Source organism: Mariniflexile ostreae, from assembly GCF_042427585.1.
GTDB lineage: Bacteria > Bacteroidota > Bacteroidia > Flavobacteriales > Flavobacteriaceae > Pseudalgibacter > Pseudalgibacter ostreae.
Genome location: NZ_JBHMFC010000033.1, coordinates 1 through 57,671 on the forward strand (window position 1 = coordinate 1; position 57,671 = coordinate 57,671).

Consider the following 57,671-nt stretch of genomic DNA (forward strand, 5'->3'; position numbering starts at 1 on the left):
TATAAAGAAAGATATGCAATTGAACGGACAAACGCTTGGATGGACAGTTATCGCTCACTACTAAATAGATTTGACACAACCATTGCAAGTTGGTTGGGTTTCAATTATCTATCATTTATGGCAATATTCCTAAAGAAAATGAAAAGCAAAAAGTTTAAATGACCTCACTATAAAATTCTTTAAAAAAATAGCCCCATTCTTTTTTATTTTGTGTTAAAATGTATAACCAATACGCGCTTAAAAAAAAACAGCCTCAAATTTGAGGCTGTTCAATCTTATCAAGACTTTTATTTTTATTCTAAAATAGCAGCAATACCAGGTAGTTTTTTACCTTCTAAGCTTTCTAGCATAGCGCCTCCTCCTGTGCTTACGTAGCTTACTTTATCCTCAAAACCAAACTGTTTAACAGCAGCTACAGAGTCTCCACCACCAACAAGTGAAAAAGCTCCGTTTTTAGTTGCTTCTGCAATTGAATTTCCTAATTCAATTGTTCCTTTTGCAAAACTTTCCATTTCAAAAACACCTAAAGGGCCATTCCAAAGAATGGTTTTGCTTTGCATCACCACATCATGAAATTGTTTTCTAGATTCTGGGCCCGCATCGACACCTTCCCAACCATCAGGAATATCATTAATATCAACCACTTGTGTATTCGCATCGTTACTAAAAGCATCGGCAGCAACCACATCTACAGGAATGTGCACCTTAACATTTTTTTGTTCTGCTTGTTTTAAAATTTCTAAGGCCAATTCCATTTTATCATCTTCACAAATCGAATTCCCAATTTTTCCTCCTTTAGCTTTCACAAAGGTAAAGGCCATACCACCACCAATGATCAAATGATCGATTTTATCTAATATGTTTTCGATAATAGTAATTTTTGAGGATACTTTAGCACCACCAAGTATAGCAAGAACAGGCTTCTCTCCTGTTTTCATAACCTTATCGATACTTTCAATTTCTTGCTCCAATAAGTACCCAAAACATTTCGCTTTCGGAAAAAACTGAGCAATAATGGTTGTAGAGGCATGTGCTCTGTGTGCGGTACCGAACGCATCGTTCACGTAAACATCACCTAATTTCGATAATTGCTCGGCAAATGCTTTATCTCCAGCAGTTTCCTCTTTATGAAAACGCAAGTTTTCCAATAACAAAACTTGTCCGGGCTCTAAATTGGCTGCTGCAGCTTCTGCTTTATCACCAACACAAGCATCAACAAACTTAACCTCAACACCTAAAACATTTTCAAGTTCATTTACAATATTGCGTAAAGAAAACGCTTCTTCGGCACCTTTTGGACGGCCTAAATGCGACATTAAAATACAGCTTCCGCCATCTTCCAAAATTTTTATAATGGTTGGCTTGGCTGAAACAATCCTTGTATTATCAGTGACTTCCAGCTTATCATTTAATGGCACATTAAAATCTACGCGAATTAATGCTTTTTTATTTTCGAAATTAAAATCGTTAAGGGTTTTCATTATATTTTGTTTTTTGTTTTTAAGTATTTGATTCACAAATGTAACTAATTAAAAACAGGAATAAAACGCCTTTTTTAACGAAAACGATGTAGATATAGAAGTTTTTAATGAAAAAAACAAAACATCAGACTTTAGCACAGTACTTTTCTAGATTTATACCAAACTTAAAAATCAAACCCTTTCTTTTCCCAATATAGCATCTGCATATAAAAGCATTAAAAACAACATCAAACTATAGGGCTGTACAGTAAATAATACCAGAAAATTATGTAGGTTTGCTTTATGCTTTTTGAAGAAATTTTAGGTCAAGACCATATAAAAAAACACCTTACCCAAAGCGTGGATAATGGTAGGATTGCACATGCACAGTTGTTTGTAGGAAAAGAAGGCTCCGGCACGCTACCCATGGCTATTGCCTATGCGCAATATCTGTTGTGCCGAAACAAAAATGGAGAAAACAACACAGGGAACGGAGCGTGTAATTTAAAATTCAACACCCTCTCCCACCCCGATTTACATTTTGCTTTTCCTGTAACCACTAGCGATAAGGTAAAAAGCAAGCCCGTTTCCAGTTATTATTTAGAAGAATGGCGCCAACTTATAAAAGAACAACCTTATGGCAACCTTTTTGACTGGTACAAACTGCTTGGCGTTGACAATAAACAAGGCCAGATAGGTGTAGATGAAGCCTTAGAAATTGTAAAATCCTTATCTCTAAAATCTTATGAAGGGGGCTATAAAGTGATGGTAATCTGGATGGCAGAAAAAATGAATACGGCCTGCTCCAATAAACTCTTAAAACTTATTGAAGAGCCTCCAAATAAAACCATTTTTATTTTAATTGCCGAAGATGAAGAACAAATCATCAGCACCATTAGATCACGTTGCCAAGTTTTAAATTTTCCACCCTTGGCCGAAGACGTTATCAAAGATGCATTGGTTAAAAATTACAATATAGAGCTATCTGTTGCTACCAAAATCGCGCATCAAGCAAATGGCAATTACAATAAAGCCTGCGACCTTATCTATAAAGATTCTGAAGACATCCAATTTGAAACATGGTTTATTTTCTGGATTCGAAGCGCTTTTAAAGCTAAAGGCAACAAGGCAGCCATACATGATTTAATTTCATGGAGTGACGATATTGCCAAGACTGGACGCGAAACCCAAAAACAATTTCTAAACTTTTGTTTGGACTTTTTCCGCCAAGCTTTGCTCGTTAATTACAATGCCAATGCCTTAGTTTATTTTCAACCTAAAACAGAAAAATTTAAACTTGAAAACTTTGCTCCATTTATTCATGGATCAAATATTTTAGAAATAAGCGACGCTCTTCAAGATGCCATCTATCATATTGAACGAAATGGAAACTCTAAAATTATCTTAACAGACCTATCGATTAAGTTAACACGATTACTTCATAAAAAAGCAGAATAGCATAAAAAAAGTCCTTTTATAAAAATTTTTATAAAAGGACTTTTTCTAATATATATCAGAAAAACTATTTCTTTTTACTTTGTTCATTTAAAGCATCTAAAACCGTATTGGTTAAATCATGCTCCTCTGCTCCATACAAAACCGTCGCAGCAGCATCACTTGTACCTAAAATATAGGTGTAGTTGTTTTTTTCTCCGTAGTCTTTTACAAAACCTTTAACCTTCACAATTAAACTATCAATTTCGTCTTGAAATTCTTTTTGAAATTGTTGAGCTTCCATTTGTCTCTGTTGATCTTGCATTTGCTTTTTTTGACCAAGCTGTTGGTACAATTCTTGAGCTTTTGCCTGGGCCATTTTATTAGCTTCAGTTTGGAATTTTTGAACCTCTATTTGAAATGCTTGATCTATACTATCGAATTTTTTTCTAAAAGAATCTTCTTTAATTTTAAATTTCGCTTCAAGATCTATCTTCTCTTGAAAATCATTTATAACCTTGCCATTATCTACAAAACCAATTTTGGCTTGTTCCTGACAAGAAGTTAAAACCAGACTCAATACTACTACATAAATTATGTTTTTCATTTTTAATATTTTTAAGACGCACAAAAATAGTAAAGTAAACTCAGATATTACTTAATAAATTTTACAGGAAACACACCATAAGAAATACTTATACAAACAAAAAGCACCATAACAAACCGCTATCAACAATCGCTTTCTATAAAGGCTTTTAAGCGTGTTTTAAAAAAACCCGCACATAAACCACAACAAGCCTGTTTTTCGTTCAAATACGGTCTTAAAAAGAGGTTTTAGTTGTTTTTTATGATATAAATTATAGAAGAAGCCTCTTTTGTAATGAAGGATTTGAGATTAGAAACCAAACCAACCCAAACCGCTTTTAAAATATTCATTTTTCCTGTTTTGTACTTTTCAGAAAGCATGCTCACATAAAAAGCATCAAAAAGCATCGGTTTTGTTCTCACGACACGTAAGCCTTGTTTTAAAACCAACCTTGAAATCGATTTTTGATTAAAATGCCAAAGGTGTCGGGGAACATCATAAGCTGCCCAAAAATTTTTATAATATTGGGCATCATAACTTTTATAATTAGGAACCGCCACCACCAATATACCGTTTGGTTTTAACAGACTTTTAAGCAATGTGATATCTTTTTCCAAATTAGGCAAATGCTCTAAAACATGCCAAAGCGTAATCACATCAAAAGTACACGCTTCGCACGTTAGCAAATAGTCACTATCAAAAACAGCATTATCCGTTTTTACATTAGCGAGGGTTCGCGCATCGGTATTGGGCTCAACACCAACCACAGTCCAACCCTGTTGTTTTGCTGTTTGTAAAAAATCACCTGTTCCACATCCAAAGTCTAACAAATGCTTACCCCCTGAACCATAAGAATTAATTATACCTGTTTTTTTTCTTAAAGAAAAAACCCGAACCACATGATATACTTTTTCAAATAGATTCCTTTTTGAATCGGTATGCGAAATATAATCTTCACTTTTATAATAATCAGGCAACTCTTCAAAAGAAGGCTTAGGTCGTGTTTCCAAAAAACCATACTCTAAATTAGTGACCAACCTAAAATTTTTACCAGAAACGGAATAATCTTTAAGCTTTAAATACACATGGTTCATTTTTTGTTCTGACATACTTTTTTAAAAAAATCACGCTTTAACCACATCGACTATTAAACAACAATCTTATTATAAACACAAATTCTTGCTTTCGCAGGGATTCAAGTTTTATTTTTCACTACGTAGGCGTTCCACGTGGAACACCAAAAACTACCTTCCCATATAAACCAACAACACAGAAACATCATTAGGTGAAACACCGCTAATTCGAGAAGCTTGAGAAACAGTTGTTGGCTGAATTTTTTTAAGCTTTTCGCGTGCCTCAAAACTCATTGATTTTATTTGCGAGTAATCAAAATTCTCAGGAATCTTCACATATTCTAAACGCGTTAACTTATCTGCATTATTTTTTTCCTTTGCAATATAACCAGAATACTTCACCTGTATCTCTGTTTGTTCTATCACCTCACTATCCAAATCATTCTCCTGAATATACCGCGCTACAGCATCAAACTTCCTAACATCCTCTATAGTAATATTTGGTCGTGAAAAAATTTTAAACATTTTATCAGATTGCTTCACTAACGCAGAGTTTTTTGATCCTAAAACCGGATTAGCCTCTTCGGGCTTAACACTAGTTTCTTCAAAAAATTTAACAAACCGCTTAGCCGCTCCATGCTTTTCCTCCATTCGCTTTAAACGCTTTTCTGAAGCCAACCCAATATCAAAACTCTTTGGCGTTAAACGCAAATCGGCATTATCCTGCCTTAATAATGTGCGATACTCCGCTCGAGAAGTAAACATTCTATACGGCTCCTCCGTGCCTTTTGTAATCAAATCGTCTACCAAGACACCAATATAAGCCTCATCTCTTTTTAGAATAAAAGGATCCTTTTCTCTAATTTTAAGCACCGCATTAATACCCGCCATCATCCCTTGAGAAGCCGCCTCCTCATAACCTGTTGTTCCATTAATTTGCCCCGCAAAATACAAACCCTCCACAAGCTTCGTCTCCAACGTATGCCTTAATTGTGTTGGCGGAAAATAATCATACTCTATCGCATAACCTGGACGAAAAAATTTAACATTCTCAAAACCCACAACAGATCGCAATGCTTTAAACTGAATATCCTCCGGTAATGACGTAGAAAACCCATTCACATAAACCTCGCAGGTATTCCAACCTTCAGGCTCCACAAAAAGCTGATGCCTATCTTTATCTGCAAAACGATTGATTTTATCCTCAATAGAAGGACAGTAGCGCGGCCCTAAACTTTTTATCCTACCATTAAACATTGGCGAACGATCAAAACCTTCACGAAGTAAATCATGAACCACCTCACTCGTATAACTCATATAGCAAGATCGCTGCTTTTCCAAAGGTTTTGTCACATCTAAATACGAAAACTTCTCTGGCTTTTCATCGCCAGGTTGCTCTACCATTTTTGAATAATCCAAACTTCTTCCATCAACCCTCGGCGGAGTCCCCGTCTTCATTCTACCAGATTCAAAACCCAAACTTACAAGCTGCTCCGTTATACCCGTTGCAGCTCTTTCGCCAGCTCTACCGCCTCCAAAGTTCTTAACACCTATATGGATCAATCCATTTAAAAAAGTACCATTGGTAAGCACAACACTCTTAGCTTTTATCTCAATGCCAAGCGATGTTTTTACACCAACTGCTTTATGGTTCTCAATTAACAAACCAGAAACCATATCTTGATAAAAGTCAAGATTATCTGTTTGCTCTAAAAGCAAGCGCCAATCTTCGGCAAAACGCATCCTATCACTTTGCACTCTTGGGCTCCACATAGCGGGACCCTTAGACTTATTAAGCATCTTAAACTGTATAGCAGATGTATCGGAAACAATACCGCTATACCCTCCCAAAGCATCAATTTCTCGTACAATTTGACCTTTAGCAATACCGCCCATAGCTGGGTTACAAGACATCTGTGCAATGTTTTGCAAATTCATGGTAACGAGCAATGTTTTAGCTCCCATATTTGCCGCAGCCGCAGCAGCTTCTCCTCCAGCATGCCCCGCACCAACTACTATAACATCATAAACTTCGTTAAACATATATTTTGTTTTTTTAACGTTCCACGTGGAACGTTTTGTTTTTCACTCTACTTTAAGACATAAGCTAACATCAAACCCCCTTCTACAGCAGACCTTTCAGCATATCGAGATATTGATTTTCTTTATCTCGCATCAAATCTGCTTCTGCTTTAGATTTATCTTTGTATCCACAATAATGCAATACACCATGAATTATCACCCTGTGCAATTCATCTTCAAAAGGTACGTCGAAAGTTTTTGCATTATCTTTAACGCGTTCTATAGAGATAAAAACATCACCTTGTATCAATTCACCAACAGAATAATCAAAGCTAATAACATCCGTAAGCGTGTCGTGATTTAAGAATTCTACATTTAATTTATGCAAATATTCATCATCACAAAACACATAACTAATTTCACCTAACTCAAATCCTTCGTTTAAAATGGCCTGAGTTAACCATGTTGAAATTCGAGCTTCTGATGACAACTCAAAATCTGTTTCGTAATTATAATCAATCATTGTCTTTCTTAAAATAGTCCTGAACTTTCTTTTTATAAATTTGGCGCAAAGGTAAAGTTTGTCTGTTTAATATTTCAGTAGTTTTAAAATATTGTTTAGCAGTAGGTATTTGATTGTTGCTCTGGTTCTCAAAAAGCTTTTGACTTGTGTTTGCTTTTCTCCTACTATCCTCACCTTGCTCCAGGCTGGCATGTTCCATTTTAAGAAGCTGGTGTTTTAAATCCATCATTTTTTGATACGTCTCATCTGTAAAACCTTTATTCAATAGATCCATTTCAATAGCCTCCATTTTCTCAACTAGCCCATCGGCACCTGCTTTTTTTCCATCTTTAGCCAAGCGTTCTTCCAGCGCATGACGCAACACTTGTTGTTGTTTGTAAATTTGATAAAGCAAAGCATTTTGAGACGCACTACCCCCTTCTCTGCTTCCCGAAGACCCTTCTAGCCCCCCCTTATCCTCTTGACCTCGCCCCTCTTTATCAGGATTTTTTTCACCTTTCTCATCCTCTTTGCCACCACGCTCTTTTTGTTTTCCTTTTTCACCTGCCTTCACACCCTGATCCATCATCTTATTAAGCTCTTCTTGACTCATAATAATATCTGGCATCTGCATATCTGCTTCACCTCCTTTACCTGCAGACATATTCATGTTTTCTTGCATATTATCTAAAACACTACTTAAGATATCGGCCAAATTGTTTGCCGCTGTAAAAGCAAATTGCTGACTGGACACGCCTTGATAAAGATCGTTCTGCGCTAAGTGCTCCAATGCTTTATCCATATTATAAAACACTTCGGAAATCTCTTTATTTACAGGCTCAGATAACTTAGGCTGCCTTAAGGACAAAGCAAATAAACTATCATCAATATGCTCGAAATTTTCTCGAAGATTATTTTGTTTAACAAGATAGGAGGCGAACTTATTATGATTAACATTTATAGAAATAAACCGCTTCATAAGCGCTTCTTGATCAAAAGAAAACAATACTAAATTATCAAGAACCTGCCGCAACATCGCTGCGTCTTCTTGCGTTTGCTCTCCTCCACTGGATTGCATTGCGCTTTTCATTTTATTCGCAAGTGCTTTTATTTTTTGGGCTGCTTTCTTCTGACTTTGTTGTGCTTTTTTAAAATCATTATCATCGCTATCCGCGTCTTTAATTTCATCTTCAGAAACCCTTAATTGATCAGATGCTATTTGCTGTTCTTTATCAATCTCATTTTCATCTAAAACATCCCTAGGAATATCAATTGGTTTTTTTAAAACCTTAGCGTCCTTTTCTAAAGCCTCTAGCTGTTTCTTAAAACTATCGAAGCTTTTATTAAGTTGTTCTTGGTTTTCTTTCGTGTTCTCTTCCTTCGCTTTTTTTGATAAATCCTCCTGATCTATCGCTAATTTTTCTAAATCATCTTTAAGTTTCTCTAGCTTTTTCTCAATATAAAAACGCTTAGTTAACTCCAATAATTGCTCTAAACTTCGTTTTTTAGTTTTATTCTGTTTTGCAAGATCATCCAGTTTTTCAATTAATTTCTCTTTACTCAGCCTCTCGTGCAACCTTTTAATTTCATCTAAAAGCTTTTCGTCTCGCTTTAATTTTTCTTCATTTTCTTTTAATCGTTTTTTTAAAACTTCCTTAAAAACATCCTCTATCGGGTTGTCTTTTTGAAATTCGTTTAGATTCTTTTTTAGTTTTTCATTGAAATTCTTCATCATTGCGTCTTGTTCTTCCTGACGCTTAAAAAAAGATTCTAATTTCTTTTTATCATTATAATTGAGTCTAGATTTCTCTTTTTGAGTTTTAGTAAGTGCTTGCAATTCCTTCTCTCGCTCTGAAAATTTATTTAAAGCACTATCAAAACCCTTAATCGTTTCTGTTTGTTCTTTAAGCTGTTTGTCTGCTTCCTCGCCTTTTGTTCGTTTTTTATAAGTAAAGGTAGCACTCTTAACACTTTTAAAGGCATTAAACTCATCATTATCAAACACTTGAAAATACAGATCATAAGACACACCAGGGTCTACTTTAAACTGATTAGGGAATGCACTTATAAACTCCGAAACATTTGAATTTGAAACCGCTATAGGCAAAACTTGCTTATCAGATTCATTATCAGATGGATAATATACCATTTGGAGCTTACTAAAACCATAATCGTCACTTACTTGTCCATAAAAATAAAGACTTTGCAAATCCAAGCTATCTTGTTCCACTTTTAATCTTAATTCTGGATATTCATCTTTAACTGTTTTTATGGCAAAATCTAAATTTTCATAATTCTCCAATTGCTTATTCCCTGTGCTTAAGCGATAATTAAGATTATTAAAAACTTGTTTAGACGTTTTAAAAACTCCTACTTTATTATAATTAAAAACCAAAGTATCTTCAGAATATAAATGCACCATATCGGTAGCCTTTGCCCTTAGTTCCCATGTAACAGTTGTCCCCTCGGGTACCAAAGCATTCCCAGTATTTTTTAAAATCTCTGTCTGTTTTTTTATATAATTGGGATATTCTAAAGTCATTTGAAAACTAAGCAAAGTAGGAACCTTAACCACATTTAGCGTATAGGACTTTGAAAACACATTATTGGCAGATAATTGAAACACGATAGGCTCTTTAGGTTGCGAAAACACATATTCAAATTCACCTACTCCTTTTTGCTCTAAAAAATAGATTTCATTATTATATGTTATCTGTACATTTTCAGGACTAAGCCTCCCCGCCGTTTTTACAAATAATTTGAAATCTTTATTTTCAAGAGCATTTAAACTATCATTTACAACATAAAACTGAAAAGGTGCTGGAGGCTCGTAAGCCGTCTTATAATCTACCACGCGTTTATAACTATCACTAAACCATTTAAAATTTCCAATAGAAAAAACTACAAGTATAATAACAACAGGAATAGCAGCGTATTTTAAATACTCTATGTTTTTTTTTAAATTAACAGCTAGTTTAAATGGGATAGGATTGAGCTCTAATGATTTTTGATCGATGCTTGCCAGCAACAGTTCCGTCTTCTCTTCATGCTCATTTAATTGTAGAACATTGAACAATTTATCATGCACTTCCGGAAAATGATTGCCGATAAGTTTTGATGCCATTTTATAATCTATCCCTTTTTGAAGTTTGAAGAGCTTGGCTAAAGGCATGAAAATAAATTGGGCCAGCAAACCAATTTCAACCGCTATAAAAAGCCAAAAAAGAATAGCTCTAGCTGCAGTGCCTAACCATAACACGTGTTCAATAAATAGTGTTAGCAAAAAATAAAAGACACCAATTGCGAAAAACAAAATAGCACCCTTAAGCAATTCATTAGTATAGTAGCGCCTAATAAAAGCTTCGAGCTTATTTTGTATATTTTTGAAATTCGTCATGGACTAGGCAAAACATTTCAATATAAAATTATCAACCTACTAAACTACAATTATTTTTTTTACAGGGTTTATAATTATGTGTTAATTGTATCTTTGCCCTAATATCAAAATAAGGATCGAACCCCATATAACATGGATATTTAAAACCCGTTTAACCAATAATTATAAAGCATGACCAAAAACGTTCGTGTGCGTTTTGCACCAAGCCCAACTGGCCCATTACATATAGGTGGTGTTCGCACCGCATTATTCAACTACTTATTTGCTAAAAAACATAACGGAACTTTTGTGTTAAGAATAGAAGACACCGACCAGAACCGCTATGTAGAAGGTGCTGAACAGTACATTATAGATGCTTTAAATTGGTGTGGTATTCCATATGACGAAGGCTTAGGCAAAAACGAAACCTATGGTCCATATAGACAAAGTGAACGTAAACCTTTATACAAAAAATATGCCGAACAACTTATTGCTTCTGGTAACGCTTATTATGCATTTGATACTGCCGAAGATTTAGATTTTCATAGAAAAAACCATGAAAATCAAGGCAAAACTTTTATATATAATTGGCATAACCGTTTAAAACTAAGCAATTCTTTGTCGCTTAGCGCGGAAGAAACGCAAGCTAAATTGGATGCTGGTGAAGATTATGTGATTCGTTTTAAATCACCTCATGATGAAACTTTGCATTTAACAGATATTATTCGTGGCGACATGAAAATTGACACGAATGTTTTAGATGATAAAGTATTGTTTAAAAGCGATGGTATGCCTACCTACCATTTAGCAAACATTGTTGATGATCACTTAATGAAAATTAGCCATGTGATACGTGGCGAAGAATGGTTGCCATCATTAGCATTACATTATCAATTATATACCGCTTTTGGCTGGGAAGCTCCAGAATTTGCACATTTACCATTAATTTTAAAGCCTACTGGTAAAGGGAAATTAAGCAAACGTGACGGCGATAAAATGGGGTTTCCCGTTTTTCCTTTACAATGGACAGACCCCAAAACCAACGACACTTCAAGGGGCTACAAAGAAGACGGCTATTTTGCAGAAGCCATGATCAATTTCTTAGCATTTTTAGGGTGGAACCCTGGTACAGAACAAGAAATATTTACCATTGAAGAACTCGTAAATGCTTTCGACTTAGAGCGTGTTAATAAATCGGGGGCTCGTTTTGATCCTGATAAAATAAAATGGTTTAACCACCATTATATGCAAGATCAATATGATGAGGATCTAGCAGAATTATTTAAACCTATTGTTGACAAAAACCTATCTGTCATTCAGAGTGATAGCGAAAAATCTCATTCTAATGCAACTTCTCTAACCGCTCAAAACGACATAGATGTAAATTATATAGCCTTGGTCGTTGGTTTAATTAAAGAGCGTGCCACTTTTGTTTCCGATTTTTGGGACCTGAGCCATTTCTTTTTCACCGCACCCACTGCTTACGATGAAAAAGCTTCTAAAAAAGCATTTAAAGACGATACCGCAGATTTAATGTCTCAGTTAAAGAGTATTATCCTTCCTATAGATGAATTTACGGTTACAGCCCTTGAAAAAGATATTAAAGGCTGGATTACAAAAAACGATATTGCCTTTGGAAAAATAATGATGCCATTGCGTTTGGCCTTAGTAGGCGCTTTACAAGGTCCAGATGTGTTTGAAATTATGTATATGATTGGAAAAGCGGAAACAGTTAAACGTATTGAAAATATAATAAAAACGCTTTAATACCAGTCTACATTAAAGCAAAAAACACAAAGCCTCTTTACAAAAATAAGGAGGCTTTTTTATAAATAAAAAATACCGTTATCTAAATAAATAAGATTGCGTTTACATATTTAATCGTTAATTTAGAGACTAATGCATGATTATAATGTAATTTAGTCCTTCACAGTTTTCTTAACACTTTAATCACATATTATGAACTTTTATCTTGTCCCCTTTCTTGTTATCGGATTAATAATTTTAATCTCGTCCTTCTTTACCGTAAAACAACAAACCGCTGCTATTGTAGAGCGTTTTGGTAAATTCCAAAGCATCCGCCATTCAGGATTACAGCTTAAAATTCCTTTAATCGATAAGGTTTCTGGTAGATTGAGCTTAAAAATACAACAGTTGGATGTTCTTATTGAAACCAAGACCCTCGACGATGTTTTTGTTAAATTAAAAGTATCTGTACAATACAGAGTTTTAAATGAAAAGGTATATGATGCCTTTTACAAGTTAGATTATCCACACGACCAAATTACCAGTTATGTGTTCGATGTGGTACGTGCTGAAGTTCCAAAAATGAAATTGGATGATGTTTTTGTTAGAAAAGACGATATTGCATTGGCTGTAAAAGCGGAATTAAATGATGCTATGCTCGATTATGGATTTGACATTATTAAGACTTTAGTAACGGATATTGATCCTGATGCCCAAGTTAAATCGGCAATGAACAGGATTAACGCCGCCGATAGAGAAAAAACAGCTGCTCAATATGAAGGAGATGCTGCACGTATTTTAATTGTCGAGAAAGCTAAAGCTGAAGCCGAAAGCAAACGTTTACAAGGGCAAGGAATTGCCGATCAACGTCGTGAAATTGCACGAGGTCTAGAAGAATCTGTAGATGTTTTAAACCGAGTTGGCATTAACTCTCAAGAAGCGTCTGCACTAATTGTTGTTACACAACATTATGACACATTACAGGCCATTGGTAGCGAAACCAATAGTAATTTAATTTTATTGCCAAATTCACCACAAGCAGGTAGCCAGATGTTAAATGACATGGTCGCTAGTTTTACGGCAAGCAATCAAATTGGTGAGGCCATGAAAAACTCAAGAAAGAAAAAAGAAGATTAGTTGCTAAAAACACAACTCCTGAAGGCACTACACTTTCAGGAGTTATATTAAAAGCACCACTTCTTCTACTTACTAAAAGCCCTAAATGGTCTTGGTTTACCAAACCATAACGAAGGGCTATTAAGCCTTGTTTCTAAAGCATGATTAAAACTTAGTTTAAATTGTTCCTTTTTACTAAAGAAGAAATTACCTAATCTATAACAAAAAAAGAATTACACTAATTAGTAAATGGATGCCGCTCTACCCAATCTTGTGAGGGGTTCATAACGTAAAATATAGGCTTTAAAAGTGCATTTACAAAACGGTTGGTGTGTTTTATATACATTAGCATCGCTTTAGGTTTAGCCCCAACAGAACTCTTTATTTCCATAGCGGTTCTGGCATAGACAACTTTTTCAAACTGATGTTCAATGGCAAATTCGGCCATATCATAAAGCATGTTTAAATATATTTGATTGGGAAGTTGATGTTTAGAGTTGTAGCCTAAGAAATAGGTTTCTAAGTGGTTTCCATTTAAAATCAAACTATAAAAACCAATCAAATCATCATCCAAATAATAGCCAAATACTCTAAACCGTACTTTAAGTTGTTGTTTTAATGTATAAAAATGATGCTGTGGAAGAAAAAAAGTATTAAAACTTGCATTATGGGATACATTTAAATAAAGGGCATGCAATTTTTTAGAGGTGTTCTTTATGCTTTCCAAATCCAATTCTTTACAAACAATACCATTCCGTTTTTTCCTGGCGCGTTTATACCTATCCCTATATTTTTTATTCAAGCTGGTTTTGTAATCTTCTTTTTTTAACCAATCAGGACGTAGCGATAACATCATATTGGGCTGCACTAAAACCTTGCGTAAACACCTACTATTAAAAAATTCGTATTCAAGATTCAAAGAGTCTTCAATAAAATAATCTTTAAACATGATAGCACGGATCGTTTTGTTTTGCTTTAATTTAATATCTTTTTTTATATCACTTAAAGCCTTATAAATCAGTTTTAAATACTCTGATTGCGTTATGTTATCATTCTGAAAAAACAAGCTATGTTGTCCTGTATGCGTTAAATTTCCAACCACCAGTATATTACCTTTCAATACTTTTGAAATTGAATCTTGAAAAAACGTTTTTAAACAAGCTCCATGACGCGTCCTAAACATATCTTTTAAATACAATTGAACACGTTGCACTACGGCAACACCAACTAATTTTTGACTAGAAAACACCCCAATATAAAACAGTTGGATGGTTTGTGGTGATGCTTCCTCTAGTGCTTGTAAATAATCTGATTGTAAAAAAAGGTCATGAGCAACTAAAGCATCCCAAGATTTTGGAAGTGCTTTGTATGATTTATAAATACAGTATGTTTTCAATAGGAAATAAAAAACCGAAGTTAAGTACCCTCAGTCTTTAAATGTATTAAAACTTACATAAAAAAATTGAAAAAATTTAAAACAGAATATATTATAGTAGTTAAAAAACATGTTTCAAAGCGTGTTTCACATGAAAAAAATTAACTAAGCCTGATATATTTGGTGATGATTATCTGCTATTGAACCAGAACAGATAATCTAAAAAAACAGCTCTTCTCCACTTCAAAAGCTACGGTCTTCCTGAAAATGCCGATAATGGATTTGAAAAATGGGTTTGAAAGATTCTTGCTCGGATTAAAAACCTGCACTGTTTAAAACAATGCAGGTGGTTTTTTATTTTATTAAACCGGCCTCTGCAACAAGAAGTTCATTTTTGTCATCCAGAGCTTTGTCAATAAATTCGTTTATATCCTCATTTCTTTCTTGACCTTGATTTAATAGTACCCCTAAAACAAGAATCACGGCAATGCGTGTACCCACTTTCTTGGCTGCCGTATTAAACAAAGGCTGCAACTCGTCGTAACTTACCGTTTTAGCCAACTCTTGGATATCGGCCTTTGTTTTTACTTGTTTAGCCTCTGGTAAATTGGTGTATTTTTTCCCTAATTGCTGAATAACATCAATAGCCTTACGCTTAGGCTGCATATTCGTGTTATTTTGCTGATTAGTAGCCTCATTCTGCTTGGGTGCAGATTGTTTTGTCCAAGTATCCCGCAAACCTACTGTTTTATTAAAGACCAAAGCCTCCGAAGTACTATCGTCGTCTACATTAAAATAACCTAAACGTTGAAATTGAAAATGATCTCCTTTTTTAGCATTTTTTAAACTCGGCTCTACAAAAGCTTCAATAATCTTTAAAGAATTTGGATTGATAAAATCCATATAATCTTTATTAGGGTGGCTCTCTGGTGCTTCTTCCATAAACAAACGATCGTACTCCCTAACCTCTGCTTTAATAGCATGCTTTATAGAAACCCAATGCAAGGTCCCTTTTACTTTTTTAGATGTATCTTCAGAATAGGTACAGTGAATCTCCGTTATATTCCCTTTAGAATCTTTTACAACGCTATCAGCTTTAATGATATAGGCGTTTTTAAGGCGTACTTCGCCACCCAATTTCAATCTAAAAAATTTATTTCCTGCTTCTTCTTTAAAATCATCTTTCTCAATATAAAGCGTTCTAGAAAAAGGCACTTTTCTAAAGCCAGCATTTTCATCCTCTTGATTATTTTCAGCCTCCAACCACTCTTCTTTTCCTTCTGGATAATTAGTGATAACCAACTTTACAGGATCTAAAACAGCCATTATTCTGGGAGCGCTTTTATTTAAATCTTCTCGAATACAGAATTCTAAAAGCGACACATCAATTACATTTTCACGCTTTGCAACACCAACAGTTTCTACAAATTTTCTTAGCGAAGCAGGGGTATAACCACGACGTCGCAAACCAGAAACCGTAGGCATTCTTGGATCGTCCCAGCCTTTTACAACTTTATCTTCTACCAATTGCAACAGTTTTCGCTTGCTCATTATGGTATAACTTAGATTTAAACGCGCAAATTCACGCTGCTTAGGCCTTAATTTACCATGCTCTACCACTTGGTCTAAAAACCAATCGTAAAGCTCTCTATGAGGCTTAAATTCTAGCGAACATAGAGAATGTGAAATTTGCTCGATATAATCGCTTTCACCATGCGTCCAATCGTACATGGGGTAAACACACCAATCATTACCTGTTCTATGGTGCTGTTTTTTTAAAACACGGTATATAATAGGGTCACGCATGAGCATATTGGGGTGCTGCATATCTATTTTTGCACGAAGAATGTGTTCTCCAGCATTAAATTCGCCTGCTTTCATTCTTTCGAACAAATCTAAATTTTCAGCTACACTTCTGTTCCTATTAGGGCCATCAATCCCGGGTTGCGTTGGTGTTCCTTTTTGTTCTGCCATAGCATCACTAGATTGCGAATCGACATAGGCCTTGCCTTCTTTTATTAAACAAACAGCCCAATCGTACAATTGTTGGAAATAATCTGACGAATACAATTCCTTATCCCAAGTATAGCCTAACCAAGCTACATCTTTTTTAATGGCGTCTACATATTCCTGTTCTTCCTTTGCTGGGTTGGTATCATCAAAACGAAGATTTACTGGAGCATTGTATTTTTCTCCCAATCCAAAACTAATGCCAATGGCCTTAATGTGACCAATATGCAAATACCCATTTGGTTCTGGAGGAAAACGGAAACGCAAGTCGTTTTTAGACATCCCCTTGGCTAAGTCTTCTTCTATTATTTGCTCAATAAAATTTAGTGGTTTGTTTTCTTCAGACATAAAAATTTATAACTAGTGAACGCATACAATATATTTAAGTTTAAAAATAAACAAAAACATTGTGCAAAATTAGGTAATTTTGATGACTTAAAAATGCAATACATGGGAATTATAAAAGTTGAAAATATAAGAGTTTTTGCCCATCATGGGTGTTTAAAGGAAGAAACAAAAATAGGAAGCCATTACCGTGTCGATTTACAAGTGAAAGCTAATTTACAAACTTCGGCACTATCTGATAAGCTTATCGATACAGTGGATTATGTGTTTTTAAACCGTATTATAAAAGATGAAATGGCACTACCCTCCCAATTATTGGAAACCGTTGCACGGCGTATATTGGATAGAATCTTTAAAGAAGATGCCGCTATTAAAAAAGCCAGCGTTTGGATTAGTAAATTAAACCCGCCAATTGGTGGCGATGTGGCCAAAGTAACCATAAAAATGACTGATAAGCGTAAAAAATGATTTTATGTGATGGAAAGACTAAAATTTTTTTACCTTTGCACTCTCGCAATGAGATTTCTTTTTATAAAAGATATAATTTGGCGTTGTGGCCGAGTGGCTAGGCAGAGGTCTGCAAAACCTTCTACAGCGGTTCGAATCCGCTCGACGCCTCAAAAAACCTTTAACATCTGTTAGAGGTTTTTTTTATACCTTTTTTTAAAAACCGAAAGCATTAGGTACCTGTTAAAAGGTATGAGGGTTTTAAGATTAAGTGGGGCATATTAGAATTTAAATAGAAAAAACAATACTTTTTTATAATTTAAACATTCGAATGGCCAATATCTTTCTGCTATCCATTTAAATGAAGAGCTTTATCTTTTTTATGCTGAATTTGTTGCCACTTTTCTTGAATTTTTTCTTTTTCATTTGGAAAAAAACCTTGAACCAAAAGTAAAACCCCAAACCCTAAAATAACTAAAGCAATAATTTTTTTGGTTTTAAAGATGCGACGTGGTGTTAGCTTATTTTTTAATTTTTTAGCAATTACTATTTTAATTAAATCTACCATAAAATAAACAATCAAAATAGTACTTAAAAACACTATTAAGCCATCGTCTGAACTGGTTAACGAAGTGCCTAAAACAATAAATGCGACCCAGCCCAACAGCACGCCGATATTTATAAAATTGAGTAAAAACCCTTTAATAAAGAGTTGTCCGTACTTTTTCTTAAGCTCAACTTTATGATATTCCTTAACTATAGACCGAAAAGATTTTGAGGTTTTCATAAAAGAGATTATCCCGTATACAATTAGCAAAACACCTCCAAAAACCAAAAAACTAGGCTCGTCCTTTATTTTATCGAGAAGTTTGTTTGTACTAAAAAAAGCTACACCAATAAAAAGGATATCGGCAAGCATAACGCCACAATCAAATATAAGCGCACTTCTAAACCCCTTAGTCGCTCCAGTTTCAAGCAAAACGAAAAAAACCGGACCAATAGTAAAGGCTAAGATTATTCCAAATGGAATGGCCGCTAAAACATCATCAAGCATACGTTTAAAGGTATTTAAACAAAGTAAAGAAATATTTTAAACTATTTAATTGTTTATGCCGGACTTCTATCTTTTTTATAAACTTAAAACAAAAAGGCAGCCTTTTCAGACCGCCTCACTTTTAAATTTCAAGAAAAAGTAACTTATTGTTTGATTAACTTAACACTACTAATACCTGTCGCAGTTTGGATTTTCGCAAAATATAAACCAGACTTCAATCTCACAGCACTAATCGTTGCTTCGCTTGCATTAGGCGCTATAAATAGCACCCTTTTTCCTAATATATCAAAGACCTGAATAGTGGACATCTGGATGTTTTCTGTTCGAATTTTCCAGCTATCTTGAGTAGGATTGGGGTATATGCTAAAAGGTATATTATCAACATATTCATTACTTAATGTACAAGCACTACCAACCACATATGAAAAATATTTCGTCACCACCAAGCCTCCTGAAAAAGCAAACTTACAGGCATAACGAATCGTTTCTCCAGCAGTTTGTCCATTAATTGTGGCGGTAAATGTTTTACCAGAAGTATTTGACATAGGTGTTTCTCCAAAGGGAGTTTCTTTCCATAAATACGCAACAACCCCCACTTTATCGTCCAATAATTCAAAGGTTAAAGTAACATCATTACCAGAAGTAACAAAACTATAATTATATCCTATTTCGAACGCCCCTTGTTGTGCTTCCGATGAATTTCCTGAACATGGAGTACTCGTATTGGCCGCTGTGGTTGCATTTATAGTTATAGGGTTGTTGGTAGCCGTATTACCAGCTAAATCAGATGCAGAAATATTAAACGTATAACTTGTATTTGGATCCAATGCTGTAAGGATAAAAGGTTTTTGAACGCCAGAATCTCCTGTTTTTGTAACATTATTAGCGCCATAACCTACATTATAAATTACAGTGCCCGAATCGTCTGTAGCATTTAACAACAACTCCACAGAACTAGATGTAACGGTTCCTAATGATACCGTAAAGCTTGTTGGAGCCTGAGCATCACTAGCAGCACTACAATCAGAGCCTACAACATAACTGATATATTTAGTTATAGAAAGCCCCCCCGCATAAGCAAACTTGCACGCATAGCTTATAGTGGTTCCTGCTGCTAAACCACTTAGCGTTTTTGTAAAAATGTTTCCAGACACATGATCCATTGAAGATTCAGCAAATGGTGTTTGTTGCCATAAATAGGCGCTTACTCCTGCCTTGTCTGTATCTAAAAGCTCAAACCTTACTTTTACATCTGTACCTATCGTTTCAAAAGTGCTTTTATAACCTATTGAGAAGTTTCCTTGTTGTGCTTGTGAAAACGTTTCTGTACATTGTTTTATATCTTGAACCTTGATGTACACCTCAGAAGTTACACTACTGCCACCGGCATCATCCGTCGCTTTTGCTGTTATTATATGATCCCCAACACTTGCTCCAGACCAAGTAAAGGAATAAGGCTCCGTAGTGTCTTCACCTATTTTTACCACACCATCATAAAATTCTACTTTAGCTATAGCGCCATCTAAATCAGTTGCAGAAGCTGTTATGGTGATGTCATCCCCATCTTTAAAAAAAGCACTATTAGAAGGAGCGATTAATGATACCGTAGGTTTTATATTTCCTGTGGCCGATACAATTACCAGCACCTCATCTGTTGAGGCATATGTACCATCATTAACAGTTAGTTTTACTTTATAAATGCCTTCTTTTAAATTTGAAATATTAGGAGACACCACATTATTTGCAGAAAAGCTTATCATAGACGGGCCATAAAGTTGTTCCCAATTATAATTTAAGATGGGTGTATCGGCATCGGTACTTAACGAGGCATCCAATACAGCTGTTGTAGCAGGCATAACGACTATTACATTATCTCCCGCTTCAGCTACTGGTGGATTATAACTTAAAGGCCCTGAATAAGCAAAGCGTAATTTACCTAAGTTGAACTCACCGTTAGTAAAAACTAATTTAAGCGTATGTTTACCCTTGTTCAATGCTATATTATTTACCGTTTTAGTAGCCCATGTACTCCAGTTGCTGGTGCTTGTGGCATTTAAACTAATGTTCGGACTTATGATGACGTTATCAATTTCAAGATGAAAAGGGCCTCCTCCAGCAGGGTTTCCGGATGCATATCTGAAAGACAAATCATAGTTTCCAGCCGTTTCGACTTCAATACTATATTCTACCCATTCCCCCGGTGCATTCCAGCCTAAATAAGCGCCTTCGTTGGCATCTATTGCAGCATCCACATATTCATTTGGCCTAAAACCTCCCTCGTTTACTTGGGACACGTCTACGTATGCTATGCCCTGACCAATGCCGCCTTCAAATTTATCGTAATGCCCAGCTTCTATAATTTCTGAAGGGATTGAAATTGGACTTCCGGAATAAGGCACCTGTTCTCCCACCTGAATGTTGATGATGTTTGTAACATTAAACGACGTTCCTGTATAAACTTTCGCATACATGCTGTGAATACCCAACTCTAGGTTTAAGGCTTTCATTTCATAAGGGCTTGAAAGCGTTTCCCCCAAAGCTGTAGTGCCATCAAAAAACTCCACTTTAGTAACTCCAGCACCCGTTGTTTCCACCATGAGATTTACACTTCCGTTTGAAAAGGCCTGATTAAAATCAGATGTAAGCATACCCGTTGCACTAACATCTTTACTTGTTGCCATTTTATTTGCGGGTACATCTAAGGCATATCCATCCGAAAACGTAACCGTTATAGGTACATTGGAATAATTGTGGGCTACATAAGAAAGCAAGCCCCCCTTGTTAAACGCTGCCGCAATAGGGTAATCTGCGGTTAAAGAAGCCTCCAGTGTACCCATAGCATTCATGGCGTGTAACCAATGGTACGTTTGTGCGTCCGAAACTCCAAATTTTATATTACGGTCTGGATAAGAATCATACAAATCTATAGCGGCTTGAGGGTCTAAAAAAGACAGATATTTCCAAATGGTATCATGCCATAGATTGGGGTTGGTACTAGATGCGCTCAATATTTCGGTATGTGCTTTAAGCTCGTTCCATATTTTTTGAACGTAACTTTTATTCTGTCCCAAATATAAAGACCCACCGTGCATGGGGTAAAGTTCAATACCATAAGATGCCGTAATATCACTAGTCCAGAAGGTACCATTATCATAGGAGTTTCCCCACACCCTCGAAACTAAACCGTATTGTTGTGAAGGTTTAAAGTTACGTTCATTCACATCAAACCAATACTCTTCTATCGCTGTTTGTTCTGTGGTGTAAAGATAGACCCCTAAATCGCGAATAGCATCATTTCCTGTTATGGTGCCCCAGTGTATCAATGACGAATTGAATTGCATACTCTCTGAGGTTGATTCCTGATCATTCCCTTGCGGAAAAGAAGCAAAACCATTGGCCCAGCAATGGCCTGCATACGGACTGAAATTTCTTAAAAAAGGAAACTTATCATCATTCCTATTATTAGAAGCCGCATCCCTAACCAACAAATTAATCATATCACCCCATTGAGCAGCCCAACCAGGCTCAAATTGTTCCATAAAAGCTGCTGCATGTATAAAATATCCCCAATGAAAATGATGGTCGTTAATATTAGTGTCCTGACCATGTCCTGCAGGGTAGCCTAACATGGCCGACCACGTGCTGTTGTAATAAAATAAGAATGCTTTTTCGCCAGATTGATAGGTTAACCAGTCTTCTAATCGCTCTTTTATAGTGGCAATCATTTTGTTTCTAGCAGTCAAATTACCTGTTTGATCTGCAATTCTTGCTGTTTGTATTAATCGATTCATTACTTGACCTTCATTATAAGAATCCGTCCAAGTGGCTAATCCATCGTTCTCTATTTGTGCAATTTTTGCTTCTAGTTCTGATGGGTTAAATCCATTACTATGATTTGCCAAATACGGCATGGTGGGTAAAATGCCCTTAAATGTGTTTTCTACACTAAATACATTTCCAGCCAAAGTTTTTATTTCTCCTCTAACACCATCGTAACTATAGCCGTTTGGTGTTGCAGAGCCCAAAGCTAAATGACTCCACTGGTGCGGCAATAAACCTAATAACATGTTTGTTTCTGTACCTTCTTTTACGTCTGTTTCGACAGTAAATGTTGTTAATACTTTTGAAGTACTTCTATTATAATCCCAAGCTGTAGTCGTGTTAATTGGAAATACATAAGCATATTTTCCATAGTCTTGAGCTACAGAAGCCACGTTGCTTGTGCTTTGGGGGAGCATGGCCATAGACCAGTAGGTCTTATTATTTAACGTAGAAGTGAACGTTGAACCATTTTGTTCCCAAGTACTTCCAACGGGTGCATAAAACACAAAATCAGCCCCGTTACTAGCATTCTCTACTATTAATAATTCTGATGAAATGATTGCTGCTCCGGCATTGACCTTAATTTCTAAAACATCATCACTTTCTTTTTCAAAATATATAAAAGGCATACCAATTCCTGCAGTAGCACTCATGTTGTGAGAAGCATCTTTCCAGTTCATGGTTACGGTCCAATCGGAATAATCGGAAACCGTTGTTTTGGTTGTATTTAATCCAGACAAACCAACTTGAATAGGCGCAGAATCACCAATAACTCCAAAAGGTATATAGGTAACGATTAAACCCGTATTAGTGGTTTTTAAGGTCATTGGATAATTAAAAAGATTATCAGCATGATTTTCTTTTACCAATTTTGACCACCAATCATTCGTTGGAACTGGTTTACCTAAGGCGTCACCGCTTAATTGAGGTGTGCCAGAAGGAAATCCATTTCGTCCAGCACTATCTGTACCAGGAAAACTAGTGGCGTAGCTTCCATTACCAACGGGTACTTGAGCGTTTAAAATTGATGAATAGCACAAAAGGGCCATTATCAGAAACTTGAAAATTGAATGGTGTTTTTTCATAATATAGTTTTGTTAAGTTTGTTAATAAATTATTAATCTGAAAAAAAGTTTTTTAATTACGTTTTAAAACACTCCTTTTTATGTTTGTTCAAGACCAAAAAGCTGTTAGTTTTTAATCAATTTCAGAGTTTCGTAACCGCTATCTGTATGGAGAACAGCAAAATACAGTCCTGTTTTTAATTGAGTGGCATCCACTTTTGCTTCTTTAGAATTCGGCGTTAAAAACACAACACCTTTACCTAAAACATCAAATACTTGAATGGAAGCTATGTGAGAATTCTGAGCTTTAATAAGTCATCCCTTTTTAGTTGGATTAGGATATACACTAAATTTGAGCGTTTCAACATCATCATAACTTAAACTAACATCGTTATAGAAGTAAAAACTGTCAAACCAAATCGTACCATTCCCTGCTAACTTAAATTGTTTTACCGCATTTAAATCTACTGGAGGAGCAAAAGCATTAAAAGGAATATCTGTACTTAGCCATGTTTCTTTACTACTTACAGGCAATGCATAAGTTTTCTCTTGACCTTCACTTATTAGAAAAAAGTCCAATGTAGTGGCATTGGCTGTCCAATAATCCACATGAAGATGTGTGCGTTCCGAAACATTCTGTTCGGCATATTCTGTCCCTTGGTAATTTAAACCTTCATACTTTAAAACTTCTTCACCTGCAACCATTTCTATAGTAGCAACTGTAGATTGTCCCCAATTGGGATTATAATTTGTGCCAGATATGTTAGCGTAAGCATCGCTAAAAATAGAGAGGACCTGATGATTTGTTTCATCGCGTGTTGGGGCTGTTGCAGCAGCTTCAGGTTGTGGTAATGAGCCTGTTATAACGCCATCTGGTACTTGAAGGTTATCAAAATAAATGATATTATCTGTGGTTCTATTCGTTTCTACAAAATCTGGTATAATAATTAGCTTATTGTAAGCACTTCCTATTTGAGATGAGAAATCAAAGGTCAGTTCTTCCCGTTGATTGATTACAGTGTTTCCAATCTTAGCTTCAATAGCGGGGCTGAGTCCTTCAAACTTAATACCCACGTTACTAATGGTTGGCTTGTAAACCATAATTTTTATCGTAGTATTAGTCTCATCAAAAGTAAACTCCCCTATACTACTAGTAAAGCATAAAGCCCAGTTCTGATCGGTAGCATGAGCTACGAATTCAGCAACATATGCAGATGTATTAATACCTCCACTTACAGGGTTTCCTATTTGAGATAAGGATGGAGCTACTTCTGTCGCCGTCCAAATCCAGTCACTTCCAATACCTTCAGGCTCAAAGTCAACAATTACAAAAACAGGTGTCGCTAAGGCAGTACCTAAAGTGTCAGATACATTGTCTATATATGTTGTACTATCAAATGGAGGTGTTGCGAAATCATTGGAATAACAAGGAAAGAACACTAATAGTTTATACTGATCATTAGGTATAGGTTGGCCCGCATTTGGTGCACTAAAATCTACAGCAATAGTTTCCCATCCCGTTCCAGTATGACTGAAGCTCTTTTCGGTACTTCCCGAAGTACCGTTTAAAGTTTGCTCCAACTTTAACAGAAAAACCTGAGTACTTTCCGCATAAACATCCACTGTAATAACCTTGTTACCAGTAGCATCTGTTAAGTCGATATAATTGCTAGTTAATGAAAGCTGTGCATTTTGCCATGCTTCTCCTGTAGCAACACTAATAATTTCTCCTGCATTACCATGGTCTGGCATATCAGAAGGTAAATCAATTATGTCAACCGATGCAAGACCGCTATCTTTCTTCCAATTAGATCCGACTATAATGTCACTATCAAAAGTGACAGGAATGGTTTGTGCAAATCCAAATGACATCATCAAAAGGACAAATAAAAAAGTAATTTTTTTCATAATGATTTGATTTTAATTAATGTTATAAATTTGTAATTCGTTCTTTCATAAAAATAAAGCACAAAATCTTTAACCACTATGAATCAGTAATATACAAACCATACAAATCATTAGAAAGAATAATTAAACCTTCTAATCCATAGCGTTTATTCGGTATGCGCTATAAAAATAATGATTCAGTTTTATGAGAAATAGCACTTATATTTTAAAAACGTTGTAGTAATATTGTGGTAGTTATGATTAGACTTCCCAATCTTACATAAAACATACAGCATCTTGATGTTCAATATCACACTTTTGAATAAAATTAGAATTATCATCTTCCGCATCATCAAAAGTTCTACTCTTATCATACTGATTATCAATAAAAAGCTTACTTTATTTACAGTCCGATATAGGTTATATACATGAAACCTACCTTCCAAAAGTTGAATTTTCACCTTTAGTGGTTAAACGTATTTTAATACATGTTTTTTCATATAAATTAAAGCATCCTCCCCGGTACGGGTAGCAATTTGCCAAAATAATATCGCAAGCCTTATAATTTTTGGACGTTCTGAAAACTCATAATAAGCATCTACATAACCCACCAGAATATTTGGAAGTGCCTTTCCTTTTTATAATCAAGATTTAGTCCAGAAAGTGCTATTGTCCATGCGCCTTGCACAATATCCTGATTGAGTAGTTTTATTTACTTTTTTCTAAGCTCTAATGCACTGCGAATTTCACCTGCACGCGCTTCGCCTACATCATAGTTTCGCATCACATAAATGGCCGCAAGGGTTCCTAAAATGGGTAGACCTGAAAAGAAAATTCGTAAGCCCGTTATGGCACCTTCAGTTTGTATCGCTGCCCCTGAATTAAAATCTACTAAAGTCATAATAGCACCACTTAACAATCCGGCAATGGCAAGGCCAAACTTTACCATCCACCAATAAATAGCACCAAAAACACCTTCTCTTCGCTTTCCTGAATTTAATTCATCAAGATCGATAACATCTGCCGTCATGGACATCATAAGCGTAAACAAGCTTCCTATTCCAAAGGAAAAAAAAGGTAAGGCAAAAATGAACATATACGGTTTGCCTGGAATAAAAAGAAACCAAAGCATGATATAGCCTATAATCGAAATGGTTTGACATACGATAAAAGCATTTCTTTTACCCCATATTTTAGACATCTTTGTTACAATTGGAATGACTAAAAAGGTGGTTGATAAGGCGCCAAGACTACCAAAAAGTGTAGGCCAAATACCAGCAGCATCGGCACTCCCATTAAATAAGTGATACACCACTATAAAAAAGGAAAAGCTGGCAATAGTATTAAAAGCATTAAAAATTAAAAATGTGGCCATACATAATTTTCTAAAGGGTTTTAATTGAAATGCTTCTTTAAACCCTTGTACTATTTCTTTTAAACTCTGGCCTATCGTTTTAGCGGTTAAAGGTGAATAATTCTCATGTAATGTCGATTGGCCCTTAATAAAAATAGCAGGCACCATAGCACATAACATAAACGCAATTCCAACCCAAACGGCCAATGTTCTAGTGGCCACATCGGCAGATTCGAACCACGTTTTATCGTACATGATAACCCAAAACCAAGGGGCAATAACCCATGCCCATTGGCCAATCCATTGCGAGACAGCCATAATATTGGTGCGCTCGTGAAAATCGTTGCTCATTTCATAGCCCATGGCCACATAAGGCACACTAAAAATGGTTAAACCGAGATAAAAAACAATAGACCAAAGTAGAAAATAAGTGAAATTATAATCTAAACCATTTTCCCTATGAAGCTGCCACATGATAACGAATGAGACTCCTAAAATGATGGCTCCAATAAAGACATATTGCTTACGTCTCCCCCATCTTGATTTTGTATTGTCTGAAATAAACCCCATTATAGGATCTGTAATGGAATCGAACAACCTAGGAACAAAGAACAATATTCCCCACATCCATCCTGGAAAACCTAAATCCTGTACTAAAACGACCATAAAAATCCCCAATACAGCAGGAAACATTTGATTTGCAAGCATACCCACCCCGAAGGCAATCTTTTGCCCGATGGGAACTTTATTTGTTTTAGACATCTTATTTTATTTTAATTATTAGTAATAACCCTCTTTTAATTATGGTTTTGGGATTATAATAGTTTGAAGCGCTTTTTCAGGAATACTCATCTTTATGGTTTTATTGTGTATAGCAATCGAAAGACTTTTAGGAACTTCTCCTTCATTAAACGCTACCACTGCAATAGAGCCATCTGGGTTTTTAACCGCAGATACCATAAGTGAAGGGTCGGAGTTTTCTACACCAATAACTTGGGCACCTGGACGCATATATTTACTAAAATGGGCCATCGTATAATAAAGTGGCGTAAAATAAACCTCATCTGCATCGGGATCTACAATTACTGGAGCGACACACCAGTTTTCGAACCAATTTGGCCCGCCTTGACGGTCTAATACCATGTTCCAGTCTATCCACCCATCTACCCAATTGTTTAAGCAACCGATAATATCTCTAGCATAACGATTAACAGGAGCGTATTTGGGGTGTAAATGCTTATCTTCTTCAGACGCCCAATCCCAACCCCAATCGGTAGCTTCTTTTTTCCAGTACCACGCATCATCTTTCCAAACGGGTACTTGGGAGTCTACGCACCCTTCCGTTTCTATTAAGTATTTATTAGGCGCTTTATTATGTGCATATTGTAAGGCCTCTGGAAAATAGTCATAAGTGCTTTCATACCAATGAATCGCCGTACCATCGAAGTATTTTGAAGAGGCTTCATCTCTAAACATCTCGTCTACCCAGTCTTTAAGTCCGGCTCTATTTTGGTCGTATCCTAATATTATTTTATCTCCTTTTCCATCCGCTTCAAGTTTCGGCCCTAAGTGCTTTTGTACAAAATCGGTCATTTCTTTTGGTGTGTAATGCATACTTTCCCAATTATTGCCATTGCCGTGTGGTTCATTTTCTACAGTAAACCCCCAAACATCTATACCCTCAGCTTTATAAGCATCTATGTATTTAGAGAAGAACAAGGCCCAAGTATCATAGTATTCTGGAAGTAATTTTCCACCCACCCAATGCTTATTATCTTTCATCCAGGGCGCCGCTGACCATGGTGAGGCTATAATTTTAAAGCCATCTTCTGAAATCGCCATAGCATCTTTTATCATTGGAATGAGGTCGTCCATATCTTCTTCAATAGTAAAATGCTCTAGGGTTTTGTCCCCTTCTACTGGTGTATATGAATAATTTGTCAATGAAAAATCACAAGAATTCATGTGCGTTCTTGTTAAAGAATATCGGGCACCATCGTTTGCGAAATACGCTTTTAAAATTGTATCTCTATTTTTCTTACTAAGTTGGTTTAATAAGTATGCCGATGATTCTGTAAAAGACCCACCAAAACCTGTTATGGTCTGAAAGGTTTGTTCTGGCAATAACTTTAGGCTTACTAGAGTATCAAAATTTTGAAAATTATTAATTTTTTTAAGATTATTTCCGCTAGCCGAGGTTTCATACACCTCAAATTCTATGGGGTTATCTTTTTTATGACAACTTGATAGTACTACCATAAAAACCATTAAGCAACTGAATGTTTTCATTGTTCTATATTTAGTTATTTATATTTATTTTTTAAAACTTCAAATGTTTCTTTTTTCTGCCTATCGATATTTACAATTCCCCAATACTCTTCATTAGGAGCCCCGTCATAAGGCACGCCGCTACTATTTGGAGCCCAGCCGCCAACATCTTGCCTTTCTGGGTGCCCTGCTTTCCACCACCCATCTGTAAAAGAAAACATGGTAACCCCTAAACAGATGTCTTGATTTTTAAATATTTTAGATAAAATATTAGCATTGGCTGTTGCTTGTGCGCTTTCATTACTCCCTTGTTTAAAGCCATGGTTTTCAATAGACATATAGCTATCACCTCCTGCTTCTGATAAATACATAGGTTTTGTGCTTATCGCTTCCCATTCTGAAAATATACTCTCTGGATTGTCCCATCGGTATACATTTATACCCCATACATCGATGTTTGGAGAAAATGCCAGTGCCACAGCATCTGGTAATTCACCATGCGCCGTAGTAACAGGGTGATCGGTATCATTTTGATGTATAATACCTGCTGCATTATTCATGATTTTATACCAATTTTTAATATCGCCTTCAAACCACTCAGGGTGGTAGTTATATTCATTACCAAGCTCCCACATTAAAATAGCTGGATGGTTTTTATAGGCTTTTACATAGTCGATAAAGGTTCCTGATTTTATATCGAAAACGCCATCTTGGTTATATCCAAAGCCTATAATCACTTTTATACCCGCAGCATGAATATCATCTAAAACCGCTTTATCTTTAATGGGTTCATACACCCTTATCGTATTAATATTAGCCTCCTGCATTAATGCCAAATCTTGAGTTAAAGTTTCAAAATTTCTTTTACTGCTTCCTTTTGGAACAGGGTGATAACAAATCCCTTTTATAAGGTATGGCACCTTATTTACCAAAATTTGACGATCGGAAATATGTACGGCTCCTAATCCGTCTTTACCTCCACATGAAAATAAAGGGAGTAAAAAAGCTAGAATTAATATGTTTTTTAAAAATTGCATCCTTTTTATTATTTTACTAAATCTGAAGTTACTGTAGGTATTAAAACCGTTTCCATAAGCGCTTGTTTGTCTCCATTAAACGTCTTTTTAATTTCTTTTCCGTTTCTGGTTAAGCCTTTAAAAACCCCTTGATCCACCAGGTTCCATAATGAATATTTGGCTTCTCCTTTTAAATTAATTAATCCAAAATGGTTTTCGGATCCCAAAGGGTTTTTGGCGTCCTTCCATTGCTCATCAAAAGCTTCAAAATAAAAACACGACATCCCTTTAGCATTCGTCCAATCGCGCATGTGTTTATAATACATGGCTTGTTTATATTCGTCTGTTGCTCGTGATCCCTTCTTACCGTATAGCCCATTAGAAACACTTGCCCAACCAGTTTCTCCAATATGAATTGGTTTTTTTATATTTAAATGCCTCATATAATTATAAACACTATCATATTGCGAAATGGCATAGGCTTTAGCCCGCAGCATAGCTGCATCAACTATTTCAATTTCAGATAAGTCATTTTCAGGCACATCCCAAAATAAAGGGTTATAATGCGTGTCGTGCATGGGGTATGTATGCATGGAAATAAAATCTACCGCTTTAATAAGCGCATTTAAATCTTCTGTATGATACACGGTTTCGCCACCGCCCCAAGACGCAAAATTATCGGAACTCGTAACCCATAAGTCTTTGGGAAGCTTTCCAGTAGCCTTTAAGCCTTGTAAATGATTTACCCATTTTAAAATAACATGAGGTTGTACGTAGTAACTGGTCGCCCATTTTACCATGGCTTCATTCCCTACAGCAATCATTTTCACGATATCGGGATATTGATTCGCTAAGGAGATAGCCGTTTCTATTTCAATAGCATTTCTATCACTCTCAGCATCATGATTAGGTTTCTTGTTTTCCGAATTAAAAGCGTTTTCACAGTCAATCCACGCACCTAACATAACATACATCTCAAAGTTAGCGTCCGTTTTTTTTAATTGACTAATGGCTTTTAACAGATTTGACGTTTGAGCCAAATGCACGTTATAAGTTCGCAACACCTTTATGTTCATGGCAGAAAGAATTTTCATATCCTCCTTCAATTCTGCAATTGTAGGCTGCACTTCTCGTGATGTTTGACGATAACCTCCATAAGAAATAGCCAGGTATTTTGGATTTCCCAAAATATCTGCGGCAGTAATGTTTACTACCTCCTTGGGTTTGTTGTCACAGTTAAACACCAACACAAAAGCAAAAAAATAGAGGATTGTTTTTTTCATACCCATTATAAACTTATCGTTAGTTTTTAATCAGTTTTGATATCTGAACGCCTTTATCCGTTTTAACATGAATAAAATAAACTCCAGTTTTTAAACCTGAACTGTCCACGTTTACTTCATGAGATGTTTTGGATAAGACTAAGACCTGCTGTCCTAAAATATCATATACTTGAATAGATTGAATCGTTTCTTTTTTTGTTTTGATAGTCCAAACATCATGAGTTGGGTTAGGAAATATGCTTATATCTGTGGTTTGAAAATCATGAATACCTAAAGCCAACCCATCTTCCCAATAAATATCGTCTAGAGCGAATTCGGCGGAAGCCCCACTTTCTTCTAAAATCACAAATTCATAGTTCAACATTCTTAAATCTATAAATTGACCTCGAATATCGACAACCGGAATAGTGGCTTGTCCCCATTGACCATCTCTGGTTAAGCCATATACCGTTTGATTGGCCGGAAAACTAACATAGTTCTCGTTTCCCCAAGCATCGATAATTCCAATTTTAAAACTTACATGTGCCGGAATTTTTATTTTGAACTTAAGATTGCCCGCTCCAAAATTTAAAAGATTAACAGGTTGTTCAGACATGATTCCTGCACCAAACCAGCCTTTTCCAGTTGTGGTCCAAGAAATTCCGTTAGCGCCTTCGTAAGGGGCAATAGTACCATCTGACAATGTAGACTCCCAAACATAGACTTCCGCATCCTCTCCTAGCACTAACGCGTCCTGTGTAGGGGTTTCATCGGTATATATTCCAAAAACCCCATTTTTTTCTACTGGAGGTCCCATGTGGATTTCTCCTTGCCCATTCCACTCCATTACTTTAATATAGTCTATAACCATATCGGCTGGTAGTGCCATCGATACTGCGGCGCCACTACCAGGATCGCCAAGGTTGTAAGCATCTGTAAACGCACCACCTATAGCAAGGTTTGCTATTAAGTAAAAGGGTTTTCGAAAGGCATCCGATTCACTGCTAATTGTAAAAGGCTCTGTGTAAAGATCATGCTCTACGCCCTCGTCAATAACCGTAAACCTTAAACTGTTTTCATCCCAATACGTTCTATAAACAATAAATCTATCGGTAAGAGGTACATCATGATTGTAATAAGGCCTGCAATATAAATCTTCTGGATCCCATGCCGTACTGGCAGCCCCTGAAAGGTTTCCTGGAGCTATAGCATCTTCTGAATAAAAAATAGCATTAGCCCCTACAACTTGGTTCACTGTAGAATTATTTAAACCGTTCCCACCATTATGTGTATCATGCAAATCTCGAAATGCTTGATCATGTCCCATTTCCATCATATCAATTTCTCCTTTATTTGGCCATGGATGATTTGAAGTTCCTAATAGCCAAACTGCTGGCCATCCTCCTAAATTCAAGTTTGGTATTTTTACTCGAGCTTCAATAACACCATATTTAACAGAAACTTTTGATTTTGACTCAATTTTTCCAGACGTGTATTGTAACGCGTTGCCCCATTGATCGGTAATACCTGGCCCCGATTCCTGTTTCGCAGTAATACGAACGCCATTATTGCCTGGTTCTCCTGGAATAGCATCTATAATAACGTTTTCTTCCTTATAAAACTCCAGTTCGCCATTACCCCAACCCCAGGCGCCATTACCTGTAACTTTAGTCCAATTGTCAAGGGTATTAAAGTTTTCTTCCCAAATAACATTCCCTATCTGACTGTGGGAATAGTTACTAAATAGTACTACAATAACAATAACCGATATGTGTTTTAGTGTATTCATGTTTTAGTGTTTTATTGAAACTATTATTTTGTTAATCAAACCATTTCTTTCAAATATGGCTTTTGAAGTGTCTAAATCGAGGCTCATTTCGTTAAAATCAATCAGTCTATCATCATTAAAAAAGACGCGTATCCCTTCATTTTTAGAACGTTTATAAAGTATAGGAACCTGGCAATAGGTAAAGCACAACGTATCTTTTTCAAGTGTAATTTCTTGTGTTTCTTTATGGATATTTGTAAACTCGAAAGTTGCTGGCGCTTGTAAAAACTCTTTCGATTGTAATACGTGGGGATTAAATTGTATTCTTCCTTCCTTAACAAAAACACCTAATTCTCCAAATCGACTTAATATATCTTCTTTAACCTGTCCGGTCATGCCTGGTTGTTGAGCACCTTTTGTTGCTGGGGTATGCGAATAGGGATCCGTTGGAAAAGCACCATATAGTTCTGGTGATTTATGCACACCGATACCGGCGTTAATTTCGTAATAATGGTCTAAAAGTTTACCAATAACAGTATCACTTTCGTTGGTATTGATGGCCAATAAACAGTTTTCTTGGACGGCTAATACCAATTTAGAAACCATGTGCCAATAGATAGAACCTAAGCCTTCGTATCCAAAAAAGGTACCAGATCGTCCTGTAAAAGACTTATGATCAAAAATATCTTCAAAGACCTGTAATACAAACGCTTTATCGCTTTCAACCTCTTCTCTATAAGTTTCATTTAAGGCCTTTAAAGCCTTTTTTAAACTATTTGCGTTATTAAAATTGCTGTTGAAATGATAATCACCTAAAACATCCTGTTCGATAATTTGTCGATTTCCATCTGCTACCAAAGCTTTTAATAAGTTAGATTGCGCTACTTTTTCTGAAGGGATCGTGTTCTTTTTATCAAATCGCGCTAGCGTTTTATTAGGGTAGAGTATATAACTGTATTGGTCTTCCCGAAACAGGGCACTATTTTTTAAACCATCCAACACATCTAATGCCTGAGCAGCAGAAAGGTAGCCAGAACTCAATACCGCCACTTGGCCTTCTAACATTTCAGACAAATGCGATATAGAAATTTCTCGATCATTTTCTGTCGTCATCAAGTTATACGCATGATACATATTATCCGTACGTTTATTGGCCCTTATCGTGTGTTGCACATATGCCTTTGTAATGTGAATAAACTCTAAAATAGTAGTTTTATCAATGCTCGTTTTATGACTAGAAAATCCATTTTCATAAATCGTAGTCCTGTATTTACTGCCCGCTAAGCCTAAACCATCTAAAACTGTTTTTCTATCTTTATTTGAAACGCTTCCAGAGAGTATATGTGAATTACTTTGAAGTGTAGTCACTACTTCACTAAAAAACAGGGCTAATTCTGAAGACAGTTCAAAGCCTTTTATTTCAGATTTAGAAATTACGTTTTCGAAGAAGTTCAAAAAGCGATTTAAGTAATATAGTGTTACCATGGATACGCCATTACCCACCAAAGCGTTGTTGGCATCATTCCATTCTGGGCGCTGTGTGTTTAACCAAATACCACCTTCGGGAATAAAATTAGAGACTTTAGCCAAAACAGTAGCCAATAGTTTTTCAATAAGATTTACTTTATAAATAAAGAAATTTTCGTCTCTAAGTAATGCACCATCTGCCCCTAACTCTTCTTTTTTTAGTTGGATTTTCGCATTTAAATCATGATCAAAATCTATAGTGTCCTTTGGGTTAACCAGTATATCCTCATAGCTTTTTATTTTATAAGGCACATTGGCGTATACAAAAACAGTTTCTAAAAACCGCTTTTCCAACTGTCTAGGATAATGATCTTCTATAAATTCTAAGAATTTTAACAGGTAAATAATTTGATGATCTCCCCAATACCCAATATAAGACCATGGGTCGTTTTCTTCAATAATCTCCCAATCAAAACCTCCTTTTGTAACACGGTACGGGTTGTAGCCTTCAAATGTAGTTGCATTTAAAAACTTGTATATCATCCCTTCGATATATTCGGGATAGGCGTGCGCTAAGGCCTCCCAATTTTGAAATATATCCCGCCAGTTCCCTTCATAATCCAATATTTTAGACCCATCTATTTCACTTTGTGTATTAATAGAAAATTTGTTCCATGGCCTACTAGGGTCTCCATGTCTTCTACTAAATTTAAGAGGTAAGTATTCCAAGCAAAGTCTTTTAAAGTTTTTGTCTTCATCTTGCTCGGCCATAACCTTAATATCCTTTAAGGCAAATAATACAGGTAAAGCGTTTAATAGCGCTTCCTTTTTCTTATACACCTTTTTGTTGGCATGGGCTATATAAGCTATAAAATCTTTCTTTTCGATAGTATAACCATCGTCAAAAATACCACCTCGCATAATATTAAATAGCGTATTTGCAAAATGTCTGGTGTTTATTAATGGATCTTCTGTGAGTTGAAGACCATCTGATGCGCCTGTTAATGCAATTAGTTTATTAGTTCCTGCATCGATGTCTTTCTGGATTAAAGCAACAATATTTTGCTCCTTTTTTAGAATTTGTGAAATGGCAACAATATCTGAAATGGATTGATTCACATTGGCAGCAAACATCCAATTTGCTTCGGCTTGTGCTTGCAATGCCATCGTAGATGAAATAAAATAAGCTCCTTTTTCAGCCTTTACATCTAATTCTTCGTGAATCTCCTGTTTTTTCCTAAACCTGTTTAACTGTAAAGAAGACAATAAATGCACTGGATTGTCCATACCCACAGACCATACTACATTTGCCTTTAAAGCTTCGCTAGGTTCTGCTTTATCTACAATTACAGCACTTAATGCATATATCCCTAACCCTACTTCGGTTTGTAATTCGCTCTTTTTATATGCATCAACCAAATTGCTTCGGCTATTTTGTAGCTCTGAAGTAACACCAGAAGGTAGAATATTCTGTAAACCATCTAAAACAGTTAGGGTAATAGCTTTTCCAGAGTTGTTTATAATCGTGGCACTTTTTACAAAACCAAATTGATTACTAGAACTCCATTGATATCTAAATGTAAGTTTTAAATCTTTATTGATCTCTTCAAAAACGACCTTGTTCCCGTACTTGTTTTTATATAAGTTTCTGGTGGTTCTGTACACCCCTGTTTGTCTTTCAGAAAAAGGCTCCCAGATATAGGATTCGTCTTTAATATGAACTTGAATGATTGTTTTGCTTCCCGTGGTATCTGCCAATTCAGTAATTTTATCGTCGGTATAATATGGAAACAAAGACGATTCTGCATTTTTTCTACCGGCTGTTAATCCCCCATTACTAGAGATAAACATCCAATGGTTAGAGTCGCTTACAATACTCATAAAAAATGGACGCAGGTTATCGCTATTAGAAATCTTATAATATGTTTCGCCATTAAGGCTTACTAATGTTTTGTCCATCTTATCCGTATTTGAAGCTGTTGATTTTTCAGATTCTATAATCGTGGTATTTTTCATTACACTTATTTTTATAGGAAAAAGCTTAAAAATTTTGATAATAAGCTCCTTAAACACTTAATATAAATAACTTATTTACAGTTACTTAAGTTAAATATTAGTATTTTAATTAAAAAGTATTCTATTAAAGTGGTTCCTTTTTATAGCGATTAAAAAGGCCAGTGTTTTTTATATTTTACTCCTGACCTTTTTATTACGCCTTTACATTATTGATAGACTCTTATGTAATCTATTTCCATGGTATCTTGGGTAAATGCTGGGTCAATATTCCCCCCTAAACTTCCGCCCATGGCAACATTTAATATTAAAAAGAAATTTTTATCGTAAAATGGTAAATTGGCATTATTATCCATCGTTACTACAGGGATATTGTCTACTAGAACAATCAGCTTTTCTGCAGACCATTCTAGGCTATAGAGATGAAACTCTGTAGTCATGTTATTAACCGCTAAGGTTTCACCATAACTCGCATTTGCGTTAGTACCAGAGTCAAACCAATGAAAGGTACCTAGCGAGGTGTTTTTGTCGCCACCTGTTTGCTCCATAATATCTATTTCTCCACATTTAGGCCATCCTACGGTATCAAAGTTTGATCCAAGCATCCAAATAGCAGGCCATGTACCGGCTGTACTTGGTAGTTTTGCTTTAGCTTCTATACGTCCATATTTAAACGCTTGTAAGCCTTGGGACTTTAAGCGTGTTGATGTGTAAGTACTACCCTCTTTTTTAACCATGATTTTAAGCACCCCGTCTTCAACAATAACATTATTGGCATCACTAGTATAGGTTTGAACTTCTTGGTTTCCCCAACCACCTGCACCTAAATCATAAGTCCAATTAGCAGCATTTGGAGCCCCGTTAGAATCAAATTCATCAGACCATACTAAGTCGTTAAATTCCGATTCAAAAACAGCTTCACCTTCAACAGGTTTACTAGACGTAAAAACTTGGTACCAAGCACCAAACCCAGGTTGAATAATTCTTACATGCAAAGTGTTTTCGCTAACCGAAATGATATCATACGTACTCGCTCCAACAAACCACCCCATAAAACCACCTTCAGAAATTTCGAAAGCTGTTCCTCTATATGGTTTATCGTTATAAGACCCTTCTACAGCAGCTTTTGATGATGATGGTAAAAAAGAAATATTTTTAACACCAAACATGTTTGTTGCTACAGTTTCATCATGACAAGTGTCTCCAGAAACACCGATAATATCGGCGTAAGCACCTGGGACAAATGCAGGACCTTGAGTCTGTTCAAACGTTAAGCCATCTTCAGTACGGGTAAAAACAAACGCATTAGTATACATACAATATTTTTCGTCATCCCAAGGTTTTATTCCATTCCACCATGCTTCATAGGCAAATTCACCATTTCCATAATCATCTTCCACGGGCCCTAAACCAACATGGAGCGGACTATTTGCTGCCCAATACCAGGTTTTAGAATCGCCAATCAGTTCACCAGCCATTAAATTTCCTGCTTCAATATCTGAAAAGGAACTAAAAACTTCTACGTCCATAGAAGTACTAGATACCGCGCCTCCTGTACCTACTGCATTAACCACTACAGTATACGTATTCACACCTGTAAGGGTAAACCTGTGCGTTGTTATTCCAGAGGGAGCAACGCCTGTTTTCCCATCGCCAAAATTAAAGTTATAGGTTATTTCATTATTTGCTGTAGCAGTAAATTTTACAAATCCACTACCATCTCCAAAAGGATTATCTGCGTCTAATCCTACTACTTCTGCACTTATGGTAACACCTGTTGGAACCATAATATCTCCTAGTGTTGCATCATCTTCCTGACATGCTGTAAACAGAAATGCCAAAGCAAGAAGAAGTGCTATATTAAATTTTAAGTTTTTCATATGTCTTCGTTTAGTTTTTGAATCTTTAGTTTTGCGCAATATCATCTACATAAATCGTGTAGTTGGCAGAAGCATCGCCTTCTGTTCCATTATCCATAATCATAATGAGATTATAAAAATCTACAGCTGTATCTACACCTGAAAAATTGAAACTTAAGGTTTCCCATTGATTTGCAACCGTTGTGGTGACAACAACCTCAGCTGTTTCTGTAGCATTTGGCCATGGCACAGAGTCTTCAAATTTCATAAGTAAATCCAGTCCTGCTCTTGGCGACCATACTTTAGCAGTAATGGTAGTTCCAGCCGTAAAATCAAATGCTGTAGGCACTGTAAGTTTTGATCCCGCCCAAATTTGTCCAGCACCCTTAATTAACTGTAATACATTTTTAGACGGATTGCCAACGGGATGCGGATTTGAAATTACAGAAGTACCCCCACCATCAAAACCATCCAAAATATATTCGGGTTCAAAGACTAACATAGGTTCTGACGCAATATCATCGACATAAATGGTGTAATTAGCAGAAGCATCACCCTGTATACCATTATCCATAATTAAAACCATATTATAAAAATCGACAGCCATATCCACTCCAGAAAAATCAAAGCTTAAGGTTTCCCATTGATTTGCTACGCTAGTGGTTGCAGTAATTTCGGCTGTAGACGTTACATTAGGCCATGGTGTTGCATCTTCAAATTTCATCAACAGGTTTAAACCCACTCTTGGAGACCATACTTTTGCGGTAACCGTTGTACCATTAGCAAAAGAGAATGGTGAGTCTATTGTAATTTTAGAACCTGCCCAAGGCTGTCCTGCACCCTTAATCATTTGTAATACGTATGACGAGAGGTTTCCTGTAGACTCTGGGTTGGCAATAACAGCTGTACCACCACCATCAAAACCATCCAGTAAAAAACCACCTTCAAAAGTAAGCGGTAAAGTACCTGTACTGCTTCCTGTGGACGATTTATAAAAATAAAGGTTGTCCAAAAACAGCGTACCGCTGCCAGAGGGTATTCCTTCAAGTTTAAATTGAATGATATTTGAAAAATCTACCAATGGGTTTTGATCGGTGAAAAATGACAGTGGAATGTCAAACGAATTCCATTTATTGGCAACCAACTCTAAATCATAAGCTGTTTCATTAGGACCAGCGCTAATAGGTGATAGTTTTGCATCAAAATCAGCATCTGCAGTCCAAATATCAACGTGTAAAAATTCCATTGCTGAAGCATCAATAGGCGCTGATGAAAAATCAATACCTTGATACGTAATGTCCCCGTATTGAATCATATTATTCCCATCTACCGCAATTTGCGTATACGTTGTAGTCTGTCCCCAATTTGGATAAAAATCAATAGGATCAGGACTTGTATATGAATCACTATAAATAGAAATAACATCAGATTGTGCTCTAAAAGGAACCGGTGCCGCTTTTAAGGGTTGTAAAATGGCTGTAACTTCAAACGTTTCTGAATACTCTACGCTCGCTGCGGCTGCACTCATGGCAACCACTCTAATGGTATAATTTCCTGCTTCTTGATATTGATACGAAACTGTTTCGTTAACATTCAAGGGTAAAGGATCTGTTTTTCCGGGTTCTCCAAAATATACCTCAAAAAAAGTAGCAAAATCTGCAGTTGCCGAAACATTTACTTGTTTAGAAATTGCCGCATCGTTCTCCATAGTAACTTCTAAGTTTTCAGGAGCTTTAAAGGATACCACTATGTTTTGAGTAGCTTCAGTAGTTAAGCCATTTAAACTTACAGCTGTAATTGTAGCATCGTAAACCCCTTCGGCGTATATGTGTTTTGCACCATTTCCAGGAACAAGGCCTTCTAGTTTATCAGAGCCATCGCCAAAACTAATATTGTAGCTCACAGCGCCTTCTGCTAGTGGTGTTATGGTAACCATACCCGTATTGTCTTGAGTGATGCGTACTGATGCAGTAACATTTGTAGGCGCTTTTATAGCCGCTACATAATCGATATTATCGTCTTCTGAGCAACTCCATGTTATTAGAGCAACAAGACATAAGCTGAATGCATATTTTATATAGTTCATCATAGTATCGTTATATTAATAATTTGGATTTTGTTCCCAGTTTCCATTCGAAAACTGGATTTCTTCAACAGGAATAGGAAACACCTCGTTTTTACCAGTAGTAAAGCCTTCAATTTCTAAACCTCTACCGGTTCTCACTAAATCGAAAAACCGATGGCCTTCACCAACAAGTTCTACACGTCTTTCGTTTGCAATAGCATCTGTAAGCACCGCTCCTGTAGACGTTATGTCGTTTGGTGCTCCAAAAGCTCTTGCTCGAACTCTATTTAAGTATTGTTGTGCTTTAGTGTCGCTAATGTCGCCTCGGTTATACGCTTCGGCCGCCATTAATAACACGTCTGCAAAACGAATGGCTCTGTAATTATTAGGATTTGTAAGGTTTTGATCGCCTGTATTTAAATCCCCTTGTCTAGCTATGTATTTTCTATTATAATATCCTGTATGTTCGTTACCTTCGGCATAAGTTACATTATGTGCGGTTGCCCACGCTTCAATGTCTAAAATCGCAACATCTTTACGTAAATCGCCAATTTCAAAAGCATCTACCACTTCTTTCGTGGGAACGTTAAAACTAAATCCAGAATCGAAAAAAGGGCCAGAATAGTTTCTAATTCCGTTAAATCCAACCGCTATATTACCTTCACTACATTGTAAACAATCGAAACTAGCACCTTTCGCATCAGAGTATTGTATTTCAAAAACAGATTCTATACCATTTTCACCAGCCTTTTCAAAAATCATATCATAATCACTTACCAGATCGTAAGGTCCATTAGCGATTAGGTTGTCCAGAACATTTGCTGCTTCAGAAAATTTATTTTGATATAAATATGCTTTTCCTAAAAGCGCTTGCGCAGATCCTTTAGTAGCTCTTCCCACTTGAGGTGCTGCATAGTTTAGATTCGTTATGGCATAGTTTAGATCGGCTTCAATTAAGGCATACACATCTGCTACAGGAGCTCTTGGAATAGACGTTTCATCACCTAAAACAAATCGTGTTTCTTTTAAAGGCACCGGGCCAAACCATTTTACCAATTCAAAATAGTAATAGGCTCTTAAAAATCGGGCCTCACCCAAAATAATTTCTTTCCCTTCAAAATCTGTTTTATCCTGAAATTCTAAGATAAAATTAGTTCTGTTAACACCCGCGTACATCCATTCCCATAACTTCCTTAATTCGGAGTTTACAGGGGTATGAATCATTTTATCAATCTGTTGCCAGCTTACCACATCGGTAGCACTTTCACCCCCAGCGACCGTATTATCTGAGGCTATTTCACCCATTATCACATTTAAATAACTCGCTTGCAATAAATCATACGCTCCTATTAATGCGTTATAATAATCGGTTTCAGAGTTAAAATAACTTTCAGAATCGATACTATATCGATCCACTTCTTCTAAATAATCGTCGCTACAAGAATAAAGGGCAAATACGAATAAACATGCCAATAGACTTGTTGATATTTTGTTTTTATAATTTTTCATATCGCTTATATTTTTAAATGGATAGGTTTAAACCTAAAATAAATTGTCTTGAAATAGGGTAGAAACCATAATCTATTCCACCACCAATAGCATCGCCATTTGTTGCTGCAGGATCATATCCATTATATTTCGTTAGTGTAAACGCATTATTTACCGAGGCATACAGACGAAATTTGCTTATCCCCAATTTTTCGATAACTGCTTGTGGCAAAGAATAGCCTAATTGAATGTTCTGGATCCTTAAAAAGGAAGAGTCTTCCACATAGAAATCTGAAAACAATTTATTGCTTGTTGCACCCGTAGTGGCCCTTGGCACAGCATTGCTTGTACCCTCACCCGTCCATCGGTTTAAATACATGTTCAATCGGTTTACATTGGGTTGATCACGTTCGTAATTACGCACAGTTTCTTTACCCAATTCCGCATACATATACGTGCTAAAATCGAAATTTTTATAATCGAAGCTTAAGTTTAAGCCCATAATGTAATCTGCTTGTGGTTTCCCTAAATACGTTCTATCTTCAATGGTTATCTTGCCATCGTTATTGGTATCTACAAAACGAATATCACCAGGTGCAGCAACAGCGCCCAGACCAGCTTGTGATGGATGTGCATCTACTTCAGCTTGATTTTGGAAAATCCCGTTCGTTTTAAGACCGTAAAAGTATCCAATAGGCTGCCCCACTTCCATTCTAGAAATAGCAGGCTGCCCAACACTAAAGGAACCTCCTTCTGAGATAACCCCGTTATTAACAGCAGTAACTTCGCCCTCTATTTTAGTAGCATTATAGCTAATCCCAAATGAGAAGTTATCAGAGACTCTTTCTTTATAATTTAGAAAAAGTTCAAGACCTTTATTTCTTGTAGTTCCTGCATTAACTGTTGGTAAACCAGCACCTGGAGCACCACCACCTAAAATTCCTGAAACTGGAAAATTCTCGATTAATAAATCATTTCTATCTTCTACAAAATAATCTGCAACCACTTCAAGTTTATTGCCAAACAAATTCATGTCTAAACCAATATCCAGTTTTTCTGCAGTTTCCCATGTAGCATCTGGATTTGGGAGTCTCCCATTTGCCGTTCCGGTTACTAATGCACCATTAATAACATAAGTAGCTTCTCCGCTTAATAAAGCTCTGTATAAATCGTCGCCTACATTATTACCTAAAGTACCGTAACTGGCTCTAAGTTTTAAAAAATTTATAGCGTCTACACCTTTAAAAAAGGCTTCATCTGAAATTTTCCAACCAGCAGTTGCAGAAGAGAAGTAATCAATTCTGTTGTCTGGTGCAAAATCTGAAGACCCATCTCTACGAATCATAGCAGACAGCAAATATTTACTTTTAAAATCATATTGAACACGTCCAAAAAAGGATGATAGCCTAGAATCATAAATATAAGAACTATTAGATTTGGCTTCGCTTATCCCGTTTGCCAAAGAAATATCGGCAAATTCCCAAGAATTATTCGGGACATCAAAACCCGTAGCGTCTAAATTATCACCCCAAGCCCGTTGAGCACTCGTACCCAAAGTAAATGTAGTATTATGGGTATTGTTAAACGTTTTACTATAGGTAGCAAAGGTATCCCAGGTATAGGAGTTATTGGTATTTCTATATTGATTGACACTACTTCTATCTGTATTGAAAACTTTACCTGAACCATAATTCACTATGGGACTAAATGTTTTTCCTTTATCATCATAGGATTTTAAACCAATACGTGACGTTACAGCAAAACCCTCAAATGGCTTGTATTCGAGCTGAAAGGTACCTTCTATGGCATTTCCTGAATAAGTATTGTAAGTATTCGCTATTTGAGAAAGCGGGTTAACTACTTCATTACCTAAAAAACCTGAGGTGTCTTGCCTATTTATGCCGTATGTAGGAGCATAATTAAGCGCATTAAATAATGGTGTTCCCAAAGCATTTTCACCAATGGTCTTTCTATTGGTGTTATAATAATTAGCAGAAGTTGCAAAGCTTAATTTATCGGAAAGATCAAACGTTAATTTAATTTTTGCATTCGCTTTTTGAAAATTAGATTTATCGCTAGCAATTATCCCATCTTGTTCTAAAATAGAGCCCCCAAAATAATAGGTGCTTTTTTCGCCTCCACCAGAAACGGATACATTATGGTTAATAATAGGCGCTGAATTAAATAATTCGTTTTGCCAATCGACTCCCGTTCCTAAGCCATTCACATTAGGAAAAGGTAATGCTTGACCATTTGCGGCATAACTTTCGTTTAAAATTAAAGCATATTCACTGGCATTTAAATAAGGTAGCTCGCGCGTGGTTTCTTGAATACCCGTATAGCCATTATAACTAAGTTTAGCTTTAGAGTTTTTCTTGCCTGATTTCGTTGTAACCAATACGACCCCATTAGCCCCTTCTATTCCATAAATAGCAGCTTGAGCATCTTTTAGAATAGAAAAGGTTTCGATATCACTAGGATTTATGGAGTTTAAATCGCCTTTATACCCATCAATGATTATTAAAGGTCCATTATCTCCATTAGAACTTATGCCTCTAATTAAAATATTAAAGCCACCTCCTGGAGAACCCGAAGGCGCCGTAACAGAAACCCCTGCAGAAGTACCCTGTAACGCTTGGGCAGCATCAATGGGTCTTAAGTCTTCAAGAGTTGCAGCACTTACAATAGATACAGCCCCAGTAACATCTTTCTTTTTCTGTGTACCGTAACCCACTACAACAACCTCATCTAGTTGCGCTAAATCTTCTTTTAGCTGAAGGATTAATGGGTTGGTATTTTCAATTTTTACTTCTTTAGTTATATAACCTATATAACTAACTGAAATTGTGGAACCCAGTTGTGCGCCCATAAGACTGAATCGACCATCAAAATCTGTTGTTGTTCCTTTATTCGTGTTCTTAATAATAATATTCGCACCAGGTATTGGTAAACCTGTTTCGTCTTGAACACTACCGCTAACATCTACATGTTGTGCACTTACCAAAGCAACACAAAAGAGGGCTAGAATTTTAAAAAGTGTATGTCTCATATAAAGTTTAATTTAGTTTAAAGTAAAGCTAAACTTAAAAAATCAAGAATTACATGTTACAACCGCTACAAAAAACATACATTTTTAAAAAAGGATTAGATTTTTATTAAATTCGTAATAAACATCAGGTTTAATAAAGCTTTTTAACTATTTAAAAAAACAAAATTTTTAACTTAAAATGTTAAATGTTGTGGTAATGTATAGGTGAAAAAAGATTTTGTTGTGGAATTAAATCCCTAAAATGTAGTCGGATAAACTTGCTTCGTGCTCTAAATTCATTTTTTTGCGCAATCTGTAGCGTTTTACTTCTACACTTCGAGAGGATATGTTAAGTAAAGGCGCAATTTCTTTTGAAGAAAGATTTAATCGTAAGTACGCACATAAACGTAAATCGTTGGAAGTAAGCTCTGGATGTATGCTTTTAATTTTCTTTAAAAAGTCTTTATCTGCATTATTAAAGGCTTCTTCAAACGTATGCCAATCGTCTGTATTATTAATATTATTGTCAATAATTTTAATAATGGGTTTTATATTTTTAGTGTTCTGTACTTTTATAATTTCTTTTTTTAAGCTTCTAAGAAATTCATTTTTCTTAATTAAACTCATGGTAGAAATACCTAACTCTCTACTTTTACTTTCAACATCTTGGCGCAATTTATCATTATTAAATCGCATGAGTTGTTGTTTGTTTTCTAATGCCTTTAATTCTAATTCACGCTGATTATCAAACACTATTTTCTCACGTTGTTTTTTATAGTGCCGTTTATAGGCATGGTGCATAAGAAAAGTAAAAAGCAGTAAAGACCCTACATATATAAATAAGGCAAGGTTTGATAGGTACCAAGGTCTATCTATTGTAAAATTATAAGTTTCTATTTGGTCTGTTAATGTATTTCCTATTCGTCCTCTTACTTTAAAACTGTAGGTTCCAAAGGGTAAGTTGCTAAAATATGCACTTGGCTCTGTGGACCATAAACTCCACTCATTGTAGAAACCTTCTAATTGATACTGATATTCTACATGTGTATACTTACTAAATTCGGGAACACTAAATAAAAACCTAAAACTATTTTCGTTTGATTTAAAATATGAAGAACCATTTAAGGCAATCGTTTTATAAGCTGTATTTTTAAGTTTTTTCTGTACAACATTTATTTTTATATCATATTTCTGGGTCTTAAATTTATTAATATCTAATACAGCATAACCATCTGAGGCTCCAATTAAAAAAGCCCCATTCTTTAAGCACGCTAAGTTTTCAAAACCCATAATTCCTAAACTCCTGCGAAAATGGCTTGATATAGGAATGTTTTTAACCTCTAAATTATTTTTAAATTTTCCAGGAGATACGCTAATTATATTTCTATCAGAAAAGCCCCAAAGCGTATTTGTTGTAGGTGTGGAAACCAAAACACCTTTTATCTCATTGTTTTTAGCATAAAATTTCTCTGTTAATAACGTATCCTCAAAAAAGGCTTTGTTATCGAAATCATACTTTAATACTTTAGCTTCAAAATTTGAGGTATAGTATATATGTTTATTAAAAGTTACCAAAGAAGATCCATATCCATGGGAGGGCTCATTTATTGTATGGTTTATTTTTGTAAATTCATCATTAAATGTTAGAGTAAACAGGCCTTTATATTCATTATTTAATAATAATTTATTTTTATCAATAAATTCAAAATACCTACTAGATACGTCAAAACCTTCCACTATATTCCTAAATTTCCAGGTATCGTTCTCTTTCTCAAGAATACTTAAGCCTTTATAATTTCCTTGAAGTAATAAATGAGGCATATTCTTTATTTTTTCAATTTTCCATGTTCCGGGAAAATCTGAAATTTTATGGGCTTGATGATTGTCTATCACATAGGTTCCATTATTATGCCCACAAAACAATTCCCCATATAATTCTTCTAAAAACCAAACTTGCCCTTCTGTATTTGGGACTAATTTAAACCCAGATTCTACATCTGTTGTTTTATAAAATAGACCTTGGTTCGTGCCAAGGTATAAGTTCTCTTTAAACTGCTTAGCCGTATAAACGACACCCAGTTTCCCTTTTAAATCGGTATAAAATTGAAAATGTGATTTTAAATTTAAGATACTGATACCGTTATCTAGCCCTAACCATAAATTATGATCATGATCCTCAAAAATGGATAAAACCGTGTTATTATATAATCCTTTTTCCTTATTTATTTTTTCTATGGTTTGCCCTGAATGATCTATATGGATAATACCATTAGAAATAGTACCTAATACAATAGTTTTATCGTTTAATTGAATGCTACAATATATATTTTCAGAAACTAAATCTTTATCTGCAGGAATATGCCATCTCGTTATACCTGTTTCCTTTAAATGATAAAATTTTCCATCTTCTGTAAGAAGTATTTTTTGTTTATGTAATAAAAAAGCTCCAACTAACGTATTATTACGCACTATAGGGTCGTCAGATATTAACACAGCCTCTCCGTTTTCTATTGTAAAAATGCCTTTATCCATATTTTGAAAGACAATATTTTTATCTAGAATAAATATTCCGGCTCTTTTATTTATAGCTTCTATAACAATAAAAGATTCATCTATTGGATTATAAATATAAATACGGTCTAAAGACTGAAATAGGATTCGATTTTCATATGGGACTATTTTCCAAAAATCTTCATCTTTAATTAATGGAACTTTAAGTTTATCTATTAATGAGGTATAATGGAGCGTACCAAAGTCATCTCTTTTCCAATATCCAAAATCCATATAAAAACCTGTAAAAATCAAATCGTCTATTACATTTACCGATCGCACTACAGATCCATTTGGAGTGGGGTACAAATTCCATGTAGAACCATTATATTCTAATAAGCCCGAAGCATTGGCAAAGTAAAGATAATTGTTATCACACTGAGAAACCATCCAGTTTTGATTTGCAGCCCGATAATGTTTTGGTGAAAAGTTTTCTATAGGTGGAAGTTCTTGAGCCTTTATCGTGTTAAAAACTAAAGCATAGAGAATAAAAAATAAAAAATAAAATGGTTTCAAGTTTAGGAACTGTTTAATCTGCCTAATGTAATAAAATTTAATGGTGTTACATGAAGCGCCAAGCTGGTATATAAAAAAAATAGGCATAATTAGTTATAGGTTTTGGCATAGCTAAAAGTTCTATACGTTATTTAGGTGCGCAAATTCGTGTAAAATTTACACAGTTTTAAAATGTTTTACACACTTTTTACACAAAAAAATATCTTGAAGAAAAACCTAAAAAAACATAATACATTAATACACAACAACTTAATAAAATAACAGATTACAATCATATCCGTGGCACATTTATTTCTTTACTAATAATATAAAACATTATCAATAAAACCTAAATTTTAAAAATATGAAAAAGTTAATTTTAACAGTAGCCATAGTAGCAAGCGGTGTATCCACTTTCGCTTTATCCAATCCAATTTTAAACGATCAAGCAGCGGTAACCATGGTGATGAACCAAGAAGCGTTTAAAGCAGTAGCGATAGACCAATTGCCAGAGGCCGTAACAGCAGCAGTAGAAAAAGATTTCCCAGGAGCGGCCATCAGCCAGGCACATGTAAACAGCAGTGAGCAATACAAACTAACCCTTTCTATTGAAGGAAGCGATAGTACGGTATATGCAGATAAAGATGGGGCTTGGTTAAGCGAAGCCGATATCGTTTCTAACACTGCCGAATAATAATAATAATAATAATAATAATAATAAAAGTAAACGATAGGATATAACATCCCATCACCAGTAAAATAAAAATAATAAAACCTAAATTTTAAGAACATGAAAAAGTTAATTCTAACAGTAGCCATAGTAGCAAGCGGTGTATCCACTTTCGCTTTATCCAATCCAATTTTAAACGATCAAGCAGCGGTAACCATGGTGATGAACCAAGAAGCGTTTAAAGCAGTAGCGATAGACCAATTGCCAGAGGCCGTAACAGCAGCAGTAGAAAAAGATTTCCCAGGAGCGGCCATCAGCCAAGCACATGTAAACAGCAGTGAGCAATACAAACTAACCCTTTCTATTGAAGGAAGCGATAGTACGGTATATACAGATAAAGATGGGGCTTGGTTAAGCGAAGCCGATATCGTTTCTAACACTGCCGAATAATAATAAAAAAAGTAAACGATAGGATATAACATCCCATCACCAGTAAAATAAAAATAATAAAACCTAAATTTTAAAAACATGAAAAAGTTAATTTTAACAGTAGCAATAGTAGCAAGTGGCGTATCAACTTTCGCTTTGTCAAATCCAATTTTAAACGATCAAGCAGCAGTAACCGTTGTAATGAACCAAGAAGAGTTTAAAGCAGTAGCAGTAGATCAATTGCCTGAAGCAGTTACCAGTGCAGTAGAAAAAGATTTTCCAGGGGCTGCCATAAGTCAAGCACATGTAAATAGTAGTGAGCAATACAAACTAACCCTTTCTATAGAAGGAAGTGATAGTACGGTATATGCAGCTAAAGATGGCGCTTGGTTAAGTGAAGCGGATATTGCTTCTAGCACTGCTCAATAAATAAATAAATAAATAAATAAATAAAAATCGATTGGAAATAATATCCGGTCAACACCATTATAATAAATAAAAACTTAAATTTTAAAAACATGAAAAAGTTAATTTTAACAGTAGCAATAGTAGCAAGTGGCGTATCAACTTTCGCTTTATCAAATCCAATTTTAAACGATCAAACAGCAGTAACCGTTGTTATGAACCAAGAAGAGTTTAAAGAGGTAGCAGTAGATCAATTGCCTGAAGCAGTTACCAGTGCAGTAGAAAAAGATTTTCCAGGGGCTGCCATAAGTCAAGCACATGTAAATAGTAGTGAGCAATACAAACTGATCCTTTCTATAGAAGGAAGCGATAGCACGGTTTATGCAGCTAAAGATGGGGCTTGGTTAAGTGAAGCGGATATTGCTTCTAACACGGCTCAATAAATAAATAAAAATCGATTGGAAATAATATCCGGTCAACACCATTATAATAAATAAAACTTAAATTTTAAAAATATGAAAAAGTTAATTTTAACAGTAGCAATAGTAGCAAGTGGCGTATCAACTTTCGCTTTATCAAATCCAATTTTAAACGATCAGGCAGCAGTAACCGTTGTAATGAACGATGAGTTTCAAGAGGTAGCAGTAGATCAATTGCCAGAGGCCGTTACAACAGCTGTAGAAAAAGATTTTGCAGGTGCAACAATCACTAAAGCATTTGTAAACAGCAGTGAGCAATACCAATTGATTCTTTCTATAGAGGGAAGTAATGGTACGGTATATGCAGATAAAGATGGAAACTGGATTAAAGAAAGTGATATTTCTAATAACACAGCACAATAGTAAGGTAATCTAGAGATTTGAGGTATATCTAGAGTATCCATTTTTGTAAAAAAGGCGTTTTAATTTAAAACGTCTTTTTTTTATTTATGATAGTTTTAGAAGAGAATGATACTTAATCTTAATATTTTTGTGAGTAATACATTTGAATTATGAAACATATTCTATTGGTTGAAGATGATGTCACCTTTTCGGAGATGCTTAAATTGTTTTTAGAACGGCATCAACATAAAGTAGATGTATGTTATACTTTACAAAATGCAACGGCGCAAATTAAATTAAAAAAATATGATTTAATTTTTACCGATTTACGTCTTCCCGATGGCGATGGCATTGCTTTTTTAAAAGATATAAAAATAACTATGGCTCATGTACCCGTGGTGCTCATGACCAGCTATGCAGAAGTTTCTACAGCTGTGCAAGCCATGAAACAAGGGGCTTTCGATTACATTTCCAAACCTTTTAATCCCGATGAAGTTCTTGAGGTTATTAGCAATGCATTAGTCGAAAAAAATTTAGAAAAAAAGTCTAATGTAGATAAACCCAAAGCTCATAAAAGTAAAGAATCTTCTCAATTTGTGGAAGGTATTAGTGCGGCATCTAAAGCGCTTAACGACTATATTAAGTTAGTAGCTCCTACAGATATGTCTGTATTGATAACGGGAGAAAGTGGCACAGGAAAAGAGGTTGTTGCAAAACATATTCATTTAAAAAGTTCCAGATTTGATGAACCTTTTATTGCGGTAGATTGTGGCGCTATACCAAAAGAAATAGCATCTAGTGAGTTTTTTGGTCATAAAAAAGGATCCTTTACAGGTGCTATTCAAGATAAAATAGGCCATTTTGAAGCAGCTAACGGTGGAACGCTTTTTTTAGATGAAATTGGAAATTTAACTTACGAAAACCAAATTCAATTACTAAGAGCATTGCAAGAAAGAAGAATTAAGCCTATTGGCAGTAGCGACGAAATACAAGTAGATATTAGATTGGTTACCGCCACCAATGAAGATTTATTGGAGGCCGTTGAAAAAGGCGACTTTCGAGAAGATCTTTACCATCGTTTAAATGAGTTTTCTATAAAAGTACCCAATTTAAAAGATAGAAATGATGATTTGATTTTATATGCAGATTTCTTTTTAGAGCATGCTAATAAACAACTTAATAAAACGGTTATAGGCTTTTCAAAAGAAGTCTTATCTGTTTTTCAAAATTATCAATGGCCAGGGAATTTACGAGAACTTTCTAATGTTATAAAAAGAGCCGCTTTATTATCCACATCCGAAATTATCGATATCCATGCGCTACCAAGTGAATTAATAAATCCTAAAAAAGAAACTGCGGTATCTTCACATAAATTTTCTACAAAAGAAAATGAAAAAGCGCTCATTATAAATGCATTACAAGAAGTGGGTAATAATAAAACACATGCTGCAAAACTACTGAACATTACCAGAAAAACCCTTTATAATAAAATAAAAGAATACGATATTGACGATGCTAAAGAGTAAATAAACAATCCCTTAATCACTATTAATATTAACTTAAATACGTTTCTAAAGTCGTTATAAGCTGTGTTAACTCTTTATTAAAAGCATTAAAAACTTTATCATCGATTGTATCTGCTTGTTCAAAACGTTCTAAATAAGGTGTTAGGGTTTTTACTTCAAGCAAATTAAACATGCTAAGCATTTTATGACTTAAATGATTAATACTTTTAATATCATGTATACTTTTAGCTTGAATTAATGCCGCTTGATTTTTCTTCGTATCGTTTAAAAAAGTACTTAACGTTTTATTTATCGCAAAACTATCGCTATTTAAAAAAGAGCCTAAAGCTTCAGTATTAAAACTCTGTATGTTTTTAGAGGCTTTATTTATCTTTTTTTCATGACGCTTTACTACTGGAGTATCAAAAAAATGCTTTAAAAGACTTTGTATCTTTTTAGAGTCAAAAGGTTTTATTAAAATTTCGGAAAAACCACTGTTTATATAATCTTCTCGAGACATATTGGCCCGACCCGTCATCGCAATAATAGGTTGTTGACTATAAGATTTATGTTTTTTTAGAAGTTCCATAAAATGGATACCGTTCATTTTTGGAAGTTGAATATCGGTTAATACCAAATCAAAATCAATACTATCAATTGTTTCTAAAGCCTTTTTAGCATTATCGAATACTAGCGTTTTTATGCCATACTGTTTTAAAAGATCTATTAAAAGCTGTTGCATGGAAACATCATCTTCAATAACTAAAGCATTTAAATTAAAAACAGCATCCTGCTCTAAAGTCTCAGAACTATTTAAAAGCTTATTAGAAAGCTTTACAGGAATGTTTAAGGTAAATGTACTACCTTTCCCTTTTTCGCTTTCTAAGCTTAAAATTCCGCCTAATAATGTGGCTAATTTTTTTGAAATATTAAGTCCTAGCCCAAACCCATTCTTTTTATGGTCTGTATGGGGGCCAACTTGTGTAAATGCTTTAAAAATAGTATCTACTTTACTTTTAGAGATACCAATTCCGGTATCTGCTACCGAAATTTCTAAGCGATTTACATTCGTTTCTTTTTTAAGCAAGCTGCTTATGGTTATGGTTCCTTCGTCTGTAAACTTATAAGCATTTACAACCAAATTATAGAGAATTTGTTTTATGCGAAAAGGATCGCTAATAAGTAAACAATCTATAGCTTTATCATGGTTTATAATAAACGTTATTGGCTTATCATCCACAATACTTTTTATGTTTTTAATAATGTCTTCTATATGTTTTTCTAAGTTGAAAGGAATCGATTCTACATGGATGTTACCATTTTCAAGTTTTGAAAACTCTAAAAGATCATCTACCAATTGCCCCATGTAAGCAGAAGCACTTCGTATATGTTCAATATAATTCTGATTTTTAGAACTCTGTGATGTTTTTTGGAGCAACTCACTAAAACCAGATATGGTGCTTAAAGGCGTTCTTAAATCGTGGCTTACCATAGAAATTAACTGTTCTCTACTTTTTAAAAGCGACGATGTGGTTTTATTTGCCTGTTCTAATTCTTTTCGATACCTCTGGGTTTTCCAAAAATCATTTAAAATAATGATAGAAAACACAATAATGATAATAAAACTGATTCCTGCTGCAAAAAGAATAATGTCTTTGCTGTGGTTTAAAGTAGCCTCCCGTTGTTTGTTCATCCTGTTGGAATAGCGAATAATATCGCGTTCCAAATTACTTAACAGCTCTTGTAGTTTTCTAGAAACAGATAAATCGTTTTCAATAAGTTGCCGCTCTTTATTTTGTAAATTTTTACGCTGAAGGCTCGTTTCTATTTGTGCTGCTTTTAACATTTTTCTAGAAATAGAAAGCAACGAATCGATTTGTTTTTGTCCGATACTGCTAATAGAATCTTGAGGATTGTACTTATTGAGAATTCTAACATATTCCTCAAATTTTATTCGGGTTTTAGCATCTAATGTTTTAGGATTTTTAACAAGATCACCTATAGTAACTTTACCTAACAGCGAATCTATTGAACTTAGTTTATTTATGGCGTTATTTATAGATTCATCAGAATTATCACGACTCTTTAAATTTTTTAAATCGGTAATGTTTTTTAGTTTCTTATCAATAATCAACTTAATACTATCTAAGATAAATACTTGGTTTTTACTAGAAACTAAAACATTTAAAGAATCTATTTTTAATACTAGTTTTTCATTTTCAAGAAGATATTCATTAAATTTTGAAGTAGAATTTAATTGAATGGCGGCTCGGGCCAAACTTTCATTCTTATAAATATCGGCAATTAAACTGCCCGTTTTTAAAATTTCACTACGATCGGAAATCTCCTGTTTTTGTAATTGTGTAAAAGTTTTTATTTCGGAAAGTACTAAAAACCCCGATATAGTGGCCAATATACCAAGAATAATATAGCCTATTAAAACTTTAAAAGTGATTCTATGATTGGATGGTGCCATAGTTTGCAACTACAATAGTTTTTAAAATAAAAAATGGATTACTGTCTTATAAAAACACTAAAAAACAGCGTTTTTACAAACGATATATACTCTTATATATAACTATCTATTGCGTATTATAGAACACGAGTAGCACAACTAAAAACAATATTTTTAATCCATATAAGAAACACGTCCACCAAATACCCTACTTTCATTTACAGTTTTAGGTTTTCCGTAAATAAATACGTTACCACCAGCTCTTATTTTAATATCTACTTGATCTGTGGCTTTTATATAAGCATCTCCAGCAGCTTTAATATCTATTTCTGTAGATTCTGTAGTAACGGCTTCTCCTTTATAGGTCCCTCCTGTTAATAAGTTTACAGTTTGTTTTTTCGCTTGGCCAGTTGCTGTAATATAACCACCTGAAACGGCTTTAATATTAGCATAGTTAACATCTATATCTACTTTAATGCTAGCGCCTTCCTGTGCTTTTAAGTCTATTTCAAACTGTTTAATGGTATCTTTTGAGTTTACTTCGGATCCTTCATTAACATCAATAGTTTCTAAATGAGTATAATACAGTTTTACTTGGGTTTGCTTACCATCAAATAGTTTTGAAATGCTCATTTTTATTTTTAAAATGCCATTTCTATTGGTTACCAATACATAGTCTTTGTCTTGGCCAGTAATAACCACTTTGTTTTCAGATGATTTTATTAATTCTACTTGAATTAAATCGTAAACCTTTACCTCTTTAAAAGCCTCTACGCTTTTTTCAATACCATTTTGGGCACTTACAAAAAAGGGGATAGACAAGGTTATGATAAGAGAACATAAAAATTTCATGATATCGTATTTTATATTTAAACGCAAATTATCAATAATTATTCCGCTTTTATTTACTTTAATAAAACATTATACTTTATAACTTTTATTTATTTAAATATTAGACTTCAGTTTTTGCTTTTCCAATTAAATTAAAGTCAAGATGTTTTTTTACTAAATCCGTATTTTTAACTTTTACAATAACTTCATCACCAAGTTGATACATGGTTTTTGTATTTCTACCCACCATAGCATATTGATCTTGATCAAAAGTATAATGATCATCTTTCATATCACGTACGCTTACCATCCCTTCACATTTATTAGCTATAATTTCTATATAAATGCCCCAATCGGTTACACCAGAAATAACACCTACAAAGGATTCATTTTTATGCGCTTCCATAAATTTAATTTGCATGTATTTAATAGAGTCGCGTTCTGCCTTAGTAGATAAATTTTCCATATTACTAGAATGGTTACATTTATCCTCATAAATAGCTTCATTGGCAGATTTTCCACCATCTAAATAGTGTTGTAATAAACGATGTACCATAACATCTGGATATCTTCGAATGGGCGATGTAAAATGCGTATAATAATCGAAAGCTAAACCGTAATGTCCAATATTATCTGTAGTATATTCAGCCTTACTCATACTTCTAATGGTTAAGGTATCTACCAGATTTTGTTCTTTTTTACCATGAACCGATTTAAGTAAATTGTTAAGCGATGCCGAGGTTGCTTTTTTATCCTTAAAATTAAGTTTATAGCCAAATTTTGAAACTATATTTTGCAAATTAGCGAGTTTAGTAACATCTGGCTCGTCGTGTACACGATAGATAAATGTTTTTTTAGGAGCTTGTTTTCCTATAAATTCTGCTACCTTTTTATTTGCCAATAACATAAACTCTTCAATAAGCTTATTGGCATCTTTACTGGTTTTAAAGAACACACCTATTGGATTGGCTTGGGCATCCAATTCAAATTTAACTTCTACTTTATCAAAAGAAATAGCACCAGAACTCATACGTTTAAGACGCATAATTTTAGCGAGCTCATCCATTTTTAAAATGGCTTGTGCAACTTCAGGAGAGGTATTATACGCCTTTCCAGAAATAGAAATATCTTCAGGAATAGCCGTATTTATTTTTTCTGCCTGATCAAGTACTTCACTACCCGATAGCTTATCATTGTTTTCTATAATTTCCTGTGCTTCCTCATAAGAGAAACGCGCATCGCTATAGGTTACCGTTCTACCAAACCATTGGTCTTTTATTTCGGCTTTTTCATTTATTTGAAAAACTGCCGAAAAGGTAAACTTTTCTTCGTTAGGACGTAAAGAACAAGCATTATTAGAAAGGATCTCTGGTAACATAGGCACTACCCTATCTACAAGATAAACAGAAGTAGCACGCTCGTAAGCTTCATCATCTAAAACGGTACCTTCTTGTACATAGTGAGACACGTCTGCAATGTGGATTCCTATTTCATATAAGCCATTTTTCAATACTTTAAAAGATAAAGCATCATCAAAATCTTTAGCATCTTTAGGGTCTATGGTAAAGGTTAAATCTTGTCGCATATCACGACGCTTTGCTATTTCTTCGGCATTTATAGAGGTATCTAAGGTATTGGCAAAGTCTTCTACTTCCTTAGGAAAATCATGAGGTAAGCCATATTCGGCTAAAATAGAATGTATTTCTGTATTATGATCACCTGGTTTTCCAAGTACTTGAATCACTTTACCATGCGGAGAATCGGCTTTTTCGGGCCAATCTTCTAATTTCACCAATACTTTATCCCCATTTTCGGCATTATTAGTTTTAGAAATGGGTACAAAAATATCTGTGTACATTTTATTACTATCTGCTACAACAAAAGCATAGTTATCATGTAATTGGATAACTCCAACATAGTCGCTTTTTTCTCTCTTTATAATAGTGGTTATTTCACCTTCTATTTTACCTTGTTTTCTTCGTTTATAAACATAAAATTCTACTTCATCACCATTTAAGGCTTTATTGATATTGTTGGATGCAATAAAAACATCGTCATCAAAATCGTCACTAATAATATAACCATTGCCCTTAGCGGCTAAATCTAATATTCCAGTGTGGTATTCTGTGTTAACTATAGCTTTAAACTTACCACGTTCTACTTCTTCTATTTCTTTTTTACCTAAAAGATCATGCAGTTTTTTTATAATTTGATTTCTGCTACTGGCATCATTGACACCTATTTTTGAAGCAATTTGTTTATAATTAAAAGCTTGATTTCTTTCTTTTTTTAAAATACTTAATATGGTATTTGTAAGATTGGAAATGCCTTTACTTTTGGATTTCCCTTGTTTCTTTCTTGTCATGTAATTTTTGTAATCATATTGAATTTCTAAAGTTAATAGAAATTCTGTTATTAAATAGCAAGGTTTTAGGAGAAGATTTGCTATATATTTTATACAAAACTACAATTTTAATATTAAAACAATGTTTCTTAAAGATTATTAAATAAAAAACTTACATATAAATACCATATTTTTATTTTTTAAAACATACTTAATAAATTGATAACCTTATTTTTATACCCATTTTATGGATTGGGTT

Annotated in this window: 36 protein-coding genes, 1 tRNA gene and 1 pseudogene; 12 read left to right on the top strand and 26 right to left on the bottom strand. The window is 35.0% G+C overall.

Translation table 11 applies throughout. The features are described from left to right. A pseudogene (locus ACFFU9_RS08550) lies at positions 1 to 162 on the top strand (IS5 family transposase); the annotation flags it as partial. A 131-nt stretch (positions 163 to 293) separates the two neighbouring features. Here ACFFU9_RS08550 and ACFFU9_RS08555 read toward each other — a convergent pair. Further along, on the bottom strand, positions 294 to 1,481 hold the full coding sequence (locus tag ACFFU9_RS08555) for a phosphoglycerate kinase (protein ID WP_379860986.1): 1,188 nt from the start codon (positions 1,479 to 1,481) through the stop codon (positions 294 to 296). Positions 1,482 to 1,763: 282 nt separating this feature from the next. Here ACFFU9_RS08555 and ACFFU9_RS08560 point away from each other — a divergent pair, with 282 nt between their 5' ends. Continuing rightward, positions 1,764 to 2,918 (top strand): DNA polymerase III subunit, encoded by a 1,155-nt coding sequence (locus ACFFU9_RS08560; protein WP_379860987.1) that lies wholly within the window; start codon positions 1,764 to 1,766, stop codon positions 2,916 to 2,918. Positions 2,919 to 2,982: 64 nt separating this feature from the next. Here ACFFU9_RS08560 and ACFFU9_RS08565 read toward each other — a convergent pair whose 3' ends face one another. The 5 genes from ACFFU9_RS08565 to ACFFU9_RS08585 form a co-directional block, all read right to left on the bottom strand. After that, on the bottom strand, positions 2,983 to 3,501 hold the full coding sequence (locus ACFFU9_RS08565; protein ID WP_379860988.1) for an OmpH/Skp family outer membrane protein: 519 nt from the start codon (positions 3,499 to 3,501) through the stop codon (positions 2,983 to 2,985). A gap of 227 nt (positions 3,502 to 3,728) precedes the next feature. Beyond that, a complete protein-coding gene (locus ACFFU9_RS08570; RefSeq protein WP_379860989.1) occupies positions 3,729 to 4,589 on the bottom strand; it encodes a class I SAM-dependent methyltransferase in 861 nt (286 codons plus the stop codon). A 135-nt stretch (positions 4,590 to 4,724) separates the two neighbouring features. Then, on the bottom strand, positions 4,725 to 6,596 hold the full coding sequence (gene mnmG / locus ACFFU9_RS08575) for a tRNA uridine-5-carboxymethylaminomethyl(34) synthesis enzyme MnmG (protein WP_379860990.1): 1,872 nt from the start codon (positions 6,594 to 6,596) through the stop codon (positions 4,725 to 4,727). A gap of 82 nt (positions 6,597 to 6,678) precedes the next feature. Beyond that, entirely contained in the window at positions 6,679 to 7,098 is a 420-nt protein-coding gene (gene ybeY / locus ACFFU9_RS08580) for an rRNA maturation RNase YbeY (RefSeq protein ID WP_379860991.1), read from the bottom strand. Next, on the bottom strand, positions 7,091 to 10,474 hold the full coding sequence (locus ACFFU9_RS08585; RefSeq protein ID WP_379860992.1) for a coiled-coil domain-containing protein: 3,384 nt from the start codon (positions 10,472 to 10,474) through the stop codon (positions 7,091 to 7,093). The genes ybeY and ACFFU9_RS08585 overlap by 8 nt, the downstream gene beginning before the upstream one ends. A 171-nt stretch (positions 10,475 to 10,645) precedes the next feature. On the opposite strand from ACFFU9_RS08585, the gene gltX reads away from it, so the two are divergent. Next, complete coding sequence (gene gltX / locus ACFFU9_RS08590) at positions 10,646 to 12,220, top strand: glutamate--tRNA ligase (RefSeq protein WP_379860993.1); 1,575 nt, start codon at positions 10,646 to 10,648, stop codon at positions 12,218 to 12,220. 192 nt (positions 12,221 to 12,412) lie between these two features. Then, complete coding sequence (locus ACFFU9_RS08595) at positions 12,413 to 13,336, top strand: SPFH domain-containing protein (RefSeq protein ID WP_379860994.1); 924 nt, start codon at positions 12,413 to 12,415, stop codon at positions 13,334 to 13,336. Positions 13,337 to 13,553: 217 nt separating this feature from the next. Here the strand turns inward: ACFFU9_RS08595 and ACFFU9_RS08600 are convergent, their stop codons facing one another. Both ACFFU9_RS08600 and ACFFU9_RS08605 read right to left on the bottom strand, forming a co-directional pair. After that, complete coding sequence (locus ACFFU9_RS08600; protein WP_379860995.1) at positions 13,554 to 14,711, bottom strand: GNAT family N-acetyltransferase; 1,158 nt, start codon at positions 14,709 to 14,711, stop codon at positions 13,554 to 13,556. Positions 14,712 to 15,044: 333 nt separating this feature from the next. Beyond that, positions 15,045 to 17,048, bottom strand: a complete 2,004-nt coding sequence (locus tag ACFFU9_RS08605; protein ID WP_379860996.1) for a glutamine--tRNA ligase/YqeY domain fusion protein — start codon at positions 17,046 to 17,048, stop codon at positions 15,045 to 15,047. A 102-nt stretch (positions 17,049 to 17,150) separates the two neighbouring features. On the opposite strand from ACFFU9_RS08605, the gene folB reads away from it, so the two are divergent. Both folB and ACFFU9_RS08615 read left to right on the top strand, forming a co-directional pair. Beyond that, a complete protein-coding gene (folB, locus tag ACFFU9_RS08610; protein ID WP_379860997.1) occupies positions 17,151 to 17,513 on the top strand; it encodes a dihydroneopterin aldolase in 363 nt (120 codons plus the stop codon). Between the two features lie 79 nt (positions 17,514 to 17,592). Beyond that, positions 17,593 to 17,663 (top strand) — tRNA-Cys (locus tag ACFFU9_RS08615). A gap of 178 nt (positions 17,664 to 17,841) precedes the next feature. Here ACFFU9_RS08615 and ACFFU9_RS08620 read toward each other — a convergent pair. The 15 genes from ACFFU9_RS08620 to ACFFU9_RS08690 form a co-directional block, all read right to left on the bottom strand. Continuing rightward, entirely contained in the window at positions 17,842 to 18,546 is a 705-nt protein-coding gene (locus ACFFU9_RS08620) for a LysE family translocator (protein WP_379860998.1), read from the bottom strand. A 143-nt stretch (positions 18,547 to 18,689) separates the two neighbouring features. Next, positions 18,690 to 23,453 carry a glycosyl hydrolase gene (locus ACFFU9_RS08625; RefSeq protein ID WP_379861000.1) on the bottom strand — a complete coding sequence of 1,588 codons (4,764 nt, stop codon included), beginning with the start codon at positions 23,451 to 23,453 and terminating at the stop codon, positions 18,690 to 18,692. Positions 23,454 to 23,558: 105 nt separating this feature from the next. Next, positions 23,559 to 23,744: a T9SS type A sorting domain-containing protein gene (locus ACFFU9_RS08630; RefSeq protein ID WP_379861056.1), complete on the bottom strand. Its 186-nt coding sequence runs from the start codon at positions 23,742 to 23,744 to the stop codon at positions 23,559 to 23,561. 3 nt (positions 23,745 to 23,747) lie between these two features. Then, positions 23,748 to 25,340 (bottom strand): hypothetical protein, encoded by a 1,593-nt coding sequence (locus ACFFU9_RS08635; RefSeq protein ID WP_379861001.1) that lies wholly within the window; start codon positions 25,338 to 25,340, stop codon positions 23,748 to 23,750. A gap of 691 nt (positions 25,341 to 26,031) precedes the next feature. Next, positions 26,032 to 27,435 carry an MFS transporter gene (locus tag ACFFU9_RS08640; RefSeq protein ID WP_379861002.1) on the bottom strand — a complete coding sequence of 468 codons (1,404 nt, stop codon included), beginning with the start codon at positions 27,433 to 27,435 and terminating at the stop codon, positions 26,032 to 26,034. 39 nt (positions 27,436 to 27,474) lie between these two features. Then, positions 27,475 to 28,932 (bottom strand): glycoside hydrolase family 30 protein, encoded by a 1,458-nt coding sequence (locus tag ACFFU9_RS08645; protein WP_379861057.1) that lies wholly within the window; start codon positions 28,930 to 28,932, stop codon positions 27,475 to 27,477. A gap of 44 nt (positions 28,933 to 28,976) precedes the next feature. Continuing rightward, complete coding sequence (locus ACFFU9_RS08650; protein ID WP_379861003.1) at positions 28,977 to 29,978, bottom strand: glycoside hydrolase family 2 TIM barrel-domain containing protein; 1,002 nt, start codon at positions 29,976 to 29,978, stop codon at positions 28,977 to 28,979. Between the two features lie 8 nt (positions 29,979 to 29,986). Continuing rightward, positions 29,987 to 31,240, bottom strand: a complete 1,254-nt coding sequence (locus ACFFU9_RS08655) for a glycoside hydrolase family 17 protein (RefSeq protein WP_379861004.1) — start codon at positions 31,238 to 31,240, stop codon at positions 29,987 to 29,989. A gap of 19 nt (positions 31,241 to 31,259) precedes the next feature. After that, positions 31,260 to 33,008, bottom strand: coding sequence for a T9SS type A sorting domain-containing protein (locus ACFFU9_RS08660; RefSeq protein ID WP_379861005.1), 1,749 nt, complete (start codon positions 33,006 to 33,008; stop codon positions 31,260 to 31,262). A gap of 3 nt (positions 33,009 to 33,011) precedes the next feature. Next, a complete protein-coding gene (locus ACFFU9_RS08665; protein ID WP_379861006.1) occupies positions 33,012 to 36,470 on the bottom strand; it encodes a 1,3-beta-D-glucan phosphorylase, GH149 family in 3,459 nt (1,152 codons plus the stop codon). Positions 36,471 to 36,676: 206 nt separating this feature from the next. Then, positions 36,677 to 38,347 (bottom strand): family 16 glycosylhydrolase, encoded by a 1,671-nt coding sequence (locus tag ACFFU9_RS08670; RefSeq protein WP_379861007.1) that lies wholly within the window; start codon positions 38,345 to 38,347, stop codon positions 36,677 to 36,679. A gap of 25 nt (positions 38,348 to 38,372) precedes the next feature. Next, positions 38,373 to 40,415 (bottom strand): carbohydrate binding domain-containing protein, encoded by a 2,043-nt coding sequence (locus tag ACFFU9_RS08675; protein WP_379861008.1) that lies wholly within the window; start codon positions 40,413 to 40,415, stop codon positions 38,373 to 38,375. A gap of 12 nt (positions 40,416 to 40,427) precedes the next feature. Further along, the gene (locus tag ACFFU9_RS08680; RefSeq protein WP_379861009.1) at positions 40,428 to 41,900 is read right to left on the bottom strand and encodes a RagB/SusD family nutrient uptake outer membrane protein; all 1,473 of its coding nucleotides are present in this window, start codon (positions 41,898 to 41,900) and stop codon (positions 40,428 to 40,430) included. Positions 41,901 to 41,913: 13 nt separating this feature from the next. Further along, positions 41,914 to 44,928, bottom strand: coding sequence for a SusC/RagA family TonB-linked outer membrane protein (locus tag ACFFU9_RS08685; RefSeq protein ID WP_379861011.1), 3,015 nt, complete (start codon positions 44,926 to 44,928; stop codon positions 41,914 to 41,916). 228 nt (positions 44,929 to 45,156) lie between these two features. Further along, positions 45,157 to 47,973, bottom strand: coding sequence for a triple tyrosine motif-containing protein (locus ACFFU9_RS08690; protein WP_379861013.1), 2,817 nt, complete (start codon positions 47,971 to 47,973; stop codon positions 45,157 to 45,159). A gap of 343 nt (positions 47,974 to 48,316) precedes the next feature. Between ACFFU9_RS08690 and ACFFU9_RS08695 the strand changes: the two genes are divergently transcribed. The 6 genes from ACFFU9_RS08695 to ACFFU9_RS08720 all read left to right on the top strand — a co-directional run bounded on the left by ACFFU9_RS08695 (position 48,317) and on the right by ACFFU9_RS08720 (position 51,803). Then, positions 48,317 to 48,646 carry a hypothetical protein gene (locus ACFFU9_RS08695; protein ID WP_379861014.1) on the top strand — a complete coding sequence of 110 codons (330 nt, stop codon included), beginning with the start codon at positions 48,317 to 48,319 and terminating at the stop codon, positions 48,644 to 48,646. Between the two features lie 96 nt (positions 48,647 to 48,742). After that, positions 48,743 to 49,072, top strand: coding sequence for a hypothetical protein (locus ACFFU9_RS08700; protein WP_379861015.1), 330 nt, complete (start codon positions 48,743 to 48,745; stop codon positions 49,070 to 49,072). A gap of 78 nt (positions 49,073 to 49,150) precedes the next feature. After that, positions 49,151 to 49,480 (top strand): hypothetical protein, encoded by a 330-nt coding sequence (locus ACFFU9_RS08705; protein ID WP_379861016.1) that lies wholly within the window; start codon positions 49,151 to 49,153, stop codon positions 49,478 to 49,480. 89 nt (positions 49,481 to 49,569) lie between these two features. After that, positions 49,570 to 49,899, top strand: a complete 330-nt coding sequence (locus ACFFU9_RS08710; RefSeq protein ID WP_379861017.1) for a hypothetical protein — start codon at positions 49,570 to 49,572, stop codon at positions 49,897 to 49,899. Positions 49,900 to 49,971: 72 nt separating this feature from the next. Continuing rightward, positions 49,972 to 50,298 carry a hypothetical protein gene (locus ACFFU9_RS08715; RefSeq protein WP_379861018.1) on the top strand — a complete coding sequence of 109 codons (327 nt, stop codon included), beginning with the start codon at positions 49,972 to 49,974 and terminating at the stop codon, positions 50,296 to 50,298. Between the two features lie 149 nt (positions 50,299 to 50,447). Beyond that, positions 50,448 to 51,803 carry a sigma-54-dependent transcriptional regulator gene (locus tag ACFFU9_RS08720; RefSeq protein ID WP_379861019.1) on the top strand — a complete coding sequence of 452 codons (1,356 nt, stop codon included), beginning with the start codon at positions 50,448 to 50,450 and terminating at the stop codon, positions 51,801 to 51,803. A gap of 28 nt (positions 51,804 to 51,831) precedes the next feature. Here the strand turns inward: ACFFU9_RS08720 and ACFFU9_RS08725 are convergent, their stop codons facing one another. The 3 genes from ACFFU9_RS08725 to ACFFU9_RS08735 form a co-directional block, all read right to left on the bottom strand. Then, on the bottom strand, positions 51,832 to 54,258 hold the full coding sequence (locus ACFFU9_RS08725; protein WP_379861058.1) for an ATP-binding protein: 2,427 nt from the start codon (positions 54,256 to 54,258) through the stop codon (positions 51,832 to 51,834). A 153-nt stretch (positions 54,259 to 54,411) separates the two neighbouring features. After that, on the bottom strand, positions 54,412 to 55,089 hold the full coding sequence (locus ACFFU9_RS08730; RefSeq protein ID WP_379861020.1) for a head GIN domain-containing protein: 678 nt from the start codon (positions 55,087 to 55,089) through the stop codon (positions 54,412 to 54,414). 100 nt (positions 55,090 to 55,189) lie between these two features. Continuing rightward, positions 55,190 to 57,433, bottom strand: coding sequence for a ribonuclease R family protein (locus ACFFU9_RS08735; protein ID WP_379861021.1), 2,244 nt, complete (start codon positions 57,431 to 57,433; stop codon positions 55,190 to 55,192). Positions 57,434 to 57,671: the final 238 nt, after the last annotated feature.

Coding starts and splice junctions, on each gene's coding strand:
- ACFFU9_RS08555 (WP_379860986.1), bottom strand. CDS start 1,481: ATGAAAACCCTTAACGATTTTAATTTCGAAAATAAAAAAGCATTAATT.
- ACFFU9_RS08560 (WP_379860987.1), top strand. CDS start 1,764: ATGCTTTTTGAAGAAATTTTAGGTCAAGACCATATAAAAAAACACCTT.
- ACFFU9_RS08565 (WP_379860988.1), bottom strand. CDS start 3,501: ATGAAAAACATAATTTATGTAGTAGTATTGAGTCTGGTTTTAACTTCT.
- ACFFU9_RS08570 (WP_379860989.1), bottom strand. CDS start 4,589: ATGTCAGAACAAAAAATGAACCATGTGTATTTAAAGCTTAAAGATTAT.
- mnmG (WP_379860990.1), bottom strand. CDS start 6,596: ATGTTTAACGAAGTTTATGATGTTATAGTAGTTGGTGCGGGGCATGCT.
- ybeY (WP_379860991.1), bottom strand. CDS start 7,098: ATGATTGATTATAATTACGAAACAGATTTTGAGTTGTCATCAGAAGCT.
- ACFFU9_RS08585 (WP_379860992.1), bottom strand. CDS start 10,474: ATGACGAATTTCAAAAATATACAAAATAAGCTCGAAGCTTTTATTAGG.
- gltX (WP_379860993.1), top strand. CDS start 10,646: ATGACCAAAAACGTTCGTGTGCGTTTTGCACCAAGCCCAACTGGCCCA.
- ACFFU9_RS08595 (WP_379860994.1), top strand. CDS start 12,413: ATGAACTTTTATCTTGTCCCCTTTCTTGTTATCGGATTAATAATTTTA.
- ACFFU9_RS08605 (WP_379860996.1), bottom strand. CDS start 17,048: ATGTCTGAAGAAAACAAACCACTAAATTTTATTGAGCAAATAATAGAA.
- folB (WP_379860997.1), top strand. CDS start 17,151: ATGGGAATTATAAAAGTTGAAAATATAAGAGTTTTTGCCCATCATGGG.
- ACFFU9_RS08620 (WP_379860998.1), bottom strand. CDS start 18,546: ATGCTTGATGATGTTTTAGCGGCCATTCCATTTGGAATAATCTTAGCC.
- ACFFU9_RS08625 (WP_379861000.1), bottom strand. CDS start 23,453: ATGAAAAAACACCATTCAATTTTCAAGTTTCTGATAATGGCCCTTTTG.
- ACFFU9_RS08635 (WP_379861001.1), bottom strand. CDS start 25,340: ATGAAAAAAATTACTTTTTTATTTGTCCTTTTGATGATGTCATTTGGA.
- ACFFU9_RS08640 (WP_379861002.1), bottom strand. CDS start 27,435: ATGTCTAAAACAAATAAAGTTCCCATCGGGCAAAAGATTGCCTTCGGG.
- ACFFU9_RS08645 (WP_379861057.1), bottom strand. CDS start 28,932: ATGGTAGTACTATCAAGTTGTCATAAAAAAGATAACCCCATAGAATTT.
- ACFFU9_RS08650 (WP_379861003.1), bottom strand. CDS start 29,978: ATGCAATTTTTAAAAAACATATTAATTCTAGCTTTTTTACTCCCTTTA.
- ACFFU9_RS08655 (WP_379861004.1), bottom strand. CDS start 31,240: ATGAAAAAAACAATCCTCTATTTTTTTGCTTTTGTGTTGGTGTTTAAC.
- ACFFU9_RS08660 (WP_379861005.1), bottom strand. CDS start 33,008: ATGAATACACTAAAACACATATCGGTTATTGTTATTGTAGTACTATTT.
- ACFFU9_RS08665 (WP_379861006.1), bottom strand. CDS start 36,470: ATGAAAAATACCACGATTATAGAATCTGAAAAATCAACAGCTTCAAAT.
- ACFFU9_RS08670 (WP_379861007.1), bottom strand. CDS start 38,347: ATGAAAAACTTAAAATTTAATATAGCACTTCTTCTTGCTTTGGCATTT.
- ACFFU9_RS08675 (WP_379861008.1), bottom strand. CDS start 40,415: ATGATGAACTATATAAAATATGCATTCAGCTTATGTCTTGTTGCTCTA.
- ACFFU9_RS08680 (WP_379861009.1), bottom strand. CDS start 41,900: ATGAAAAATTATAAAAACAAAATATCAACAAGTCTATTGGCATGTTTA.
- ACFFU9_RS08685 (WP_379861011.1), bottom strand. CDS start 44,928: ATGAGACATACACTTTTTAAAATTCTAGCCCTCTTTTGTGTTGCTTTG.
- ACFFU9_RS08695 (WP_379861014.1), top strand. CDS start 48,317: ATGAAAAAGTTAATTTTAACAGTAGCCATAGTAGCAAGCGGTGTATCC.
- ACFFU9_RS08700 (WP_379861015.1), top strand. CDS start 48,743: ATGAAAAAGTTAATTCTAACAGTAGCCATAGTAGCAAGCGGTGTATCC.
- ACFFU9_RS08705 (WP_379861016.1), top strand. CDS start 49,151: ATGAAAAAGTTAATTTTAACAGTAGCAATAGTAGCAAGTGGCGTATCA.
- ACFFU9_RS08710 (WP_379861017.1), top strand. CDS start 49,570: ATGAAAAAGTTAATTTTAACAGTAGCAATAGTAGCAAGTGGCGTATCA.
- ACFFU9_RS08715 (WP_379861018.1), top strand. CDS start 49,972: ATGAAAAAGTTAATTTTAACAGTAGCAATAGTAGCAAGTGGCGTATCA.
- ACFFU9_RS08720 (WP_379861019.1), top strand. CDS start 50,448: ATGAAACATATTCTATTGGTTGAAGATGATGTCACCTTTTCGGAGATG.
- ACFFU9_RS08725 (WP_379861058.1), bottom strand. CDS start 54,258: ATGGCACCATCCAATCATAGAATCACTTTTAAAGTTTTAATAGGCTAT.
- ACFFU9_RS08730 (WP_379861020.1), bottom strand. CDS start 55,089: ATGAAATTTTTATGTTCTCTTATCATAACCTTGTCTATCCCCTTTTTT.
- ACFFU9_RS08735 (WP_379861021.1), bottom strand. CDS start 57,433: ATGACAAGAAAGAAACAAGGGAAATCCAAAAGTAAAGGCATTTCCAAT.